Genomic DNA, 57,512 nt, shown 5'->3' with positions numbered 1-57,512 from the left:
GCCGGCCACCGAACTCGACCTGACCGCGACCGATCCCGACAACGTCTATCCGACGATCAAGTTGTGGGTCACGCCCGACAGCGACGTGCCGGTGCGCGCGCAGTTCTTCCTGGCGAGCGGCCTGCTGTTCCGCAGCGCCGATTTCTCCGCACCGGTCGATGCGAACGGGCGCAAGGTGATCCGCAAGATCACGTACCGCAACGAGATCGAAAAGCAGCGCGCGAGCGTCGTCGATATCCTCGACGGCCAGCCGCGCAAGATTCCGTCGGGCTGGTTCAATCCCGACACGCTTGCCGATGGCCAGTGACAACGAGGCCCGCGCCGATGCCCATCGTGACCGCTTCCGTCCATCGTCCGGCCGCACATGCGCGCCGCGCAGACGCGCCTGGCATCGCGCCACGCTCGCCGTCCCGCTCGCGCTGGGCTGCACGTTCGCGCATGGAGAATCGCTGATGAACCAGTTGAGCACGCTGAACGGCATCGCGTACGCCCGCTCCGTCGACAGCATGGACGGCCATGCGCTGCTCGGCAACCTGATCGGCGACGAACCGCGCAACCAGCAGGAAGCCGGCCTGCTCGCACGCATCGATGGCGAAAACCTGTTCATGAATGCGCGTGTCGTCGCGAGCAATCACTCGCTCGGCGCACAGGCGAGCCGCTTCAACGAGGCCGGCGTGCGCTACGCGTTCGACAACGGCATCACGGTCACGGCCGGCAAGCGGATCGACCCGCTCGACACGTCGCAGGCGTTCTTCCCGCTCGGCTTTTTCCAGAAGCGGGCCGCGACGGCGGACATCTACGATCGCTACGGCGACGTCGAAGGCACGCCGCTCGTCGAAGCGAAATGGGCCGGCGAACAGACCACGCTGCAATTCATCGCCGGCGAGAACCGCACGTTGCGCAACGACGTCGACAACCGCGACGTGCAAGGCGCGACGCAGCTCGTGCGCGGCGCGTACAACTGGTCGGGCGGCTCCGCCGCGTTGCTCGCCGGCCGCCACGCGGGCCGCGGCGGCGCCGGCGCGACGCTGTCGTTCGACGTCGCAAGCTCGAACACCGTCTATGCGAGCGCGTGGCTCGAACGCGGGACGACGCGGCCGCTGCCGGCGTTCATCGCGAACGGCACGCCGCTCGATTCGCCGGCCGCCTACGACGCGGTCGATCGCCGCAACGACCGGCAAGTCATGTGGCGCAGCGCGGTCGGGATGCAGAGTGCGCTTCCCGGCAACCTGTCGCTGATCGTCGAGTGGTCGCACGACGAAGCGCGTTACGACGCGAACCAGTGGCGCCAGATGGTCGCCGCGGTCCGCGCGAACAACGCGCTGCTGCCGGTCGCGCCCGGCGCCGCGCTCGCCGGCCTCGGCGGCACGGCCAATTTCGTGAGCGCCGACGGCAACCTCCGCGACTACCTGTTCGCACGGCTCGGCAAGAAGGTCGGCCGCGTCGAGTATTCGCTGCGCGGCGTCTATTCGCCTCAGGACAAGGGGCTGCTCGCGATCGCCCAGGTCGTCGCCGACGTGAACAAGCGCGTGAGCGTCGATGTCGCGCTCTCGCACGCATTCTCCGACAGCCATTCCGAGTACCGGATGGTCGGCCTCGGCACCCGCATCGACGCCGCCGTGCGCGTGCGCTTCTGACAGGAACCTTGCCATGTCCACGCTTTCCGTCCCCGCTTCGTCCGCCGGCCCGCTGCTGCCACTGCAGCCACCGCCGATGCTGCGCGTAGCCGACCAGGCCGCGTATCCGGTGCTGCGCCACCTCGACACGATCAGCGGGCTCGGCACGCCGCCGCGCGCGGCGGCCCGGCTCGTCGAAGCCGCCGCCGTGCGGCTGCTCGACAGCGAGATGGTGATCGCGCTGCGCGCCGCTACACCGGACGTGCTGCCCGATTCGTCCGCATCGACGCCGCTGCAACACGACGAGGCGCCGCTCACCGAAGCGCTGCTCGAACAGATCGGCCGTGAAGGCTTCCACCACCTGTTCAAGCCGTTCATGCGCGCGTTCATCCGCATCATGTTCGGGCTGTTCTTCTCCGACGACCAGAACCGTCGTGCGTGCGACTGCATCGACGCCGGTCACAACTTCGCGTTCCTGATGAGCGACGGCGGCGGCCCGACCCTTGCCGCGTGGCGCACGGTCGTCCGCAGCGACGACAGCGGCCTCGCGCTCACCGTCGACAAGGTGTGGGGCATCGAGGCGCACCGCGACTGCATGGCGGTCGTCGCCGCGCGCTTGCCGGGCGTGATGTTCCCGGCCGCGTACCTCGTGTGGCCCGACGAGTATCGCAAGCTGAAGCGCGCGACCTGCGGCGCGCCGTTCCTCGCGGGCAACCTGCAGCTGGCGAACGTCGGCGGCCAGGTACGCGTCAGCGCCGAGGATCGCCTGCGGATCGGCGGCCCGACCGTGTTCAACAAATACCTGACCGTCGTGCGGCCGTACTTCGTCCGCGCGCTGATGGCGCACGTCGGCTGGCTCGAACGGACCGGCCGCGTCGAACTCGACGCCGACGCGCGCGCCGTGCACCGCTTCATCGCGGACGCCGCGCGCAGCCAGACCGACGACGCGCACTACAGCTTCGGCAAGGTGCAGCGCGTGCTCGCGATCAAGCTGCTGTCGAACGAGTTCCTGACGGCACTCGTGCGCGACGGCAAGGTTGCGGCATTCGACGACCAGCGCGACCTGCTGGCGTTTTCGAAGATGGAAGGCAGTTCGTACCGTTGTTATCACGAGCTTCGCAAGAGCCTGCGCTGCGAAGCCGGCAGTTGACCCACGCGACAGGCCGATCGATCCCGATCAACCCACTTCAGACCAAGGAGCTCCTCTCATGACGACCCAGAACGTTCCGGCCGACGCGCTCGACATCCTGTCACGCGAAGTCGCGAAGATCCTCAACGTCGAAACCGTCGATACGGACGCCGGCATCGGCGAACTCGGCATCGACTCGCTGAACATCGTCGAGCTGATCGTGTTCTGCGAACAGCTCTACGGGTCGATCGACCCGGAAGCGCTGAACATCACGCAGTACACGACGCTTCAGCAGCTCGACGCGCAGCTGCGCCGCCAGCAGCACGCCGCCTGACACGACGATGCTCGCGCCTCTTGCCTCCGTGGCGGCCGCCGCCGTCCAGCCGGCCCCGGCGACCGCGCTGACCGTGCAGGCGCTCGCGTACCGGCGCGTCGCGCCGTCGCGCGACGGCGCTGCCGTGCCGCTCGACGACACGGCCCACGCGATCGGCACGCTCGCGTGCGCCGAACGCGAGCGGCTGTGCGGCGCGATCGGCGCGGACGATTACGTGGTCAGCTCGACGATCCTGTCGATGCTGCTGATGAACGATTCGCCGCAGCATCGCGTGTTCGCGCAGGCCCTCGCCGGCGCGAACGACTACACGCCCGACTGGATGACCTGCTCGTACGAATGCGCGGGCTGGGGTTATGTGCTGCGTCGCACGCTCGCGACCGCGGCCGAGACCGGGCCGCGCACGCTGCTGCTGCAGATCGTCGACATCGACGTGCACGGCTATACGTACTGGCACGGCAACCCCGCATGGGGACGCTCGGGCTTCGGCGTCTGCACGCTGCTCGTCGATGTCGGCCGCGAACCGGCGCAGTCGGTGCTCGCCGACGCCGCGCCGCCGGCCAGCGCGGTCGTGCGGCTGGGCCGCGACATCCGCACCTTCTGCGCGGCGCGCCCCGGCGTGCACGCGGCGCTGCCGTTCTTTCCGGCCACGTCGCGCCGCGCGCTGCTGGCGTCCGTCGGCAAGACGCCGCTGCTGCCGGACGGCCACGGGCTGTTCGGTCACGCGTTCGGCAGCGATCCGTGGCTGTCGGTGCTGCTCGCGCACCGCGACGGCGACACGCCGCGCCGCGCGGCCGTCTGCTCGCTCGCGCTGAACGGCTATTACGCGATCGCCGATATCGCGTTCGCGCCGGATGCGACGTTTTCTCTCGACGGCGAGGCGTGACATGGTGCGACCCGTTCACTTCACCTACCGGATCGAACGCGATGCGCAGCGGCCCGTCGCGGTCGCGGCGAGCGCGTACCGGATGCCGCTCGACACGCCCGCCGACTACGCGCGCGCCGCGCTGGCGGAAGCGGCCGGCAACGCGTGCGACGCAGGCGACGCCTCCGGCGGCGAACGCCGCGTGCTGCTCGACCACGTCCAGTATTTCGCATTCCTCGCCGAAACCACCGTGCGGATCCGCGACGCCGTGCATCCGGACGCACGCGTGTTCATCGAAGTCTGCGCGCCGTACTTCGGCGCGCTGCCGGCTGAACTGCTCGCGCCGCACGTGCTGCTCGGCGTGCACCTGTACGACGAAGCGCTGCGCGATGCCGCGCGCGGCACGCCCGTCGTGTGGATCGGCGACCGGATCCTGCGCGACGCCGAGTTTGCCGGCGACAACCGCGTGTGCTGCGCGATCTGGCCCGCGCGGCTCGCCGACGCGTTCGACGCGCAACTGCGCGGCCCGTGGCCGGCGTATGCGATCCGCCTCGTGCCGCATCCGGCGACACCGCGCGCCGCCGCCACAACGCTTACCGATTCCGCCCATCATTCCGGCGCCGCCGCGCGGCCGGGGAGACCTTGACATGACTCAAACGCTCACCGTTATGCAGGACACCGCCGATATCCGCTGGTCGATGCCCGTCGACGCGCTGATGTCGAACGACTACGCGCTGCGCGAAGAAGCGCTGAACCGGCTGTACGAAAAGGCGAAGGCGTCGCAGTGGGACGTCGCGACCGACGTCGACTGGAGCCACGACCTCGACCCGGCGAATCCGCTCGGCATGCCCGACCCGACGCTGCTGATCTACGGGACCGAGCTGTGGGGCAAGCTGTCCGACACCGACAAGCGCGAGGTGCGCCACCACGCGCAGGGCTGGCTGCTGTCGCAGATCCTGCACGGCGAGCAGGCCGCGCTGATCTGCGCGTCGAAGCTCGCATCGGCCGAGTCCGGCCTGAGCGCACGCCTGTGCGCTGCCGCGCAGATGATGGACGAAGCGCGCCACGTCGAAGCCTACGCGAAGCTCGTCAACGAAAAGCTCGACGTCAGCTACCCGATGAGCCGCTCGCTGAAGGGGCTGCTGCACGACACGATCACGAGCAGCGCGCTCGACATGACGAACCTCGGGATGCAGGTGCTCGTCGAGGGCATCGCGCTGTCGATCTTCCAGAGCGTCGTCGCGTACAGCACCGATCCGTTCATCAAGGATCTGTTCATGCGGATCCAGCGCGACGAATCGCGTCATTTCGCGGTCGGCCGGATCACGCTGTGCCGCGTGTATGCGGAGATGAGCTCGCACGAGCTGCGCGAGCGCGAGCAGTTCGTCTGCGAAGGCGCGGCCGTGCTGTACGAGCACCTGTGCGCGGACGACATCTGGGAACCGATGGGGCTGTCGAAGCGCGAATGCAGCGCGATGGTGCGCGAATCACCGGTGTCGAGCTCGATCCGCCGCTCGATCTTCCGGCGCCTCGTGCCGACGATCCGCGAGATGGGCCTGCTCACGCCGACCGTACAGGCGACCTTCGAAAAACTCGACGTCCTCGACTACGCGGCAATGCCGCTCAACTGACATGACGATGCCCTCCTCCCACGCATCCCGCGACGCCGGTTTCTGGATCGGCATCGACGCGGTGGCCTACGAGCTGCCGGGCCTGCCCGTCGATATCGAGGCCTGGGCCGCCGAACGCGACTACCCGGCGCAGCGTGCGGCGGCGATCGCGCAGTCGGGCAGCCGCTATTTCCACATGGCGCTCGACACGAGCGAGACCGATCTCGCGATCGCGGCGGCCGGCCGCCTGCTCGACACGGCCCGCGTGCATCCGTCCGAGATCGGCGCGATCGTGCACGTGCACACGCAGCAGTTCAGCGTGCCGCCCGCGCCGCGCAGCCTGCCGCACGAACTCGCCGCGCATTTCGGCATCGAGCCGCTGTGGCTCGGCTCCGTCGCACAACTGAACTGCGTGTCGGTGGCGGCCGGCATCGAGACCGTCCGCGCGCTGATGCGCAGTCATCCGCAGCTCGACGCGGCGCTCGTCGTATCGTCCGACCGCGTGTACGGCGAGGATTACCGGATGCGGCAGATGACGGGCGTGCAGTGCGACGGCGCGGCCGCGATGCTGATCGCGCGCAACAGCACGAAGAACCGGCTCGGCGGCATCGCGATCGAGACGCATGCGAAATGGCACCGCGGCTCGGATACCGTCGCCGCGAACGAGGCCGACCTGATCATGATGGAGTGGCCATACACGCGCAAGGCGATCGACGCGGCCGTCGCGCTCGAGCCGCACGCGCTCGATGCGTACGAGCTCGTGCTGCCGCACAACGCCGACCTGCCCGGCTGGAACGCGCTGTGCCGCGCGATGCGCGTGCCGGCCGAGCGGCTGTATGCGGAGAACATCTTTGCGCGCGGCCACGCATGCTGTTCGGATTTCCCGATCAACCTGGCCGACGTCGGGCTCGATGCGGTGGCACACGGCAAGCGCGTGCTCGGCGTGATGCAGTCGAACTGCGGCGCGTATGCGGCCGCCACGCTCCATCCGGTGGGCCGCCATGACGCCTGAACGCCCGCTTCCGCCCGCCGGCGATCTTGCCTGGATCGCCGACCTGCGCACGCCGTGCTACGTGTACGAGCCGGAAGTCGCGATCGCGCGCTACCGGTCGTTGAAGGCCCGTCTCGGTACGAAGCTGATCGTGTCGCTGAAGGCGAACCCGAACCAGGACATGCTCGCGCGCTGCGCGCATGCGTACGAGGACGGCGTCGAGCTCGCGAGTCGTGGCGAACTCGACGCGGTGATCGGCCGGATCAAGACGCCGCGCTACCTGAACAATCCGTCGATGGACGAGATGTTCATGCGTGCGGGGCTCGCGTCGCGCTGCCATTTCGTGCTCGACAACCCGGACGCGGTCGCGCGCTTCGTGCCGCTGGCGCGCGAGGCGGCGGCCGGCGGCAGCACGCCGGGCCCGGTACTGCTGCGCCTGAACGCCGGCGCGCTCGCCGGAGAGCACGCACGTGCGCTGTGGCACGACCACTTCGGGATGACGCCGAACGAAGCGCACGACGCGGTGCGCACGCTCGCCGCCGCCGGCTTGGCCGTAGCCGGGTTGCACGTATTCTCCGGCCCGCATTCGTTCATCCGCCAGGACGCGACGCAACCCGACACGCTCGCGCTGCCCGAATTGCTCGCGGCGCTTGCACGCGATCTCGCACCGGCCAACGGCGCGCCGCTCGGCTCGCTGAGCCTCGGCGGCGGCTTTGCCGACGATCATCCGGGCGATGCCGCGTTCGCGCGCTATGCGACCGCGCTCGCGCCGCTGGCCGGCGATTACTCGCTCGCACACGAAGCCGGCCGCGCGATCTTCGCCGACGCGGGTGTGTTCGCGACCCGCGTCGTCGCGGTCAAGGCGTGGCAGGACCGCACGATTGCCGTCTGCGACGGCGGCCTGTCGCATGCGTTCCTGCTCGCGCAGACCGAATCGGTGATGCGCCGCCTGGCCGCGCCGTCGCTCGTGCGCCGCACGCCCGCGCCGCCATCGCGCGGCGTGCCGACGATCTATGCCGGCAGCACCTGCAGCCGCGCGGACGTGATCGGCCGCGACGACACCGGCGCACCGCCGCAGGTCGGCGACATCGCCGTGTTCGCGCGCTGCGGCGCGTATCACCGCACGTACTCGATGGCGCATTTCCTGTCCCACGAAGCCGCGCACGTGTACGTGCGGCCCGCCTGAAACATCCAGAGAGAGGAGCCGATCATGAACGCACTGATCAGCGTCGCCGACCTGCTCGAGCACGGCGCCGCGCGCTGGCCGCAGCGTGTCGCGTATGCCGACGGCGGCGGCGAGATGACTTACGAACAGCTTGCGCGCGCGGTCCGGCGCGCCGCGGCCGCGCTCGCGTCGCGCGGCGTGCGGCCCGGCGAGCGCGTCGCCATCTACGCGCCGAAGCGCATCGAGACCGTGGTCGCGATGCTCGCGGCCAACGCACTCGGCGCGATCTTCGTGCCGGTCAATCCGCAGTTGAAGGAAGCGCAGATCGAACACATCGTCGCCGACAGCGGCACGGCGCTGTTCATAACCGGCGCGCAACGGCTCAAGCGCCTGCCCGCGCTCGCGGCGCTGATCGGCGCACGCGTGCTGCTGATCGAGGAACTGGCCGATGCGATCGCCGCGCCGGGCGACATGCCGGCGCCCGCCGGCCGGCCGGTCGACGACGATCCGGCCGCACTGCTCTACACGTCCGGCTCGACCGGCAAGCCGAAAGGCGTCGTCGTATCGCACCGCAACCTCGTATCGGGCGCGTTCAGCGTGGCCGCGTACCAGGGGTTGGCCGACGACGATGTCGTGATCGGCGTGCTGCCGCTCAGCTTCGACGCGGGCCTGAGCCAGCTCACGACCGCGCTGGCGTCCGGCGCGTGCTATGCGCCGCTCGACTTCCTCCAGCCAGCCGAAGTGCCGCGCCATTGCGACGCGTTCGGCGTGACGTCGATCACCGGCGTGCCGCCGTTGTGGATGCAGCTCGCGTCCGCCGGCTGGAGCGACACGGCGCGCGCGCGGATCCGCCGCTTCGCGAACACCGGCGGCCACCTTGCGACGCCGCTGCTGCACCGCCTGCAGGCGCTGTTCACGAACGCCGCGCCGTACCTGATGTACGGGCTGACCGAAGCGTTCCGCTCGACGTACCTGGCGCCGGCCGACGCGGCGCTGCGCCCCACGTCGATCGGCAAGGCCGTGCCGAACGCGGAAATCCTCGTGCTGCGTGCGGACGGCAGCGAATGCGCGGCCGACGAGCCCGGCGAACTCGTGCATCGCGGCGCGTTCGTCACGCTCGGCTACTGGAACCGGCCCGAGCTGACCGCGCAGCGCTTTCGCGCGCTGCCGCGCCGGCACGGCGAGATCCCGCGCGGCGACGTCGCCGTGTGGTCCGGCGACATCGTGCGACGCGACGCGGACGGCTACCTGTACTTCGTCGCGCGCGGCGACGACATGATCAAGACATCCGGCTATCGCGTGAGCCCGACCGAGATCGAGGACGTGCTGTTCGCACTGCCGCACATTCGTGAAGCGGCCGTGTTCAGCGTCCCGCACCCGGCGCTCGGCGAAGCGATCGCCGCGTGCGTCGTGTCGACGCTCGACGCCGACGCGTGCCGCGCCGATATCGCGTGCGCCTGCCGCGACGCGCTGCCGACCTACATGAGCCCGCTCGTCGTCGAGCCGCTGCCGGCGTTGCCGCGCAACCCCAACGGCAAGATCGACCGCCCGGCGCTCAAAGCCCAGTATCGCGACGCGTTCGCGCGCACGAACCTCGAGGAGAACGCCGCATGACCCTGTCGACGCTCGATGAAACCTGTCTCGACGCGCGCCGCGTCGCCGCACCCGGCACGCTCGCGCTGTCCGGCGGCGTCGTGGTGCTGCCGCCCGCCGTCGTGTTCAGCGCGATCCAGGCGCAGGAGCGCCATCCCGGCTACCGTCACCTGCTGTTGCCGCAGGCGCGCTTCGCACGACCGCGCGGAACAGGCGCGCTGACGCCGGAAGAAGGCACGCGCCTCGCGCCCGGCGGCCGGCCCGCGCTGCGGGTCGCGCCGCCCGGGCGCAGCCTCGCCGATCTCGCCGCCGATGCCGCGCTCGACCTGCGCGACCAGCTCGGCTCCGGACAGCTCGCGCGCACGACGCACGTGATCGTCGCGAGCTGCGCGCTCAACGAAGGCATCGGCGACTCGGTCGTCGGCCGCATGCAGTACGAACTCGGCCTGCAGCGCGTGACGCCGTTCGCACTCGGCCAGAACGGCACGCTCGGCTGGTATTCGGCGCTGATGCTGCTCGACGGGCTGCTCGACGAAGGCGACCAGGCGCTCGTGATCCTCAGCGACAAGTGGCTCTACCCGTTCTTCCGCCAGTTCGGCGACCTGGTCGGCTACGGCGACGCGGCCGCCGCACTGCTCGTGTCGCGCGTCGGGCCGGCGCCCGAACCGGCCGCGTGGGGTGGCGTGCGGTCCGTCGCGGTCGAATTCGGGCCGTCGATCGCCGATCCGTGGGCCGACGCGCCGGCCGCGCTGCGCGACACGCTCGCGCCGGTCGCCGCGCGCGCGATCCGCCGCGCGCTCGATCAGGCGAACCTGCGCGCGAACCAGATCGACTGGTGCGTGCCGCCCGGCTTCGATCCCGGCTTCGCGGCACGCGTGGCCGACGCCGCGTCGATCCCGCTCGGCGCGCGGATCCAGCACGACGGGTCGGGCCACCTGTCGTCGGCCGAATCGGCGGCCGCGCTGATCCGGCTCGCCGGCGCGCTCGACGAAGGCGAGCGCCGCACGGTGCTCGTATGGGACGCGGCGTTGCATGGCGCGGCGGCCGCCGCCGTCGTCGACCTGGCCGGCGGCTTCGATGCCGCGCTCGATATCGAAGGAGACGCATGATGAGCGCCTACAAGGTGAGCCTGCGCGAGCTGCGCTTTTTTCTGTGGGAGCTGTTCGAAGCGGACCGGCACTTTCTCGAGCACGGCCCGTACAGCACGCACGATCGCGCATCGGTCGACGCGCTGCTCGAACGCGCGCGGGATTTCGCGCTCGACCTCGGGCGCAGCTACCAGCAGGCGGACGTCGAAGGCTGCACGCTGCTCGACGACGGCCAGGTACGCATTCCGTCGCATTTCCACGCGCTGTGGGCGCGTTTTCGCGACGAATGGTCGAACACGCTGTTCGGCACCGCGCACGGGTTGCCGCCGATCGTCACGCAGATGATCTACGAGATGTTCATGGGCGCGAATCCGTCGTTCATGACGTACGGCGGCTTCACGCGCCCCGCGATCAAGCTGCTGCAGATGCATGGCACGCCGCACCAGAAGGCGCTGATTGCACCGCTCGAGGCGTACCGCTGGGACGCCTGCTTCTGCGCGACCGAACCGCAGGCCGGCACCGACCTGACCGCGGTCGCGCTGCGCGCGACGCCGCTCGAACGCGACATCTACGCGATCGACGGCGAGAAGGTCTACATCTCGGCGGGCATGCACGAGCTGACCGAGAACACGCTGTATTTCGTGCTCGGCCGCATCGATACCGCGTCGCCGGACTCGTTCTCGCTGTCGTGCCTCGTCGTGCCGCGCTTCTGGCCCGACGAGGAAACCGGCGAGCTGCAGCCGAACCATGTCGACTGCATCGGCCTGCCGCGCAAGATGGGGCTCAAGGGCTGCGCGAACACGCACCTCGTGTTCGGCTCGAACGGCACGACCAAGGGTTGGCTGCTCGGCGGCCGGCGCAACGTCGGGCTGCTGCAGCTGATGCCGCTGATGAACCAGGCGCGGATGAGCACGGGCATGTTCGGCGTCGGCGTCGCATCGAGCGCGTACCTGCACGCGGTCGAATACGCGGGCCGCCGGCTGCAGGGCCGGCCGATCGAGCGCGCGTCGAACACCCACGCGGCGCGCGTCGCGATCGTCGAGCACGCGGACGTGCAGCGCATGCTCGTCGACATGAAAAGCCGCGTCGACGGCTGCCGCGGCCTGCTCGGCAAGCTCGCGGCGACCGCGACGCGCGCGGCGATGCTCGAAGCGACGCCCGATGCCGACCCGGCCGAGATCGAGCGCCATCGCAAGCTCCAGCTGCTGCTGACGCCGATCTGCAAGGCGTTCATCTCCGACCAGGCGTGGCGGATCTGCGAAACCGCGATCCAGGTGCACGGCGGGCTCGGCTATACCGACGCGAGCCCCGTCGAGCAGAACGCGCGCGACGTGAAGATCCTGTCGATCTGGGAAGGCACGAACTACATCCAGGCGCAGGACCTCGTGCGCGACAAGCTCGGCTTCGGCCGTCATTCGCGGCTGATCCAGTACTACCGCGACGAGCTCGACGTGTTTCTTGCACGCCAGCATCACACGGGCACGCACGCGGAACTGCGCCCGCTGTTCGATGCGCTGCGCGCGGGCGCCGACCGGATCGCCACCGCGCTCGACGACATCGCGCGCGACGTGCAGGACGGCCACACGCACCGCAGCAGCCAGTTCTACACGCGTTTTCTGGAGATGTTCGGCGTCGTCACGTCGGCATGGGTGCTGCTCGAATCGGCGACGATCGCCGCGCGCCGGCTCGACGCGCCGGAAACGGCCGACACGCCCGCCGAACTCGCGTTCTATCGCGGCAAGCTGAAAAGCGCGCGCTACTACTTCGCGAACGTGCTGCCCGTCGTCGACCAGCACGCGGCGGTGATCGCCGCAATGGCGCAGGCGGCGATCAGCGTCAGCACCGATGAACTCGCGCAGGTGGAATGACATGGACACCCCACTCGATTCCGGCGCGGCCGTCACGAACGGCGACGCGCCGCGCAACCTGCTCGGCCGCCCGGCGACCCGCCATCGCGGCACCGACATCGACGGTGCGACGCTCGAACCCGAAGCGCTGCGCGTGCGCGATCTCGACCTGAACGCGCTGATCGGCGCGACGACGTTCGAAGGCGCGCTCGCGCACCTGTGGTTCGACGTCGCGCCGGGCAGCGTCGGGCACGAAGCACACGAGGTGGCGATCCGCGCGCGGTTGGCAGCGTTCGCCGACGCGCTCGCGCCCGGTTCGGCCGCGCAGTTCGTCGCCGCGAGTCTCGGCGCGGCAGGCGTCGCGCCGGTGTTCGCGGCCGCGTCCGGCCTGTTGCGCGGCCTCGACGACGTACAGGCACGCATGCACGGCGGCGAGCCGGACGACGCCGATCTCGACGCGATGCTGCTGTGCGTGGCCGCCACGCCGTTCCTGCTGCACGCGGCGATCGAGGGCCGTCCGTTCGCTGCCGGCGCCGGCACATCGCTCGACACCGCCGCGACGCAAGCGCAACGCATGCTCGTGCTGACCGGCGCGACGCGCACCGATGCAGCCGCACAAGCGGCGATGGACATGCTGCTCGTCGCATGGCACGCCGGCTTCGGCTACATCACGCCGACCGTGCTCGCGCCGCGCGTCGCGATCGGCACCGGCGTCACGCTGACGCAGGCGATCGCGGCCGGCTTCCTTGCGAGCGGACCGTCGCACGTCGGTGCCGCGCTCGAAGCGATGAACTGGCTCGGCGCGCTCGCGCTGTCGGTGCCGGGCGGCACCGGCGCGCCGCCCGCCGCACTCGACGCGGCCGGGCGCGCGGCGATCGATGCGGCGCTCGACGCGAAACACACGCTGTACGGCTTCGGCCATCCGCTGTTCGTCGCCGATCCGCGTCCGCCGCACATGCGTCGCCTGTTCGCGGCGCGCGGCTTTGACGGCGCGTACGTGACGCTGTTCGACGCGTGTTGCGCGCAGGCCGACGCGCGCCGCGCGCTGCGACCGAACATCGATTTCCTGACCGCCGCGACGCTGCTCGAACTCGGCGTCGCCGCGCCGTCGTGGGGCGTCGGCGTCGGGCTCGGCGCACGCATCGCGGCCATGGCCGCGCATGCCGTCGAGCGCCGCCGCCGCCCTGCGTTCGGCGTCAACAGCGCGACCGCGCGACGGCTGCTGGCCGCCGTGCCGGTCGGCTGGCTGTGATCCCTCACCCTTCCGCAAAAGGAACGTCATGCTGCTCAAGAACCTGCGCCCGGCGAACGACTACGATCGCTTCGCCACCGAAACGCTCGAACCGTGGGACCTGCTGTTCATCAGCCGCATCCGCCAACTGGCGCGCGGAATGACGCCCGGCGTGATCGCCGACATCGGCACGGCCACCGGCGTCGTGCCGGTGCGGCTCGCGACCGATCCGGCGATGCGCGACTGGCGCTACGTCGGCATCGACCTCGATCCGGCCATGCTCGACGAAGGCCGCCCGCGCATCCACGAGCTCGGCCTCGACGACACGATCGAGATGCGCGTCGGCGACGCGCTCGCGCTGCCGTTCGACGACGGCACGCTGACGATGGCGGTCGGCCGCGCGACGCTGCACCACCTGCCCGACAAGGCGCTCAGCCTGACCGAGATGTATCGCGTGCTGGAACCGGGCGGCATCGCGCTCGTGCACGACATGCGCCGCGATGCGCCGCAGCACCTGCTCGACCGCTTCACCGAGATGCGCGCCGCCGCCGACTATCCGCCGACCCACGTCGAGGAAAAGATCACGCTCGACGAAGCGCATGCGCTCGTCGCCGAAGCCGGCCTGGCCGACGTCGCGTCGATCTACAGCCCGAGCGCGGGGCTCGGCGCGCTCGGCTTCGAAATCCTGCTGAAGAAACCGGCGCTGGCCTGAGCGATGACCGATCTCGCCTTCCTGGCCGCGCACGCCGCCATGCGGCTCGGCGCCGACGACGTCCATTGCGCGGCGGTCGCACCCGGCGCGACGCTGCCGCTGTGCGTGACGCCGCGCAACGCCGAACTCGCGAACTCGCCGGACCTGTTCGTCGCGTGGTACCGCTCGCGGCTCGACACGATCGACACGCTGCTCGACGCATGCGGCGCGCTGCTGTGGCGCGGTTTCGCGGTGCCCGACACCGCCGCGTTCGGCCGGCTCGGTGCCCTCTATCCGGCGCACGCGAACGGCTATACGGCGGGCGCCGCGCCGCGCCGGCAGATCGACGGCCAGGTCTACGAATCGACCCGCATGCCGCCGCCGTTCAAGATCGGGCTGCACCAGGAGATGGCCTACATGCCTGCGTTCCCGCGCCTCGTCGCGTTCTATTGCCGGCAGCCGGCCGACGCGGGCGGCGAAACGCCGATCTGCGACATGCGGCGTGTGACGGCGCGCGTGCCGGCCGCGCTGCGCGAACGGTTCGCCGCACGCGGCGTGATGTACCTGCGCAATTTCGCGGCGCCCGGCGATCGCGCGGATGGGCTCGCCGCCAACCCGGGCCTGCCGTTCGCCGAATACCACCGGCCGTGGCACGACGCGTTCGGCACGAGCGACCGCGACGAGGTCGAGCGGCTGTGCGCGGAGCGCGGCGTCGGCTGCCGCTGGCTCGACGACGGCAGCGTGACCGTGTCGCACGTCGGCAGTGCGCTGCGCGCGCATCCGCGCACCGGCGAAACCGTCTGGTTCAACCAGGCGAGCGCGCAGCACCCGAACCCGCGCTCGATGGGCGAGCTCAGCTACCGCTACCTGCAGCGCATGTATGGCGCGCGCGCCGCGTTCCCGTACGAGATCCGCTATGGCGACGGCTCGCCGATGCCGTTCGACGATCTCGTCGCGATCTACGACGCATTCGACGAAGAGGAACTCGCGTTCCCGTGGCAAACCGGCGACGTGCTCGTCGTCGACAACATGCTGGTCGCGCACGGCCGCAACCCGTACCGGGGCGCGCGCGACACGCAGGTCATGCTGTTCGACTGACAGGATGCAACGATGAGCGTCTCCTTCCTCGCCTCCGTGCGCGCGATGTTCGGCCCGCACACCGCGTTCGACCGGCCGCAGCGCTCGGGCACGCCGCCGCTGCCCGACGCGCATGCGCCGGGCGCGGCGCTCGGCGCCCGCGCGATCGACGTCGCGGCCGGCGATTTCCGCTTTTCCGCGCGACACGTGCGGTTCCGGCTCGGCGCCATCACCGCGATCGTCGGGCCGAACGGCTCCGGCAAGACCACGCTGCTCGAAACGCTGCTCGGCTTCCGGCGCGGCGGCAGCGACGTGCGCGTGCTCGACGTGCCGGCCGAGCGCTTCATGCGCGACACGCGGTCGCTGCGGCGGATCGGCGCGCAATTGCAGAAGGTCGAGTATCCCGACCACCTTCGCGTGTCGGAGATCGTCGCGCTGCACCGCGCGATGTACGTGCACGCGGATGCCGCGATCACCGGCGCGCTCGGCATCGCCGAACTGCTCGACAAGCCTTGCCGCGCGCTGTCGAAGGGGCAGCGCCAGCGCGTGGACCTGTACGTCGCGCTCGCGCACCGGCCCGAACTGGCCGTGCTCGACGAACCGTTCACCGGCCTCGACCGTCGTTATGCAGGCATCCTGATCGACCTGCTGCGCCACCGCGCGCACGGCACGAGCGTCGCGATGATCTGCCACGCCGAAGAGGAACTGGCCGTCGTCGACGATCTCGTGTGGGTGCGCGACGGCGGCGTGCGCTACCAGGGCGACAAGGCGACGCTGCAGGCGGAACTCGTCGGCGACGCGCGCGCGGTCCTGCATTGCCGCGACGAAGCCGATGCGCGCGCGCTGCGCAAGCGGCTCGCGGCGCTGCCCGGCGTGACCGGCGTGCGCGTATCGGCGTCGCACGTCGTCGAAGCGTTCGGCGATGCGACGCTGCATCCGAACGTGCACCGGATCGTCGGCGAACGGGGCATCCAGCATCTCGCGCTCGCGCCCAGCACGCCGGGCGACCTGCTGCGCCTCTGCACCGAGGGCCCTGCCCATGACTAAGGTCTTCCTGATCCTCGTGCGCAACGAGCTGCTCGGTTACCTGCGCAGCCGCTCGTCGCTGTTCTGGACGCTCGTGTTCCCGGTGTTCCTGCTGAGCGTGATGCTGTTCGCGTTCGGCGGCTCGGGCTCGCTCGGCACGGTCGACGTCGCGTTCGACGTGCCCGGCGGCCCGACGCCGTACAGCCGCGCGTGCGAAGCGCAGATCGTCGCAAGCCTGTCGCACAGCGACACGGTGAAGGCTACTTTCGGCGGCAGCGGCGCGGCGGCCGATCGCGTGACCGTCGTGCTCGGCGCCGACGAACGCACGCCGGCGACGATCCGCTACGACTTCAACGGCTCGCTCGCGGTCAAGGCCGCCTCGCGGGTCGTCGAGATCGCGCTCGCGCGCTGCGCCGCGCAGCGGCTCGGGCTGCCCGCCGCGCAGGCGCGCTTCGAGAACGCGGCGCCGGCGCGCCGCCCGTTCGACTATGGCGCGTTCTTCGCGACCGGCATCCTGGTGATGGCGTTCATGGCGATCGGCCTCAACTCGACGACGACCGCGATCGCCTCGCTGCGCGAACGTAATACGTTCAAGCTGTACGTGTGCTTCCCGGTTTCGCGCGGCGTATTCCTCGCCGCGCTGATCGTCGCGCGGATGGCGATGATGGCGCTGTCGGCGCTCGTGCTGCTGACGGTCGCGCGCGTCGCGTTCGGCATCGCGCTGCCGATCGCGACGCCGGACGGCCTGCGTGCGTTGCCGATCGTGCTGCTCGGCGCGGCGATGGTGCTGAGCATCGGCGTGCTGCTCGCGAGCCGCGCCAAATCGCTGGCGGCCGCCGAACTCGCATGCAACGTCACCTACTACCCGCTGCTGTTCTTCAGCGACCTGACGATTCCGATGCACGACGCACCGGCATGGCTGAAGGCCGTGCTCGCGTTCCTGCCGACCAACCAGTTCGCCGTCGCGCTGCGCGGCGCGCTGGTCGACGGCGCGCCGTACGCGCAACTCGCGCCGCAACTGCTCGGCATGGCCGCGAGCACGGCGCTGTTCCTGTTCGCCGCCGCGCGGCTGTTCCGCTGGCATGACGCGTGACGCGTCGCCCGCTGTCCTGACGATGGAGAAACCCCGGATGAAATCGACCAATCCCATAACCGACTACCTTCTGCACGCGAGCAACTTCCTGCCGGCGATCGTGTTCCTGTTCTACGGCCGGCTCGGGCCCGAACAGCCGGACGTGCGCTGGACACACGCGTTCCTGATCGGCGGCGTGCTCGCACTCGTGCACGGCGCATGGCTGATCCGGCGCGCGAACCGCAACAGCATCGCGATCGGCGTCGACCTGTTCCTCGTGATCGGCGCCGTGCTCGCGATCGTGTCGCCGATGGGTAGCCGTCTGTGGGGCGAGGAACTCGGGCCGGCCGCGATGCTCGTCTGCGTGCTGGTGGTCGGTATCGTGCATACCGCGTGGTCGGACGGCGGTTTCGTCGACGGCACGTTCGTCGATCACACGCGGGCGCGTTCGCTGTCGCTCGTCCTGCTCGCCGTCACCGCCATCGCGCTCGCGGTGTCGATCGCGATGCGGCACAGCCCGCTGTGGGGCGGCGTCGTCCCGCTGATCGCGCTGGTCGTCGTGCGCGGCCGCCTGCGCAAGCAACTCGTGCGGGCGAACTGACGATGAACGCGCTGCCCGAACGCGCCACGCAGCGGCACGCGCTCGCCGCGACACTCGGCGACGGCTGGCTCGAAGGCGTGTCGTGCGAGCCGTACGCAACGGATGCGGCGCTGGTTGGCGGCGTCGCGCTCGGCGTTGCGCGACCGGCCTCGACCGCCGACACGAGCGCGCTCGCGCGCATCGCCGCTGCGCACCGGATCGCGCTCGTCGCGCAGGGCGCACGCACCGGGCTCGTCGGCGCCGCCGTGCCCGATCGCAGCGGCGCGCAATGCGTGGTGTCGTTCGACCGGATGCGCGCCATTCGCGCGTTCGATCCGGCGAATCGCAGCATCACCGTCGAGGCCGGCGCGCGCCTGTCCGACATCAATCGCGTGGCGGCCGAAGCCGGCCTCTGCCTGCCGATCGATCTCGGCAGCGATCCGGCGGCCGGCGGCCTCGTCGGCGCCAACGCGGGCGGCAGCCGCCTCATCAAGTACGGCGACGTGCGCCGCAACGTGCTCGGCGTCGAAGTCGTGCTTGCCGACGCGGCGGGCACCGTGATCGACGCGCTCGCGCCGCTGCGCAAGCGCAACGCGGGCTTCGACATCACGCAGTGCTTCATCGGCGCGAACGGCGCCAACGGGCTCGTGACGGCCGTGTCGTTCGCGCTCGCCGCGCTCGAACGGTCGTCGTGCGCCGCGTTCGTCGCGTTCGCGTCGTACGATGCCGCGCTCGCCGGCCTGCTCGCGTTCGAGCGCGCGTTCGGCGAGCTGCTGTCGGCGTTCGAATTCATGTCGGCCGCCGCGATCGGCTGCGTCGCCACCGCGTTTCCGGCGTTGCGCGTTCCGTTCGCGGCAAACGATGCTGCGTGCTACGCGCTCGTCGAGATCGCGACCGGCATGCCGGGGCTCGATGCGCTGCTCGAGGAGCGCGCACTCGCAACGCTCGACGCGCTCGCGAACGAACGCGTGGTGCTCGACGCGGCCTGCGCACCGGCGGAACGTTTCTGGCGAATCCGCGACGCGCTGCCGGTCGCGGTCACGCAAGAAGGCATTCCGCTGTCGTTCGACGTGTCGTTTCCGCGCGGTGCGCTGGCATCGTTCGTCGCCGACGCCGAGCAATGGCTGGCCGCGTCGCATCCGTCACTGCGCTGTCATGCGTTCGGCCATTTCGGCGACGGCGGCTGCCATCTCGTCGTGTCGATCCCGCACGCCAGTGCGCAACGCTACGGGCCGCTGCAGCAGGTTGCACTGCGCGGCGCGCTGTACGACCGCGTCGTGCGCGCGGGCGGGTGCTTCAGCGCGGAACATGGCGTCGGGCCAGTGAACGTCGCGTACTACCGCAAGTACGTGCCGGCCGCACACCGGCAGGTCGCCGCCGCCGTCCAGCACGCGATCGACCCGCTGGGGTTGATCGGGCGTGTCCGCTACTGACGCGCCGTATCGCGGCGCCACGGAGAATTCGCATGATGTTTCGACGCCCGCCCGGCCCGGGCACCGCTTCCGAACCGGACGCCGATCAACCGTTCTCCGGTATCCCGGCCACGCTGCCCGACTCGGGTGTCGTGGTCAACGTGCGCGGCGTTGCGTACGTGATCAAGTTGCCGCCGCGCGACCATGCGCGCCCGGCGCTGTGGCGCGATCTTGCGCAATGGCGCGACGGTGGGGCGGGCGATGGCGCGGAGCCGGATGCGCGACCGGACAACACGGAGCGACCCGACGCATCGGTCGATACATAGGCCACACTGTCCGCGAGCGATGTGGTCATCACGAACGCGATCGCCGCGAAGAAAAACCCAAGGTCGAAATTCGATACGTCGGACTCGACAAGGAAGTACCCCAAACAGAGCACCCTCGCTACGCGATCATCGTCTCAGGCATGCCCTGTCCACTCCGGATAGTCGCCAGCGCGAGGTGGTTTTAGAGCGAAATGGAGCGGACGTGGGCCGCCGGTGGCGGCAATAGCTCTGCCTTGCTGCGCGGTCGGCGGTTGGGGCGCTTCTGCGGCATTCCGGTGGCTACGCTTACTGTTGAATCGTTGCGTTCTTCATCAGTCCGCCGACGAAACTCGCCGTCGCCTTCTCGACCGCCAACGCTTGCAACTGCTGCTGAATCGTCGCCTTCGCCACGTCAAACGATGGCACCTGCGTCGGCCGCTTCGCATCGACTTTAACCACCGCGCGTGGGCCATTGACGTCATTGCCGATGGCAATCGACTGCGGTGTCACACCGCCTGCGGGCAGCTGAGTGATCGCCTGCGCAACCGCGAGCGGCAGTCCTTGCGTATTCCCGTCCGTCACGGGCGTCTTGAAGCTCACCCACGGCAGTTCACCGCCAGCTGCTGCCGTCGGCGCCTGGCTATACTGTCGCGCCAGTGCGTCGAACGACTGTCCCGCCTTCAGGCCAGCCAGCACCGTCGCGGCGGTCGCTGCATCTTTTGTCACGATGATGCGCGGCTTGACCTCTTCCTTTCCGAGCGATGCAACGATCTCGTCGTAGCGCGCCTTCACTTGTGCATCCGTGACCGGCTCCGGTTTCACGTTATCGCGCACGAAAAGTTGTGTCTCGGCGTTCGATCTCGCAAACTGCATTGCCGTCTGCACTTCCGGCTTGCTGCCATAGTTTGCCTTTTCAGCTGCTTGCTGAATCAGCACCCGTGCGATCAGTTGGTTCTTGATCGCTTGGCGAACCTGCGGTGTATCGGGCTGGCGGGACGCCTGCAACAGCGCGTCGACTTCCGCCTTTGTGATGGACACGCCGTTTACCGTTGCGACGGCACCCGTCTGCAATGCCGAGGATTGTGCTTGCGCCTGCACAGGCAGCGCCAATTGCCAGGCAATCACCGTCGCGATGAGAACTCGGTTGAACGTCGTTTGCATGCTTGATGCTCCTGCTTGTATAAAAAAGCACAGCAACCTCAGTCGCTGCGCACAGTGTCCGACAGCGGGTGCGGATTCAACCAAATGCTGCTTAGTAAAACCAGTTCAACGTGCCGAGTACCAAGGTCGCCTTGTTGCCCAGCGCGGCCGGCTGTGTCAGTGCACGACCGACCAGCATCTCGCCAGAAAGCGATTGCTTGCGCCACTGCCATTGCGCCCGCAGGCCGGCCCCGATGCCTGCGAGCGTCGGAAAGCCCGAGGCGCCGATCAGGCTTGTCTTTCCGGCATCGAGAAATACATACGGCTCGATGCGGCCCTCCTTCCACATCGGCACGTTCACCCACGCGAACTCGTTGCGCGAATAGACTCCGCGATCGCCGGCAATCTCGCCCGACCGAAAGCCCCGGATCGTGTCCATGCCGCCAAGGTAGAGTTGCTCCGAGCCGAACAGCGCCGTATTCGTGTACTGGCCGCCCAACGCGCCCCGGTACACCAACACCGCCCCATTCAGCTTCGGCAGCGGCAACGTCACCGTTGCTGTCGCATCTAGCTTGGTGAACTGGCTATGCGCTGCGTCGCGCGCGATGCCGTGCTCATCGTGATTCGCGCCGAACCATGGCAAGCCTTGAGACACCCCGCCATTGACGGTGAAATTCCCCTGCGCGTCGTTCATCACGAACTTGTGCAGCCAGTTTCCACCAACCCTGAGCACGGCGACGCGCTGCGGATCGAGGTCCGCCCCGTTGATGGTCCGGTCGGTACGACGCCACGAGAGTGTCGTATCGATACTCGTGATGTCACTCGCACTCCTGCCGACCAGATAGTTCCAGCCGAAAATATGCGAGAGCGTGCGGCCGTAGAGCAGCGCCGTCGAGCCGATCAGTTGCTGATACTCGGAGTCCGCGATCGTGTAGCTGAATGTGTTCCGCCCGAACGGCACGGCGAACGATCCTACCAGCGCGTTGCTGTCCTGACTGTCAAGGAAATTGAGGCTCAAGGATTCCTGCAGTCCGAGCAGGTTGTTCGCTTCGACACCGGCCCGATAGCGCGTCACCCCGGTTGCCGAACTACCGTAGTTGTCGAGACCGAGATTGAAATACAGCCGGTCACCGGGCTTGTTGTCGATTTCAACGATCGAGTCGCCAGCATTCTGGCCCGGCAGGATCTGCACCGCCGCCTGATTGCGGCGCAAGCGGTTGATCTGCGCGACACCTTGATCGATGTCCGACAGGCGCAGTGGATCGCCAGGCGACACGGGGAATGCATTTGCATAGCCGACGTCAGTGAGCCAGCCACCACCCGCCGACGCTTCGCCGGGTTTGAGGCGATGAATCGGCTGCCCGTTGACGACAAAATCCGCGATGTGGCCAACCTGAATCGTGACCCTGAGCGTACCGGACGACAAATTCTGCGTGCCGAGCAGTGCGCGAGTCGTCACGTAGCCAGCCGACACGAAGGTATCCGTCAGACGCTTCAGCAGCACATTGATGCGGTGCGTGCCGAGCTCGTGATTCGCAAACTCGGTGACGATGGTATCGAGCTTCGCCCGCGACACGCCGCTGGGCGACTCGAAGGTTTTGCCGTCGGGCGATTGCAGCAAGATCTGCTCGACCCGAAATGTCGGGCCGTTTTCGACGATCGCGTCGACCGGCGTACCGGGCGGGATGTCGAGCGTCGTATCGGACAGCGACGGGATCGTCACCGAAGCCGGCGGCTGCTCGAGCTGGCGCTGACGCGCCTGTTCGCGCTGTTGTTCGATGATCAGTTGCGCCGGATCCTGCACCGGTCGAACAGCGGGAGGTACCGTTTGCGCATGCGCCGGCACATACCACGCAGCGAGGCTCGCGATCAGCAGCGGCAGCTTGTATCGGGGGAAGACGGGTACTTTCATCGTTGTTGTGTGTGCAGAAACCCGTGAGCCGACGTGCCCGTGCCAGCGGTGCCGCTCATCGACGCTGCAAAGACGACCGTGATGGTGAGGAAAGCGACGACAGCCACCCCGAGGCGATTTTTCGTTCGATAGTTCATTCGGTTAGCGCCACCACCACGTTGTCAGGCCCAAATGCTGATCGATCGAAACCGGTGTTCTCGACGGTGCACGCACGGTCGTGATGCCGCCTGCGGCCGTCACGCCTTTTCCACCACTGAACGAGCCGCCGTCGATCACGCCGTCGCCGGTCAGGGTTACCTGTCCGTTCGCAGCGAAGCCGCCGCCAATGTCCATCGCGATCAACTGCGCCCACGTGCTACCGAAGAACGCCTTGAAGCCGCGATCCTGATTGATCGCCGAGTATCCGGTCACGCCCTGCGCATAGGTGATCGGCGCGTCAACCTTGAGGTCACCCGTCGCAAAGACATTGCCGCCGACGTTGCGCGCGACGGTGCCGCTCTTGATCGAGATGTTGCCACCCGCGTTGGATTGCGAATCGACACTCGCCTGGATCGTGCCGCCGTAAGGCGTGACGTTGCTCGATGCGTTGGCGTGACAGAAGATCCAGCAACCGCGCGAATAGCTCGCCTGCCCCGAGAACACCGCCGCATTCGTGAATGCGTTCTGTGCCGCAATCGAGATATCGCCGCCGGTTGCCTGAATGATGCCGCCGGAATTCGTCATGTTGCGCCCGGTGATCGTCAATGGCCCACTGGTCGTAGCGATGTAGGCAAGCTGGTCGGGGCGATTGACGGTACCGTAGTCGACGTTCACGCCGATCGTCGAGTGCGTGAAAAACAGAAAGCTACCGCCGCGATCCGAGTACGCAGTCGGCTGGCCATCGTTCGTGCCGCCCGAATGGTCGATGGTGTTCAGCACGTCGCCGGATGCCGTCAGGCTCATGCCGCCGTTCGATGCGATGCGCGCGTTATCGTTGATGATGTTCCCGCCCGCGGTCAGCGATGTCTTGCCATTGGCCGAGAAAATGATGCCCTGATTGCTGGCGCTCGATCCGTTGAGGATGTCGCCCGCCGCGTTCAGGATCAGGTCGCCGCCGGACGGCGTGCCGTTCGCTGTCGTGCCCGCCTGAATCACGCTGCCGACGTTTGTAATGGCGCCGCTGCTCGTCAAGTTGACGGCGTTGTGTGCACTCAGCGTCGACGGACCGGATGCGTCGTCCGAAAGCGAAATCGAGCCGGCATGTACAGTCGCGTTGTTCCCGGCGTTCAGTCGAGCGCCCTGCAACGATACCGCGCCAGTCGTCGTGATCGAGGCGTCGTGTGCTCCGAAGAACTGATTGTCGGCGATCGTAATGTCGCCGGTCGATGTCACCACAGCATCACCCGCGTTCGCGTAGAGCTTGCCGAGGCTGCGCACGCCGGCGCCCTGGTCCGTGATGATCAGTTCCACGCGCCCGGCTGTCAGGCCGCCGGCTGCCGTAATGTCGACCGCGAGGGCGTTGCTTGTCGCTCCGGGTGAAGAGGTACCGATCAGCCAGTCGTGACCGTTATCTTGTGGCGACATCCCGCCGTTCCAGCTCGTGGTGGTGGTGCCGACAGTACCGCGAATAAAACTCGGCACGCCGGTCTTGTTGTCGTAGGTATTCGTCACCGGCCCATTCACGGCGAGTTGTTTCGCGACCAGATCGAGCCCGATAAGATCGCCCGTCAGGCCACCTGCGCCGATCGTGATCGTGCCGCGATCAGTGTTCAGGACGACGTTGCGCTGCAACGTACCGGGTGCGAGCGTCACATCGGAGAAGCTCACCTGGCCCGTCGACAGCACGACGTGGCCAGTATTCGTGAAGCTTCCGCCGTCTACCGTGACGCCATTCGGATTCGCCAGGATGACGTTCGCACGCGGGCCGAGGACGTTGACGTTGCCCTGGATCAGCGACGGGTTCGTGCTTGTGACCTGATTGACGATCGTGCGCGCGTTGATGCCGACGTTGTTGAGGTCTGCGCCGGCTTTCGAGACGTTGAAGGATGAGTAGGTGTTGTTCGAGACGCCACCGACTGACGGAGCAATATTGACAGTTAGACGGCCGCCCACGCCCGCCGAAACAGACGTTGCCGTACTACCGTCAGGAACTATAGTCTCGGCAAGTACGACATCCGGCCATACCGGACATGAAATTATTAGCAGTATTGAAAGATGCTTGATGCGCACGAATCGCTCAATTTCGTTAGCTTTCTTCATGTCATTTCAGTGTTTTCTTACTTCTGGCTGGCATTCGCAGATTGGGTTATTCCTCTGCTTGTCAGCAACGCAGTGCGAAACTGCGGCACGAAGCTCATGAGCGCCTCATCAACGCCCCTGATTGCGTGAGGCAAATCCTTCACTAGATCGTCATAGAAGGGGTAAACATAAGGGTCGACCTTTTTATCATCTTGATTAAAACTAGAGCCAAAGTTTCTATTAACAACCCCACCAGAGTTTGAGCCTAAATTGCCAGGAGGCGGCAAGAAAATATTCTGAGAAAAAATAGGATCAAGCGTTTTCGCCGAAAAAATTCTGATTCGGCTACTAACCGATCTGACATATGGCCAACCCAATCCATTTGCACCGTAGCCTGTATTGACCGGTGCGATCAAAATTGCGTCCGCACTGGCATAGGCCGCGCCTTTCAGTGTCGGATTTGGCCAATCCCCGGTAACTTTTGGCATGCCATCCTGGCTAAGGTCGATTTCCTTCACGTCATAGCCTTGCACCCTTAGTTCGGCCTCCAGGGCCTCGATGTACTTGCGGTTCAGTCCCGTATCACCAAGTTCACTCTTGACAAGATCGTCGAAATCTTTGTTGGTGCGAGTCGACGCCGCCGCTGTCCCGCCGGCGATTGCCCCTCCGACAGCTGCAGCCAACAGACCCGCTCCAGGAATCGGAACGAATATTGGCCCCCCGACCGTGATGGCAAAGTACTTGGTCGGTTTCGGCACATCGATTGCAATCGTCTTGATCGATGTCATTTTTCGCGTATCGAATTCGACTTGGGGTTTAGAAGCACACGCGCCAAGCATTAAAACCGACATAATGATCGCGCTAGAGTAGCGAACCGAAATCCTCTTCTTCATAGAAATATTCTCCATCCCCTACTCAACCTGAAAATTTAAAATTCTTATGATGCAAGGTTATGAATGATTCCTCCCATCGGGAATCACTCTACAGAAGTCTATAAATCGTGAACAGCCAGAATCGTCGTCTGATCCAATTGTGATACTTCGCCTAGTCGTCCCTGCGGTCGCAATCAATTTGGCCTTCACCGCCGACACGGCCCCACCAATCGCACCGTATCCAGCATCCGACGCGACCCACGTTCGCAACAGCCTGCAACTCTAGACGCGGCGCGGCTTCGCCAGCGGCCGCCTAGATGCAGTCCTTCGATCCAGTTTTTGCCCCAGACGCGGGTTTTCAGCCCACACCTCGAAGGCACTCAAAGAGCTCTCCGAGGCGCATTCGTGTGCGAACGCGCTTTTCCTGTCAGTTACGCATGTTGACCAGTACCGAATCGCACAATCAGGTTCTTGCACGCCAGCGAAGCAAACGGTTTTGCCCATTCCTCAGTTCGCCGGAACTCCGGCTCTAAGGCAGCAAGAGCAGACGGAGACCATAACGACCTCTGCGCTTTAAGGGGCAAGTGATCGGTCTCCGACTGAATAGCAACAAAGGCATCGAAGTCAGGATCTCTGTCAGCGATCCCACTCAACCGGCTTTTGATAGCGAGCACCTGTACCGCCCCCTCAAAAAATGACTGATTCCCGTCTAGCATCGCTTGAGCCAGCGACGCTAATAGGTTGCGATCTAGCATTTCTCGTTCGTTCATAGCGCAATTTCCCTCATTTCAGCGGGATCGACTTCGGCTCTACAACCAGCCCAGTCACTGCATTGCGGTAGGCGTGGATTTCAAACTTTGAACCGTCCGCGGCGGACTTGCCTTGTTTTCCAACGCCAGAAAGGTGTCCGCCGCCCGTCCCCGTAAAGCACATGGTTCTCTGCTTTCGGGTCCAAATGTGAGTTGTTACCTGTGTTTGTGGCAACAAATCGCGAAGCGCCGGGGCTCCATCATCAACTCACCGCGATCGGGCAGATTCCACGCCGCGTAGTGATCACGTACGACTCCAGCCCATTCGGCTCCGGCATGATTCTCACAAACCTACCGTCGTCAAAATTGAGCGTAAGCACCATATTGGGACCCATTTTCGCGCTGGCAATTTGATGATTCAAAAAACCAAACAAGATGAGACTCGAATTCACTTCTTCGCCGTGCCCCATTCGAATGACACCGCCTTCGTGACACTCAAACACACACTGCAGAAGGATTTGTGCGTCGCTTGCAAACAGCAGGACGAGCGAACCAATACCGACTGTAAGTCCAGTAAAAATCGTGTGAGAAAATTCGGCTAGATCCTGATCGTCAATCATCGTTTCCCTCTCATCTAGATGGAGGCATGCCGTTCGGAGGCAACGGAATATGCGTTTGACCACGAGTGCCTGTCCCGCCGGTCGCCGGATTTATTGGCTGCCCGTTCTGTATTGATAACCAATAGCCGTTTCCAAGCCCCGGCACCGGTGTTGAGCCCGGTGGCATCACGCGGATATACGTGCTTCCCGGGGTGCTAGGATCTGTCCCGGGTGGGTAGTAGATGGTACTCCCCGGTGTCCTTCCTGGTCGAGAAACCCAATCAGACGGGATGACCGGACTCTGCTCGGGATTGGTGAACGGTTGCAAGTTCTGCGGCACCTTTGGCCTGGCCGACGCTGTCGCGCCGGCACCGGTAGTGTTTGTGCCTCCACCAGCGGCCCCTGCAACTGTCGAGGACGATCCTACCGTCACGGGTTCGGCGTCCGTTCCACCACCACCGCCCTGCTGCGCCTGATCGACCGGCGCACCCTGCGGCGTCGGCTTCACTACAAACTTCTCGCCCTCGTTCTGCTGCCCCGGCTTTGCCCAGTGGTCGCCCGCACTACTATTATTCAGCGCTTCATTCTGCGCCGCCGTCCCACCGGCCATCGCATTCTGGCCCGCGAGGCCGGCAAGGCCACCACCTGCAAACGTCGCAACTGCTGCGAGGACGGCCAACTGCCCTTGATCGAGCGGTGCATGTGTCGGATCGATTGCGCCCAGCACCCACGGCGACAGCACCGCACTGGCGGCCCCGCCAATCGCCCCTCCACCACACCCTTGCCCGGTAGCCGCCCCAGATGCACATCCCAACGCTGCATGAAGGGCGATATATGCTGCCTCGCCCGCCACCGGCCCCAGATCCTGAATCAGCCCGTTCTTTGCATTGCCGATACCAAACGCCGCCGCCGCTGCCGCGTTCGACACGGCACTATTGCGCAGATTCGTCAGGAAGCTTCCGCCCTGAATCCCGGTCTGGATGGTTGCTTGAAGCACAGACTCAGCAGCAAGTGCCGTGAACGCGGTCGGCAGGGAGCCGCTTGCTGCGCCAGCCTGCGGCACAAGCGTATTACCCACAGACTGCACGCCCGCCAGCGCTGCCAGGCTGTTTTGCGAGTAGGCCCACGACCAGCCCGCAGCACCGTCACTGAACGTAATACCATTCGTCAGCCCGGCCGTCAGCGCAGCGACGCCACCGGTCTCGAACATCTTGCCTACGCTAAATGAGCCACCACTGTTCAACTGGCTCATCGTGCTGTTCATCATGCCGGCAAAGCCTGCCGACAGCGCCGCGTTGGCCGTTCCTGCGCCCAAGGATCCCGCTGTCGTTCCCGCCGCAGCGAATGTTGTCCCCGAGCCTGCCGACGCCCCTGCCGCCGCGCCAATGGCCCCCGAAGCCGCCATCCCGCCCATAATCGAGAGCCCGACGATCACGCCCGTCATGAACACCTGGTCGTACCACGCGTCGCCATCAACAACTTGGGTATCGAGATGGTCGGTGACGCTCTGCTGCGTGAAGTTGCCGCCAAGTTGGCTCTTCAGATTCGCCAGCATCGCTTGCGTGCCGGCGGTGTCGACTGCGCCGGCTGCGCCGATCTTCTGAAGCGCTCCGCCGATCTGGTTCAGGCTCTGCACCTGCAGATCGTAGTTGGCCGCCGACATAAAGCCGCCTTGCTGCGCCACGGTGCCCGTGGTCTGCAGCATCACGCCGTCCGGACCTTTCTGGTAGATCGTTCCTACGTTGGTCGAGCGCTGTTCGTCCGTCAGGGAATTCGTGTTGACCGTCAGGTTCTGCGCCGTAACAGTGCCCGTATTCAGGATGCTGTTGGCGTAGTTGAGCGTGACGTTGGTACCCGTGATTTCGCCGTCCGCGTTGACGACCGCGTAGTTCTTCGGCAGCAATACCTCAGGCATCAGCGCCTGCACCGTCGGGCAGGTTGCCCCACCAGTCGTGCTGCATCCCGGCTCCGGCACCGCCTGCTCGACATACCAAAGCATCGGCGCGTTGATCTGCGCGAGCTGCGCGTCGCTCAGTTGCGTTCCCAGCGCGACATTGTTCTGCTTCGCATATTCCAGCGCCGCACCGTACAACGCAGCCTTATCCTGGTTGTTGATCGACACCTGGCTCGTGCTGTCGGTCGCACTCGTGGTGCTGTAGAAGCTGCTCTTTCCGGTCGCCTGCAACGCCGCCCGCTCGATCAGTTGGTTCTCGGTGTACGGGTCGTAGTAGAACGGCACACTGCCCGGTTGCAGGTTCGCCGGCAGATTCGCGATCAGGGCGGCCGACGAAAGCGAATCGATCACTTGAGCAGCCGGATTACTGGTGAGGTAGCTGACCGTGGTCGTTGCACCCGCAATGGTCTTGACAGTGACGCTGACCGGCGTGCCTGCGATTGGCGTCGACGCCGAACCTGGTGACGCACCCGACGGGCGGGTCGTAACCGTGACCACCGGCGCAACCGGCTGGCCGACCGTCTGTGCACCGATCGGCGTATTGGCCGGCAAACCTGTCGTGCCAGTGACCGACGTCGGGCGGCCGTTCTGGTCCGTTACCAGTCCGGCATTGTTCACCGTAGCCGCGATTGAGCTCGGCAGCGTCGGCGGAGCCAGCGAAATCACCTGCCCCGAGACGACCGGCGGCGGCGTAAATACGTTCGGGTTCGTGATCCCGTTGACGAGCTGCGACCCCGTCAGCGTGATCGTTTGGCCGATCACGTTGCCGGTGTTGTTCAGCGTGGGCGAATGGACACTCAGGTTACCTGCCTCAATCGTGCCCGGCACGAAATCAGGCAATCCGACATTTGACGGCAGGCCGGATGCCGCTTGCGCATCGCCGGCGTTGAATGCCCCGCCGTACAAGTTTTGGCAGGTCGATGCCATGCCCAGACAGCCCCACGTCCGCGTGCCGAACGGATTACCGGTCCAGTATGCGTGCAGGTACTGGTTGTCACTCGACGCACTCTGGGTTGCGCTAATCGTCGCGGTATTCAGCGCCGTGACGAGGCTGCCGGTATTGCTGAAAGTGCCGGCCGTGATCGACAGATTGTTGTTCGCCGTAATCGTGGACGGCTTGGCCGACTGCACTTCGAGATACGCTTCACAGTTCTGCCCGCATCCGGCATACGGCGATCCCGTGCCGTAGTTCTGGTGAACCGTCACAGGCGCGGCAATCGTGTTCGTCACGCTCGCCGCATTGATGTTGACGTTGTTGCCCGCCTCGATTGCACCCGAGGTGTTCGTCACGCTCGACGCCTGCGTCGCGGTCGTCGCCGACGTGCCTGCACCGCCGATGACGACGTTGTTTTTCGCGACCAGGTTCCCGTAGTTATTCGCGACCTGATTCGCCGAGATCACGATGTCGTGACCTGCGGTGACAGTGTTGTTGGTTTGCTGGTAGCTGTACGTCTCCGTGTTCGGATTGGTCGGGCCGGTTGCCGTACACCCCGAATAGCCCGATGCGCAGCCTGCCGTCACACTCTTCGAACCGGTATTCGAGCCCTGGTTCGTGAAGCTGGCTGCATGCACCGTGACGTCGTTACCGGCGGCCAGTGTGCCGGTGTTGGTCAGGTTGCCACCGGACAAATTGAGGTTATTGCCGGCGAGAATCTGGCCAGTCGGCCCCTGCACCGTGACGCTCCGTGAGGTCGTGGTCGGCGTAACCGTCCCTGGCTGCGCAAGCTGGATTTGCGTCCGATTGATACACGACGCGTAGTTCGTCAAGCACGTCGTGACGGGATTCGGCCCGTTGTACGCGCTCCAGATCGAGATGGCCGCCGGCAGTTGCGACAGCATGGCGTTGATCGACGCGACATCAACCGTATCGGTCACGGTCGACGTATACGACGAACCGCCGTTGTTCAGCGACTGGACGCTCACATTGGCGTCGTGGCCCGCGCTGACTACGCCACCCCGATTATTCAGCGTGTTGGCCGTCAGGTTCAGATCGTGACCGGCCGCGATCACCGATTGGGTAGTCGTGACCGCGCCGATGGTCGTGGTCGTTTCCGTGACGGTCGGCAGCGTGATGGTTTTTGTCGCGATTGCCTGCGCGGCGTTCTGCGGCGTCTGGACGAACCAGAGGTTCCCCGACTGCGACGTGCCGAAGTTGTTGTTGGAACCGGTTACCGTCGGCACCTGCACGAGCGTCACCGTCCCGGATGTCGCAACCGGCGGGCTCGTTGTGAAACTCGACTGACCGACCCAAAAGGTGCCTGACGGCATATTCGCCAAGACCGTGCTGGTGCTGGCCAAGCCGTCCGGCGACAACAGATCCGCAAGTGACGCGTTGTAGGTCCATGACGCCGAGATGCAACACTGCTGACCGGCGTGGAACCAGCGATCCGCCGAAATTGACTCAGTTCCAATACCGAGCGCCATCGTCAGCGCTGGGTTCGTAACCGTCGTCGTCGTCGTGGTCGTCGTCGCACTCGACGAAGCCGAGTTGTTGACGTTATTCGCCGTGATCGCCAGATCGTTCGTCGCGGTCAGCGTTCCGCCGGCGTTCGCAAGATCACCACTCAGATTGATCGCTGCATTGCCGCTGCCCGCTGGACTCTTGCTGTTACCGGCGCTCGTCACGCCGTTCGTATTGTCGTAGCTCGTCCCCGTGATCGTCAGCGTATTGTCCGCGTGCACGACACCACGATTCGTACCCGAGCCATTGAGCGTCAGTGCATCGATCGCCGTGACCGTGCCGCCCGACTGATTCGCGAGCGAGCCATTGATCGTCAGGTCGTTACCGTTGATCGTGCCGGTGTTGCCGACGGCGCTGTTCAGGGTCAGCGAACCTGTACCCTGATTGATCGTGCCGGTGTTGTTGAAACCCTGTGCGGTGGACAGCGTGACATTCGTGCTCGGCAGCGTCCATGTCCCCGAGTTGTTGACCGACTGTGCCGCCAGATTGACGCCATTGCGACTATCCACCGTACCGAAGGTCGCCGCGGACGGATCGAGCGTCTGATTCGGCAGATTCAGTGTCGCATTGTTCTGCCCATAAATCGTGCCGCCTGTATTGTTGAACGAACCATTGCCCCCAGTCACCGTCACCGTCGTGTTGCCCGTCGAAGCAGTCGGATTCGCAACATCACCGGCGTACAACGTACCCTTTTGATTGCTCAGATTCGCCGTGGTGACATTCAGCGCATTCGTCGCCAGCAGGCTGCCCGAGTTCGTCACGCTGTTGGTGGCCGTCACGTTCGTGGTCGGCCCGTAAACGGTGCCGCTGTTTACGAGGTCCGTAGCGCTGATCGTCGCAGTCTGCAGCGACGACAGTGCGCCCGAATTCGTAACGGTCGTGCCCAACACATTCAGATTGCCGGCCGCCATCTGCGTGCCGACGTTATTGACCGTCCCGCCCGCCAGCGTCGCATCGCCCTTGAACGCGGCCGTCCCTCCCGTCGTCAGGCTTTGCGTACCGGTGATCTGCGTCGTACCGCCGACCACCGCGTTCGCGGTCGTCACGTACGCGCCCGAGAGCGTCGCGTTGCCGCCCACGGACAGCGCCGGCGCAGTCGCGTCAAATTGCGCGTTGAGTTGCCCTGCGGACGTATCAAGCGCATTGCTCGCGGTGGCCGTCAGGTTCCCGCCGGCCGACATACCCTGCGTTGTGATGTTCGTCGCCGCAAGCGTCGCGTCCTTGGACACGGTCGTCTGGCCGTTGAGCGTCAGGTTTTGCCCCGCACTCAGCGTCGCGTTGCCAGCGGTCGAGACTGCACCGGCCGCTGTCAGATTGCCCGACTTCGCATTGACCGACAGATCGCCGATGCTCTTGACGCTTCCTTGGGTATTGACGTCCGTGCCTGCCGTGATCGTCGTCGCCCCGCCCGATAGCGCGGCTCCGGTGAGCGTCGCGCTGCCGTTCGTCGCCGTCAGCGTGCTGGTGCCGACTGCCGTCGTCGCGCCGACCGACAGGTTGTTGCCAGCCGTCGCCGACAGATTGTTGCCGGTCTGGATCGCACCGCTGATGCCGACGTTGTTCCCGGCCTTCAGCGTCGTGTCGTTCGCGACGCTGATCGCCCCGGTGCCATTGATGTCGCGCCCGGCCGTCACGCTCGCATTGCCCGAGTTCTCGACTTCGAGGCCACCGTTCAGGTTGGCATCTCGTGCGGCCGTGACCGTAGTGTTCTGGCCACTTTGCACGGTCCCGGCAACAGTCGCGTCTTGACCGGCATTGATGGTAACCGTGCCCGGGGTCGATACCGCCCCAGCCACCGCCACACTGCCCGCCGACGAACCGATCTGCGTGTTGCCGCCGCTGTAGACGGTACCGCCCAGACTCACGCCTTGCTGGCCGCTCGCGTTCAGCACGCCCATCGACACTACGTTGCCCGTCGTCGACAGCGTGCCGCCGTTCGCCGCCAGCGTCATGTCGCCAACCGACGATGCCGTACCCTGCACGCTGGTGCTGCCGCCGGACGTAACGCTGAGGCTACCGCCGCTCGTGACGTTGCCACCCAGCGTCGTGTCTTGCCCTGCCTGGATCGTCACCGCGCCCGGCGCCGCGACCGTGCCACCAAAGCTCGCGTTCGTGCCCGCCGTCGCACTGATCGTGCTGCCGCTCTGCACGGCACCGTTCAGCCCGATCGCTTGCCCTGCGGTCAGATTGACAGCACCTTGCGAAGATGTGACGTTCCCCTGGCCCGTCAGCGAGCCTGCCTGGGCGGTAATCGATACCGGCCCGTGCGCCTGCGCCGTTCCGCCGACCGACGCGTTCTGGCCGGCGTTGATCGTCAGCGCGCCGTTCGATTGCGCATTGCCATTCACCGTCGCCGAGCCTGTTTGCGCGGTAATCGTCGTGTCGCCAACCGACGCGACCGAGCCGGTCACGCTGACGTTACGGCCAGCCGTCATCGAGACCGTGCCGCCACCCGTCAAATTGCCCGTCTCGGTCGCATCGCGGCCCGCCGCAATCGTGATCGCGCCCGGCGCCGACACGTTCGCGAGCGTCGCATCCTGCCCGGCCGTCGCGGACACGGTTCCGCCGCTCTGCACCGTACCGCCGTACGCGATGTTCTGGCTCGCGGACAGATTGACATTGCCCTGCGACGTACCGATCGCCCCCGTACCGGTCAAGTTGCCGTTCGTCGCGGCGAGCGTCGCGTCACCCGCCGTAGTCAGTGCGCCGTTGACCAGCACGTTACCGCCCGACGCGGTTGCCGTCGCGGCCTGCGTTTGGCCCCCCAGGGTTGTCGTGCCGCTCGAACTGACGGTCAATGCGCCGGGCGTAACGGCCGTGCCTGACAAGGTCGCATCGCCGTTCGACGCTGTCACGGTCAATGGTCCCTGCGCCGAGACATTGCCACCGACAATCGCGCTTTGCCCCGCCGTTACCGACAACGCCGCATTGCTGGTCGCGCTGCCGGTGATTTGCGCAGTACCGGCAGTCGCCGCAATCGACGTAGCACCCACACCCGACACGGAGCCGTTGACCGTCGCATTGCGCCCGCCGGTCAGCGCGACCGTGCTGCCGCCTTGTACGGCCCCGTTCACCGTCAGATCACGTCCGGCCTGCGCCGAGATCGTGCCCGGCGCCCTCAACCCTCCGACTGTCAGGTCACCGTGGGTCGCCTGCAGCGCAACGTCGTGCGCCGACAGCGTCCCGATAGACATTGACTGCCCTGCGGTCAGGTTCGCGGCACCGTTTGCGGCAACCGACGCAGCGTTCAAATTGCCGCCCGCGTTCATCGACACGTTCTGACCAGCAGAGACCGAGCCGGTTGCATTGATGTCGCCGTTTGCGGTGACCGTATAGTTCTGATTCGCGAGGCCGGTGCCGGTGATGGTCGTCGTGCCCGCGCTCGTCAAATTCACGTTCTGACTGGCAAACGTTTGACCGACCGTAACGTCGCCATTCGAATTCACGACGACGTTCCCCGCCGTCGCGGTCAACGGACCTTGCATGTTGGCGCCAAGGCCTGCCGCGGTCTGGACGATATAAACCTGCCCGGCGGTGACCGATCCAAACTGGTTCGCGTCGATCGCCAGGCCGTTCGGCGTCTGAATGGCCGTGACGTTGTTCGGCAGGCCGTTAGCTGCGGTACCGTATGCGGTGCCGGTATTGCCCGTTGTGGTCGGCGTGACGAGCTGGTTTCCCGTCACGACGTTGATGCGCTGATCCGCACGGATCGGGGCTGCCAACGTCACCGTTTGCCCAATCAGGTCGATATTCCCGACAGTCCCTTCTATCCCCGCCCCCGGACCGTTTACGCCTGCCGGTCCGTTGATCGAAATATTGCCGGAGCGGACGTCATACGCGACCGCACCCGCGTGCGCAAAATCGGTTGGGGTGCCGCCGACGCCGGTAATAAATTGCGGCGTGCCCGTGGTCAGCGTGAGATTCGGGATATTCGTGAGCGACAGACCGTTTGCCGAAATCCCGCCGGGAGCGGCAATCACGATCGGGGCTGCAGCGCCGAACGTCTCGAGCGGGCCATTCAGCACCGCGATATTGTTCGAGGTGACCTGGTTGATAATCAGCGACGCAGGTCGACCATTCAGGTTCGGGTTCGCGCCAAGCGAGCCACCGAGCAACGGAGTCCCTGCTATCGTGCTGTTATTCAGCACGAGGCCTTCGGGTCCGACGTTGAACGACTGATACTGCCCGAGACTCACGCCATTGGAGTTCGGCGCGGGGATATTGATAGCGGGGATGCCCGAGCTGGTCGCGGTAACCGTTGGCTGAAACGGGATCGGCGCACGCGGATCGATGATCGGCGCAGCATGCGCAGTTTGGTCGACGAGAAGCACCGCGGGGCTGAGATACATCACGACCGACATGACCCAAGCGGTCGCCTTGACCCAAAGCGCATGCTCTTCGCTTTTCAGCGAAGCATGGTCGAAGATAATCGTCTGCTTGGCCGCTCCCCGTTGAACGCGGCGGCCCTCTAATTCGCGCATCAGTCGGCGCATGGTTGGTCTCGTTCGATATTTTCGGCAGATGATTGCACAGCCAGAATCGTAAGATGGTCAAACATTGTCATCGCTGATCAGTTTGCCGACGCACCATTTACCAAAAATTGCATTCACTCCGATTTCGCATCAACTAAGCCGCGACTAAATTAACGGGACATTTCTCAATCATTTGACAGATTGGGTTGTACGGAAAATTGTCGGATCTCATCCGACAATCGTCGAAGTCGCTACTTTCATGGTTTCCATGTCGGTGGCGCAAAGGATGTCGTCGGGTTCACCAGGGAACATAACCCGAAGAACAAGGTTAAAAACTGTTTCCGTCGATTGAAATTCGCTTTAGGAATAATGCTCTATTGAGATGCAATCACATTCCTGACAGGCCATGGAACGTAAAAAAGCATTCAATCAACGAACGGAATGGCCGGAATTAACGGTGCGCGCTGCTGCGTTCTGTCGCCCCGCACTTGACTGTCGCGTGATGCCAGTCAGGTAGTCGATACCCATTTCGATTCGGTCGGGCACATGCTCGAACCCGCTACATACAATGTGCGCCGCATCGCGGCGTAGTCAATGCATGAAAGTAACCACACATGCAAAAGCGGCGCCGGACAACCTCGGTCGTCCGGCGCCGCGACGGGCGAACACAGGCGAAGCGCGCGATCAGAACACCGCGTGCCCGCTGATGACGCTCGGCAGCCAGGTCGAGAAGAACGGCAGGTACGTGACGATATTGATCGCACTGAAGATCGCGAGGTAATACGGCCACGCCATCTTCGTGGTCTCGCCGATCGACACGTTGCCGATCGCGCATCCGACGAACTGCACCGACCCGATCGGCGGGTGCACGAGGCCGAGCGAGCAGTTCAGCAGCAACATGATCCCGAACTGCACCGGCCCGACGCCGCACGCCATCGCGATCGGCAGGAACAGCGGCGTCGTGATCAGGATGTGCGCGGCCATGTCGACGAACGTGCCGAGGAACACCTGGATGATGTTGATGTACAGCAGCATCAGCCAGGGCGCCGCGGTCGACTGCTTCAGCAGCCCTTCGATCGCATCCGGAATCTCCAGGTACGACATCTGGAAGCGCAGCATGTTGGACACCGCGATCAGCAGCAGCACGACGCCCGTCGTACGCGCCGCATGCGACAGCGCGCGGCGCAGCTTCGCGACCGTCAGCGTCCGGTAGACGATCGCGGTCAGCACGAGCGAGTACACGACGGCGATCGCGGCCGCTTCCGTCGCGGTCGCAATCCCCTTCGCGACGCACACGAGGATGATCGCGATCACCATCAGGCCCGGCACCGCGCCGACGAAGCTGCGCAGCACCGCATACCAGCCGGGAAACGCGGGCAGCGCGGACGAGCCGTCCGCACGGCGCGGATAACCGTGACGCACGGCCTGCCAGTACGCGGCGGCGAGCACGAAGCCCATCACCCACAACACGGGCAGCAGCCCCGAGAACAGCAGGTCGCCGATCGACACGCCGCTCACCGGCTGGCCGTGCAACATCCCCGTGATCCCCTGCGCGGCGAACGCGTAGATGATCATGTTGGTCGACGTCGGCATCAGCGCGCCGGCGAGCGACGCATGCGTCGTCACGTTGACCGCATACGCGGCGCTGTAGCCTTCGCGCTTCATCAGCGGGATCACCACGCCGCCCATCGCGGACGTATCGGCGGTCGGCGAGCCCGACACGCCGCCGAACAGCGTGCACGCGACGACATTCGCCATCCCGAGGCCGCCGCGGAAATGGCCGACGGTCGCCTGCGCGAAGCGCAGGATCCGGTCCGCGATGCCGCCGTGCAGCATCAGCTCGCCGGAGAAGATGAAGAACGGCACCGCGAGGAACGAGAACGCGTTCATCCCGGAGATCATCGCCTGCATCGCGGTTGCGATCGGCAAGCCTTCGACCATATAGGTCAGCACGCAGGCAATCCCGAGCGCGAACGACACGGGCACGCCGAGCACGAGGAAAATCAGAAAACTGATGGACAGGATCGCGAGTTCCATGGCGTTATTGTCCCGACGAAGAACGACGAAGCGCGAGCAGGTGCTCGAGCGAGAAGAGGATGATTGCGATCGCCGCGGTCATCGTGATCAGGTAGCGCACGCCTTCGGGCAGCCCGATGATCGGAATGCGGTCGCCCATCGTCTCGGCGGCCATGCTGCCGCAGCCGACCATGATCATGATCGCGAACGCGATCAGGCTCAGGTGCTGGATCGCGACGACCACGGTGCGCGCGTTCGGCGGCAGCCGGCGCACGAGCGAGTCGAGCCCGATATGGCCGCCGTCGCGCACCTTCATCGCCGCACCGAACATCGCGATCACGATCACGAGCAGCAGCGCGATCGGCTCGACGAAATCCGGTGCGTTCTCGAACACGTAGCGCATCACGACCGCGTAGAACACCAGCACCGTGAGCACCGCGAGACAAAGCGACGCGATCACAGCCAGCACGCGGAACAGCACGTCGTTCACGCAGCGCAGAAACGGCGCGGCATGCGCCCGCGCCGGCCCCGCGCCGTCCTGTGCGGCGGCCGACGCACTCGCGGCCGCCGCGCTGTTCAGGGAAGTGCGACGCGTCACTTGATCGCCTCGATCTCGTCGACGATCTGCTTCATCTGCGGCGTCTTCTCATACTTCGTCCACAGCGGCTGCATCGCCTTCACGAACGCCGCGCGGTCGATCTGCGCGGCCGGCAGGACCTTCGCGCCGCCCTTCGTCACCGCCTGCTGCGCCGACGCCTCGCGCGCGGTCCACAGCTTCTGGTAGTACGGCACCGAATCGGCCGCCGCTTTCCTGATCGCCGCCTGCTCCTGCGGCGACAGCGTGTCCCAGATCTTCTTCGAGAACACCAGCACTTCCGGCGTCATCGCATGCTGCGTCTCCGAGTAATCGGGCGCCACTTCGTAGTGCTTGGTTTCCTCGTACGACGGCAGGTTGTTTTCCGCCGCATCGACGAGGCCCGTCTTCAGGCCCGTGTACACCTCGGCGAACGGCATCGGCGTCGGCGTGCCGCCCATCGCCCTGATCTCGTCGACCATCAGGTCGGACGGTTGCACGCGCACCTTCAGCCCCTTCATGTCGGCCGGCGTGCGCACCGGGCGCTTCGCGTAGATCGAGCGCGCGCCGCTCTCGTAGAACGTCAGCGCGATCATCCCCTTCGCCGTGAACGCATCGAGGATCTTCTGGCCGGCCGGCCCGTACATCGCCTTGCGGAAATGATCGACGTCGCGGAACAGGAACGGGAACGACGGGATCAGCGATTCCGGCACGATCTCGTTGAACGATGCGCCGTTCACGCGCGCCATGTCGATCGCGCCGATCCGGACCTGGTCGACCGTGTCCTTCTCGGAGCCGAGCGCGCTGTTGCCGAACACCTTGATCGAATCCTTGCCGCCCGTCTGCTTCGACAACTCGTCGCCCATGAACTTCACCGCCATGTTGGTCGGGAAGTTGTCGCCGTGCACGTCCGCCGAGCGGAACACGCGCGCCTGCGCGGACATCGCGAAGCCAGCCAGCAGCGCGACGGCGAGCGCGGTACGGGACGCGGTGAATCGGTGCTTCATGGTGAGTCTCCTTGATGGTCGATCGTTGTTGTGCGGCGATCCGCCGGCATGCGCGTTCGTCGGCGCCATGCTCGCTGACCGCAGAGTCATACGTCGTATGACGTGTTGACGCGAATGTACGTCGGTTAATCGTTTAACTCACTTGGTGCATACCCCTATAACCGCTGTCGTCAAGGGTTTCGGGTGGAATTCGTGGAATCGCATTCTCTGTTTTGAGGATTTTTCGCGAAACGTTTTCCGGAAACGGGCCTGCATTTGAGCCGGGCGCCCGTGTGACTGTTTCCCGACGCCCCAAAAGCAATCTTTCGCTTCGCTGGTCATCGTTATAGGATGACTGACCACGACACACACCCGCGCGCAGCCGCGAGCACGCGCCGGCACACGCATCGTGTGCGGCGGATCCGCGAAAATTCGGGAAGCATTCCGTGCGAGCGTGGGCGCTCGCCGCGCCGTCACGTCTGCATGACCAGCGACGTCAGTTGCGCCGCGCGCGCCACATCCGTCTTCGCGTAGATCGATTTGATCTGCGCGCGGACCGTGCCGATCGACACGCCGCGCAGCGCCGCGCATTCCTGCGGCGACAGCCCGTCGCAACACAGCAGCACGGCGAGGTCGGCTTCGGCCGACGACAGCCCGTAGAACACCCGCAGCCGCTGCGCGCGGGCCGACGGCGAACGCAGGTCGGCGGCGGTCATCAGCGCCGCGACGCCGGGCCGTTCATGCAGGAGGCGCGACTGTTCGGGAATCGGCATCAGCGCGAGCGACAACGGTTCGCCCGTCGCGCGCCGCAGCAACAACCCGCCACGTGCGAACGCGTGCCGCCATTGCGCATCGTCGACGCAGCCTTCCGGCGCGAAGCGCCCGTTCACGATCCGCATCGCCGGTTCCGCGGCAATCAGTTGATCGGCGGCGCGATTCGTGTAACGCAATTCGCGTTGCTTGCCGAGCAGGAACACCGGCACCGGAATCGCGTCGAGCGCCGATTCCGCGGCGGCCACGCGCGCCTCGAGCTCCCCGATGCGCGCCTGGATCCGCAGCGCACGGGCGATATGCGTGCCCATGATTTCGATCGTGCGGCGCTGATCGTCGGAAAGACCTTGCGATTCGGGGCCGCTCTGGACGCTGAGGAATGCGCCGGCCCCCTCTTCGCGATGGATATACAGGCCCGAGATGCTGCCGAGCCCGTAAGGACGCAGGAATTCCTGATAGAACACGCTGTGCGCGCGCTGTTGCGGGGACAGGTGCTTGACGTCCTCGAACCAGCGGCCCGCCGGCCAGTTGCCGGCGATCGGCACGACCGGGTCGTACCGGTAGAACTCGGTGTTGTAGGTGCGGTAACACGCGGCGACCCATGACGGGTCGTCGCCGGCCGCCTGCTCGATCGCCGGCACCCTCGCCGCATCGTCGAACGACAGCAGCGTGGCCATGCGCACACCGACCGTCGATCGCAGCCCGTCCAGCACCGCTTCCCATCGTTGATCGCCCAGCGCCGCAGCGTAGATGTCATCGATCCATGCCGATGGAATCAATCCGTTCCGTTGCATCTGGCCACCCCGCGCCGTGCGTTTTGTCGAACGTCTTGCGCGAATCTTAGTCAACCGGCGGCATTGTTCAAATTGCCTGTGTGTATTTGATTCGAAATACCACGTTTGTTACCGTTTCTCGTCAGACGTATTGGCCTTTCTCAACAAGCTTTCTGTTCCTTTCGGTACAAAAGACCGGGATCTTCGCGCTCGACGGCGCCGATCGTGATAGCAGCGCACGTCCAGGGAATTCATCTCGACGCCGGCTTCTCATCAGGGTCGGCGTATGTCATGATCCAGCGCATGACGATCCGAAACGCCACGACCCACCTGCACCATCACCACGGACGCCCGCTGTTGCGCCGTGGTTCGTTTCGCATCTAGTCATTGAATCGGGAGCACTCCCGATCAAGACAACGACCAAGGCGCCTCTGGCGCCTTTTTTGTTTTTGGCCGCCTTAAACACCATGCCCCGCTGATCAATCAATAACGTACGGAGTGTTTTCAATGCAACGACCGTGGAAGGAAGTGTCCTTGTCGGATTTACCGCTCAGGGAGGACCTCAGGTTGCAGCACGCGTACGGGGCGCCGCAGCTCGATGTGCCGGTTTGCCTGAACGTCAACGAGAATCCGTATCCGCCGTCGTCATCGCTCGTCGAGCGCATCGCGACTGCCGTGGCAGACGCGGCGCGACAGGCGAACCGCTATCCCGACCGCGACTTCGCCGAGCTGCGAGCACATCTGGCCGCCTATCTGACGCACGACGGCGGCGTGACGGTCGACGCATCGAGCGTCTGGGCAGCCAACGGTTCGAATGAAGTGATCCAGCAGATTCTCCAGACCTTTGGCGGCCCGGGGCGATCGGCGCTGGCCTTTACGCCCGCGTATCCGATGTATGACGAATACTGCCGCACGACCTTCACGCGGCTGCATACGTTGCCGCGCACCGAGGATTTCGCGCTGGACCTGAATCAGGCGATCGACAGCATCCGCGAGCATCGGCCGAGCGTGGTGCTGCTGACGTCGCCGAACAATCCGACCGGAACCGCGCTTCCCGTCGACACTATCCGCGCGATTCTCGACATCGCGCCGGGCGTGGTCGTCGTGGACGAAGCGTATGCGGAGTTTCGGCGCCACGGCGTCCACAGCGCGGTAACGCTGCTGCCCGACCATCCGCGGCTCGTCGTTACCCGCACGCTGAGCAAGGCATTCAAGTTCGCGGGCGGCCGCGTCGGGTATTGCGCGTGCGCGCCTGCGATCGTCGAAGCGCTGAAGCTGGTTCGGCTGCCCTATCACCTGTCCGCCTTTACGCAGGCGGCCGCCTGCGCGGCGCTGGTCGCGCGCGACGAGATGCTGTCGCAGGTCGACGCGATCAAGACCGAGCGTGACGCAACCGTTTGCTGGCTGCGCAGCCAAGGCCTCGCGGTGGCCGATTCGGACGCCAACTTCGTGATGTTCGGCAAGTTTGCCGATCGCCACCGGATCTGGAGCGGACTCCTGCGCCACGGCGTCCTGATTCGCGAGTCCGGGCCGCCGGAATACCTGCGCGTGTCCATCGGCACCGCTGCGGAGATGGCCGCGTTTCGCGCGGCGTTGCTTGCGGTGATGGCGCACGAATGAGCCACGATGACGCGACGGAACGCGAGGCTTCGGGATCGCGGCCGTGCAGGCGCGCCGTACCGACCGAGGCGCCTGTCGCGTCACGCACGTTTCAGCGGAATGACCGACGGCGCACTTACTTCATCGCCACGTATCGCGATTCCATCTCGTCGATCTTCACGAGCACCGCTTCGCAGAGCTTTCCGAGGTGACGCGGCACATCGGGCGTCGACAGCAGTTCCTCGATCCGCCCGCGCCAGTAACTCGGATGCCTCACGCGCCCCGCACCCAACATCGATACGTCGTCAGCGATCGTCTCGCTGTCCAGGAGAGCCACCATTCTCTGTATGTGAGCGAGCTCTCGTTCTACATAGTCTCGTGCCAGCATATTGATTGAAATTCCCCGAAGTGCGACATCAGGCCTTCCGTCATCAACGCGCCATCGTGCTGCGATGCAAACGACGCACCGCACACGTTGCCTGTCAGCGTACGCAAAGACTGTGTCAGTCGACTGCATGGGCATTCCCGACGTTCGACACGGAGTGGCAAGCCTGTCCGCGCGTTCCGGTGACATCCATCCCCGATGCGCTGTTGCCAATCGTAGGCGGACTGTCCGGTGCCGGCATCCCCAAAAGTGGGGATGCCGGCCGATTTCGGGGAAGTGACGGTTTCCGGAAATGACGGGGAGTGGAATGGCCGGCGAGCACGTGCTTGCCCGCTGTCGCTGCGATGCGATCGCGCGCGACTTGAACGGTCTGCTGCCGGCACACGGCAGCCGAGGGAGTCGGAAACAGGGAATTTCAGCGCGCACGAACAGTGCGTCGCTCCGTGCGCGCCGATGTCCACGATGCCGTCGACGAAACCGGGATGCCGCATCGTGGAGATCAACGCGATGCCGACCGCCGTAGCACATACGCCGTACTGAACATCGCTCGGCGCGTCGAAACAGACGTAAACTTCGTTCCAGCCGGGAAAGGTGGATTGCATATAGCCGACGACATGTTCGGAGAATTCGACCACCCGTTCCGTCGCGTCGTCGTTCATCGATCTTTCTCCGTGTGCGATCCGCGGAGCGGAATCGGGCGCGGGGCGACGCGTCAATGAATCGTGCATCGAGCATGAAGCGGCAACCGGTCAGGTCGTCTGGCTGCCCCACGATCCGCCGCACCGGAACGCGGTGCCGACAGGGCCGCACCTGTCGCACTTCGCCGGTCGATTGGCGCACTTTGCGAGTCCTCTCCCCGCGAAAAATCGGCATCATGTCGAACATCACCCGTCACGGAATCCACGAAGATGCAAATCGATACCGACCTCCCCGTCATGGTGACCGGCGCAACCGGATATGTCGCGGGCCGGCTCGTGCAACGGCTGCTCGACGCGGGCCTGACGGTCCATGCGGCCGTCCGCGATCCCGACGACCCTGACAAGCTGAAGCATCTGCAACGCATCGCGGCCGGCGCGCCCGGCACAATCCGCTATTTCCGCGCCGATCTGCTCGAACCCGGATCGTACGCGGACGCGATGGCCGGTTGCGCGATCGTGTTCCACACCGCGTCGCCGTTCAATGTTCATGTCAGCGATCCGCAGAAGGAACTGGTCGATCCGGCGCTGCTCGGCACGCGCAACGTGCTCGAAACGGCCAACCGCACGCCGTCGGTCCGGCGTGTCGTGCTGACCAGCAGTTGCGCCGCCATCTACGGCGACAACGCCGATCTCGCCGCGACACCGAACGGCGTGTTCACCGAGGCCGTCTGGAACACCAGCTCGTCGCTGACTCACCAGCCCTACTCGTACTCGAAGACCGTAGCCGAGCGCGAAGCGTGGAAAATCGCCGGCGGGCAAGACCGCTGGGATCTCGTGACCATCAATCCGTCGCTCGTCATCGGGCCGGGCATCAATCCGTACGCCACGTCGGAAAGCTTCGAGATCGTGCGGCAAATGGGCAACGGCACGATGAAAATGGGCGCACCGGATCTCGGCATCGGTGCGGTCGACGTGCGCGATGTGGCCGATGCCCATCTGCGGGCCGCATTCCTGCCGGACGCAAACGGCCGCTACATCGTCTCGGGCCACGACACGAGCTTGCCGGCGATGGCGGCCACACTGCTTGACCGGTACGGCGCCGACTACCCGATTCCGCGGCGCATCCTGCCGAAATGGCTCGTGTGGCTGTTCGGCCCGCTGGCGAACAAGGACGTGACACGCCGCGTGATCGCACGCAACGTCGGATTTCCCTGGCGCGCCGACAACAGCCGCAGCCGCAACGAACTCGGCATTCGCTACCGTCCGCTCGCCGAATCGATGAATGAATTCTTTCAACAGCTTGTCGAGACCGGGCAATTGCGGCGATGAATCGCTTCGCGATTTCACCCGGCTGGCAGGTCATGATCATCGATCTCGGCCTGCGAGTCGACGAGCTGCTGCGGTGCGCGCAGTTGCCCGCCGATCTGTTCGCGCGGCCGGAGAGCGGGCTGACGACCCGCGAGTATTTCCGCATGTGGCGCGCGTTGGAGGAGATGGCCAACACGCCCGCCATTGCGCTGCGCGTACTCGATCTCGTCGCGGCCGAGACGTTCGATCCGCCCATCTTCGCGGCGCTGTGCAGCCCTGACCTCGAGGTCGCAATACGGCGCATCGCGCAGTTCAAGCCGCTGATCGGCCCGATCCGTTTGCACATTGCGCGCGAGTCCGACGTACTGACGCTCACCGTCGACTTCCTGGAACGCGACCTGCCGCCACCCGGCACGCTGCTCGCCACCGAGCTCGGTTTCTTTGTGAAAGTGGCGCGCCTCGCCACCCGCACCCGCGTATCCGCGCGGGCCGTCACGCTGCCGCGCGACCTCAAGCCCGATCATGGCTACGCGCAGTTTTTCGGCGTGACGCCGCAATACGGCGACACGCCCTCCGTGAGTCTCGCCCTGCAAGATGTGCGACGTCCGTTCGTGACGGCAAACAACGCGATGTGGCAGATCTTCGAGCCCGACCTGCGCCGCCGCCTCGACGCATTGTCGGCAGAAGCCGGCGTCGCCGAGCGCGTGCGTGCCGCGCTGCTCGAGCTGATTCCCGGCGGCGTCGCCACCGTGGACGATGTCGCACGCACGCTTGCGATCAGCAAGCGCACGCTGCAGCGGCGACTCGGCGACGAAGGCGCGAGCTTCAAGGCCATCCTCGCGGAGGTACGCGAAAAGCTCGCATGGCACTACCTCGATCGCTCGGATCTGCCCTGCGCCCAGATCGCTTTCCTGCTCGGCTACCAGGACCCGAACTCGTTCTTCCGTGCGTTCAACGAATGGACCGGCATGACACCCGAAGCCGCACGCTCGCGCACGACACGCTGACGCTCGACGCAGCGCTGCCCGTCCGACCGATCGCCGTATCCATGCGCGGAGGCATCAATCAGCTACCGGTATTGCCGTGGCTCAATCCGAAAATGAAATCCGCTTCCACCGAAGCGCCTTTGGGCAATTGCAGCACGCCCACCGACGAACGCGTATGGGCGCCCGCATCGCCGAGCACTGCATACAAAACGTCGGAGGCGCCGTCAGCCACTTCGCTTTGCATCGTGAAGCCGGGTGCGCTCCGCACGTATACAGTGATGCGGGGAACCGTCGCTATCGCGTCGAGCGTGCCGCAATGCTTGCGAATCAGCGACAGCGCACGCAGCGCCGATATTCCGGCCGCACGGCGACCGTCGTCCAGCGAAACGGATTCACCCACCACGCCGACGAAGTGCACCACTTCCCCCACGCGCGGAATCTGGCCGGCAATATAGGCCGTACTCCCGTCGACCAGAACGGGCGTGTACTTTCCGCCGCTCCTGATTTCCTCGTCCGGATCGAATCCGAATTCGGCCGCGACCTGCCTCAACTTATCGTCTCTGTTCATCGGTGAATTCCCCGATCCTTCTGAAAAAAGCTAAAGAATAATTGAGCCTTCGGTGCTTGTCCCAAAAGAGAAGATCGGCTGCGAACAAGCGTCGCCAGGCCGTTCGAAGCGTTGAGTCTGCGCGCCTCGAACCGCCAAAGTGGTGCATCTTTCAGGTGTTCGAATCAGTCGTGCGTCGCCGCATTGTGCGCTAGACGACAATCGAAGAGAATTTCTCCATATATCGCTGTTGAAAGCGCTATCATGTATGGATACAACCTGAAGAGTGATATATGGCGACTTACAAGGAATTGAAAGCCCAAATGGAAGCTTTGGCCGAGAAAGCCGAAGCAGCGCGCGTTGCGGAATTCCAGTCGATCATCGACGACATCCGTGCCAAGGTCGCGGAATTCGGCATTACCGAGAAGGACATTTTCGGTACGCGCCGCGGTCGTCCGGCCAAACAGGCGTCGGCACCCGTGCAGGCAAAGTATCGCGATCCGAAGACCGGTGCGACCTGGTCCGGCCGCGGTCGCGCGCCCGCATGGATCAAGGATGCGAAGAATCGCAATCGATTCCTGATTCAGGAATAAGGTTCTCGACGCGCACCGGCGCGCGATTCAGCGCGCTGTCCGGCGATATGGGGCATCGATGCCGGCGGTATCCAAAGACCGCTCCGGGTTGACGGCGTTTTGCCCTGTTTGGTGCGTGGCGCGGCCGATTAACCGGCAGATCGCGTCGCGCGCCAATACTTTCTTCAGCGTTCGTAATAAATCGCAAGCCAGACGGATGGCTCGTCTTCATGCGTCCATGCGACGCGATGGCGGCAATGCGGTTCGATCAGCACGTAGTCGCCCGGGCGCATGTCGTGCTGCGTCGAACCCTCTTCGAACTCGAGCACGGCCGCCCCCGACAGCAGCACGACCCATTCGGCGCGCGAGTCGTCATACCAGAACCCGTCGGGGCTCGCGTGCCCCATCGACACGATCCGCTCGACGTTCAGGCGCTGCCCCGTCACGAGGATGTCGATCCGCTCGTCGCCGCCGCGCTGCCCTTCGACGCTGAACAGATTACCGGTTTGAAGTTGCATGGTTCGACCTCGTCGTTGACCTTCGTGTGAAGGAAGCGGGCTCAATGGCGCCGGGAAATTTTCACTGTAGTCCAACGGACGCCATTGTTTACAAACGCATCGACGACTGCTCGCAAAAAGATGATGAATGGCCGTTACAGCGCCCGCCCCATTCATTGCCGGGTGCGAGAACGTCGTAACGAAACAAATGAAGGAGTAAGTTGCAGTGAGCTTTCACACGCAGGTTTGGGTTCATCCGTTCGATGACGAGCCAATGAATGTCGACAGCGCTCGCGGCACAATTTTGAAGTTTCTTGACGAATATGCACTCAGCCACGACGTCTTGAGCAACTTGTTCGAGGCATGTGGTTCCGTTTTCGCAACTTCAACCCTGTTCTATCTGGACAGCACGGCGATCATCATGCTGTTCGACAAACTGGCTCAATGTCTGCCGCACGCGACCTTTGCAGTCAAAGGCTCTGGAGAAGATCCCCGCGATATATGGACTCGCGAATACGCCGACGGGGTCGTGACATTCGAGGCCGGCCCCTTCCACGGCTGAACTGGCGGCCTCAAAACCGGTCGCTCGACCGGCACGTCAGATTCGCAACTGCTTTTGATAAGGTACGGTGATGCGGCAGGAACTGCTCGAATTGATTCAACGAATGACCGTGCAGCAAATGGTCAACTCGGACGATTCAATCTCATGGCACGCACATCGTGAAGCGGAACTGCTAGCTGACATGACTATGGTTGACGAGCTCGATGCATTCCTCGGTCAGACGCCCAAAAAGGACCAGCGGTCGGCCGCTTTCTTCATCATCGGCAAGATCGGATCGAACTGTCTCAGCGGAGAATGTGCGTCGCGCTTGATTGAATACTCGTCCAAAGAGTCGGACAAATATGCACTGGCAAATCTCCTTGATCGACTCTCCGATATCCCGAAGCCGGAGAACGTCGATGTCAGGCCACTGTTTGCGCTTGTAAAGGATAAAAGATGGCTGGTAAGGCATGCCGCGATACGCTCTCTAAAGCGTTGCACGCATGCCGAGGCCGAAGACGAGCTGCTGGAGATTCTCGCAACCACCTCGGATCCGTATGACGTCATTTACTGCCATGCCACGCTTCACCATATCGGCACGCGCAAGGCGTTGCCCGCTCTCACGCAAAACCTGATGTCTCGAAAGCGCGATGTGAAAATTTCGGCTCGAGCGGCGATCGAGGCTATTGAAGCCCGTAACAGCCAGCTTGCCGCGAACTCCGATGATGGATCTGCGCCTGAACAAAGTTAGCTTGTCGGACGGGTGATTCAGCGTCCGTTTTGGGACAACGGGACCACCTCTTGATGATCGACAGCGGCCCATCACGTTCGTCGTCAATCGCTCATCTCCCGACGCCGATGCTCCCTCTCTTCGTCGGAAATCTGAAGTTTCGCTCAGCCTCAGCCCCACCCCATCAAACCATCGCTTTCAACCACGCCAGCAGATCCGACTGCGCGCTTCCAGCCGCCACGGCTTCCGGCGTCAACAAACAGTAGTGCGAGCCGTCTTCCACAAACCCCATCGGCGCGACCAGCACACCGCTTTCCAGATCATCGCGAACGAGATGCCACGGGCCGACGGCAACCCCCAGCCCCGCGACAGCCGCCTGCAGACTGAAATAGAAATGGTCGAACATCTGCGGCCGCCCTTTCCCGGTCGGCTGATTCGCCGCCACCGCCCATTCCTTCCACGCGTCCGGCCTGGTCCGCGTATGCAATTGCGGAGCATCCGGCTTCAACAAGCGCCCCCCGCGACCACCGGAAAACCACGCATCGACTTTGTCCGGCCGACAAACCGGCCCCACTCGCTCGGCGAACAGGCGTTCGGCGTGATATCCCGCCGGCCACGCAAAGTCGTTGCGGCGAATGGCCATGTCGATGCCGCTGTCGAACGAGAACGGGCCGCCCGCAGCGACAAGGTGAATGTCGACGCCCGCATATCGCGCCTGGAAGTCCGGCCAGCGCGGGATCAGCCAACGCATCAAGAGCGTTGGCTCGCACGACAGAACCCAACGTCGCGCGCGGGCAGCCTCGGTGCGCAATTCGTGCGCGGCGTGACGCATCAGGCCCAGGCCGTCGTGTACCGCCTGGGCCAGCTTGCGACCCGCATCGGTCAGGAAAACACGACGACTGCGCCGTTGAAACAGCGCCACGCCCAGGTCATCTTCGAGCAGACGCACCGCACGGCTGACCGCGCCGTGGGTCAAGCACAGTTCGTCGGCGGCACGGCTGAAATTCTCGTGACGCGCCGCCGCCTCGAAACAGCGCAACGCCATCAGCGACGGCAGGTTTGCGCGGATTGATTGTGAGTCAGTCTCACTATTCTGGTCAGAAATCATCGCTTTTCCCGATGGGCTACGATCCCTAAGATTGTGCCATGTCGACATCAATCGAAAGGACAATGCGATGACAGAATTGATAGTTGTAGTCACCATTACGCTGCTGGCCGTCATCAGCCCGGGGCCGGACTTCGCGATGGTCACGCGCAACAGCCTGATGCTGTCGCGCCGATCGGGCTTGCTCACTGCGCTGGGTATCGGGCTGGGCGTGACGGTCCACGTGAGCTACACGCTGCTGGGCGTGGGCCTGCTGATCCGTCAATCGCTGTGGCTCTTCAATGCCGTCAAGCTCGTCGGCGCGATCTACCTGATCTATCTGGGCGCGAAGATGCTCATGACGAAGGTCAACACCGGGCAACCCGACGTGCCGGTGGCGCCGCTGTCCGATCTGGCGGCGCTGCGCACCGGCTTTTTGACCAATGTGCTGAATCCCAAAACCACGGTGTTCATCGTCAGCCTGTTCATGCAGGCAGTCCGGCCCGACACGCCGTTGATCGTGCAGATCGGCTACGGCGCCTTCATCGCGCTGGCGCACGCCGGCTGGTTCAGCCTGGTGGCCGTCTGTTTCTCCGCCACTGCCGTCCATGACCGCTTGCTGTCGCTGCGCCACTGGATCGACCGCACCTTTGGCGGCGTGCTCGTGGGCTTCGGCGTCGCGCTCGCCATCGCGCGTGGCGGTCGCTGATTCGTGCGTCCGGTCCGCGCTTCCAGGCGACCGTCAGTCATTTCCGCTGACGCCCCGGATGCGAAGCGCGGCATCCTTATTCAGAACGCGCGTGCAATCGCACGGGCTTCGTCGATCGCACGACTGCGATCGACCTTTCCGTCCGGACCGAACAACGTGCGCTCGACGACAATGCCGGTGACGTCTTTCACACCCACGAACTTCAGCCAGGTTTCCATGTACGGGCGCTGATGGTCGAACACGGCGGCCGGCGTGAACGAACCCGGCGCCTCGTAGCTGAGCCCGCGCGCGTAGACGACCGCCGCCTTTTTCCCGGCCAGCTTCCCGGCGAAACCCGCACCGTCGAACGTGAACAGCACGTCCTTCTGCGAGATCGCATCGATCAGGTGCTTGAGTTTGTACGGAATACTGAAATTCCACAGCGGCACGCCGAACAGGAATTTGTCCGCTTCGTGGAACGCCGCCGCGAGCTGCTCGATCTGCTGCCACGCCGCGGCCTGCGCCGGCGTCAACGCCGTTCCGCTCAGTCCGGCGTATTTTGCTGCCAGCGCGGCTTCGTCGAACTCAGGCATCGCCAGATCCCAGATGTCGAGCTTCCGTATCTCATGATCGGGATGAGCGTGACGGTACGCATCGAGAAATGCATTGCACACTTCGATGGACGCCGAATAGGCCTTGTTGGGTGAGCCTTCGATATAGAGCACGCGTGTCATGGAGCCTGTCCTCGCGAAGAGTGACGGCGACGCGCGGGATGCGCGGTCGCCCACTGCGATTCGCAGCTTATCGAGTCGGCCTATAATTCGGAAACGCTATTAATTGATTGAATTAACCCGGATTGACGATCAATGAGCAACCCTCTCGACACGGCCCTTCTTCATACGTTTGTGGCGGTCGCCGACATGCGGAGTTTTACCGGTGCCGGTCGCAGGCTGAATCTGAGCCAATCGGCGGTCAGCGCCCAGGTCGTGCGTCTTGAAGAACAGGTCGGCCGTGCGCTGCTCGTGCGCAATACGCGCAGCGTCACGCTCACCGCACATGGCGAGACGCTGCTCGGATATGCTCGCGCGATGCTCAACCTGAGCGAGGAAGCGCGGTCCAGGCTGGGGCCCGGCGACGCAGTCGATATCAAGCTGCGTATCGGTGCATCGGAGGATTTCGCGGGAGGCTGGCTACCCGACGTGATGCGCCGCTACAGCGCCGCGCGGCGGGGCTTGCGTCTCGATCTGACGGTCGACATCGGCGACAGCTTGTTTCGGCGGCACGCAAACGGCGAATTCGATCTCGTAATCGGCAGCCGGTGTTCGCACACCGGCCAGGGCGCGACGTTGTGGCAGGAACCGCTCGTCTGGGCATTTGCGCGCCACGAGCCGCTTCCGGAAGGCGAGGTCCCGCTCGCGTGCTTCCCCGATCCGTGCCCGTACCGAGGGGCCGCCATCAAGGCGCTCGCGCTGGCCGGCATGCGCTACCGGATCGCATGCGAAAGCCCGAGCGTCACCGGCATCCTGACGTTCGCGCGCGCCGGCATCGCGATCACGCCGGTGCCACGCAGTGCGATCGACGACACGCTCCGCGAACTGGGTAGGCCCGAAGGGTTGCCGGAACTGCCGGACGTGGCATTCGTGATGATGCATGACGCCCGGATGCCGGCTGCCGTTGAATTCGCCGCGACGATTTTCGATGAAACCGCGATTCGCGCGGGGGCAGGCAGACGCAACAGGCCGTAGCGAACGACCTTCGCGCTTGATGCCCCGGCCGTCGTCGCAAAGAACGTGCCCTAACGTCGAGCAGCAGATGGAACAACGTGGCGCGCGCTAAGAGAAGGCACTGATTCCGAGACTCCCCCGGCCGGACCGCATCCGGCCATTCGCCCCGCCGTGACAGTAAGTTGTCTGCTCACGTTGATTCGCAATCCGATCTTCATCTTTTCCTTTCGCATAGCGGACACGAATCGCGCTCAAATCACCTCGAAACGCAACCCCGCGTGGCGAACCAGTCGTTCGACAAAGCGCTCGTCGAACATCGTCGCGGGCGTCCAGAAACCGCCGCCGCGCCCGGTCTTGATGCCGTCTCCGCAGCAATCCAGCGCAAGACCGATCGCGGCCTGGCCGAGCATCTTGCCGGTGGAGCCATAGCCCGGATCGCGGTCGCCGGTGACTTTCACGCGCAAGGTTCGCCCGTCGTCGGCGCGGCCGAAGAAACGCAAGTCGTAGCGGCCGGCCAGTTGGGCCGCGGCGCTCGGCCCCTCACCGGGCTTCGGCAGCAGGAAGCGCTCCATCAGGCTGCGTACCGGCTTGACGACGACACCGACCATGAACGCGCCGAGGCCCGCCACCATCGTCAGCGCGGCCAGGCGGCCCTTGAGGCCCGTGCCGGTCATCACGGCTTCGTCATAGGCGAACCGGCTGCCGTACGCGTTGCCCGCGAGCGCATTGGAGCGATGCACGACACGTTCGTTGATCGCCGCCATCACGAAGGGCGCGATCCATGCGTCGCAGTCGCGATCGAATTCAGCCGATCGAACCGCGTGCTGCCGCACCGCGAACCCATGACCTTTCGGGCACAGCGAATACGGATCGAGCAGTTCCCTGCGCAACGCGGGATCGGCCGCGGCTTCCCGGACGACGTTGATCACGCTCGCCACCGTACCGCCCGACGCGCCGCCCTTCAGCGTTCGGACGCGCATCTTCACCTGCCCGGCCGGCACGCCCCATTGCCGCCTTGCCTGTTGCTGCAGGAAGAACACGCCCATGTCGGACGGAACCGAATCGAACCCGCAGCAATGAACGATGCGCGCGCCCGATTGCCGGGCCGCGGGCTCGTATTGTTCGATCATCCGCTTGATCCACTGCGTCTCGCCGGTAAGGTCGCAGTAGTCGGTGCCGGTTTCCGCGCAGACCCTGACCAGCGGCTCCCCGTAAAGCGCGTAGGGCCCGACAGTCGACACGACCACTCGCGTTTGCGCACAAAGCGCCCGCAATTGTGCTTCGTCGGCCGCGTCGGCGACGATGATCGGCACGGACTGCCCCGCCGCGCCGAGCGCATCCCTGACCTGCCTGAGCTTCGCTTCGGACCGGCCGGCGATCGCCCAGCGCAGCGTCTCGCCGGCGCCCGACAGGTAATCGGACAGGTAGCGGGTCAGGATCTGACCGACAAAACTGGTGGCGCCAAATACGACGAGATCATGGGTCGGCTGGGTCATGGACGGTTCCTTCGGCGCGGGCGTGTCGCGCGCATCCGTGCCGTTAGCGTTGCTTTCCGGGTTCATCGAAGGCCTTCAAGGGCGTCGGCAGGTTCAGGACCAGTTGCGCGTCTTTTACCACGTCGAGACGCATGACGGTGGAGGCGCCGAGCCCGTCGAGCAGCTGGCTCAGCGGGCCGCCGTACCGCACCAGCTCGACATCGCGCGGCAACAGGCGCTGGGCGAACGATAGCGTACTGGATTGCACCGACGTCTGGTGCCATTCGCCGTCGATGCGATTGATCATCGTCGTCGTGCTCATCCGCGATTGGGATGCGACGTCGGTCAGCGCAGGCAGCGGCACGCTCAGGCTCAGATCCGGCCGGCCTCCCGGGCCGGCAATGCGGGCGCTGGCGGTAGCGCCGAGGTTCACATCGATATCGGCGAGCCACTTGGGCAACTGATAGCCGTGTACGCCGCGAACCCGCGCGATTTCAGTGGTAACCGGCAGCGCCAGCACATGCGCGAAGAAGCTCCGGCGCCGCATCGAGTCGATCAGCTCCAGTGCGTGCGACCCGCGCGCGCCGGGCCGGCGGATCACCACCGCGACGGAAACTTCGTCATACGGATCGTTATCGCAGACCGAATACGAAAAGAAGGTCAGCGCGACCAGCCCTTGCCCGGGGAGCGCGCGCAGCGGTTCGAGCGGTATCGGCAGCATGGTCCGCAGGCGTTCGAGCGGCGCACGGAACAACAGCTGAATGCTGCTGGAACGGTAGTAGAAGTTCGGCGCCCAGGTCGGCCCGACCCGCGAAGCGACCTGACGCTTCGGAATCCGACGGAAAAACTCGATGTTCCCCGCGGCGGGATCGCGCGCCACCTCGTCCAGGTCCGGATTCATCCGGAACCGGTCGTAGTACCCGCCTTCGGGCACGTCGACCGTATGCGGCCCGAATTCAACCTGTGTCAACCGCCTGTCCATGTTCGTCGCCTCTCGTCGATGATCGATCGTCGCAGGCAACACCCGAGGCCTGCTGATTCATTGCCGTCAGCAAGCACTCTAAGATTGAAGTCGACTTCAAGGTCAAGGATCCGAATAGAGGAGCGAGTCGGTCTTCGATCACGCGGCTTGCCGGCAACCGCGTTGCAGTCGAATCATTTGGCGGTCGTGCGACGGCCTTTGCCGCCTATCGACACCACGCCGTGATCGCAAAGCCGTCCATCGAACAGGAGCAGGAACGGGATACGTCACGATGAAAGCCGAAATCTCAGGCTGAAGGCCACCCTCTACCCGCTACCGAAGTCACCTGGTCAAGCCCGCGAAGAAAATCGGGTACCGCTTCTCCGATCGACGCAAGATAGCCGGCCATCGCGCCAGCGACTTTCCGCACGGCGGGACGTGCGGTCATCCGCGCACGCCACGCGAGCAGGTTCGGCGTCTCCGTTGTCATCGGCGCACCCTTGCGTGCACCGAACAACTGCGCCATGTAGAACGCGATGTCGGCATAGGAATACGCCCCGGCCAGAAATTCCCGATCCGCAAGCACGCGTTCCATGCGCCGATAGTATTGCGACGCTTCGGCGCGCGCGGCCTGCGCAGCCGGATCGTCCGGCGTCGCTTCAAGCCCCATCAGCCGGATAACGTGCGGGAAATAGATTTCGTCGCTGCAATGTTCGAGTTGACGCGCGATGGCGCGCGCCGCCGGATGCGCCGGCCATAACGCGGGATCGGGCTTCAGATCCTCGAGATATTCGAATATCTGCGTGGAATCGAAGATCTCCAGCGTGCCGTCCATCAGCACCGGCACCTGCCGCTTCGGATTGATGCGCAGTACGTCGGGATGCTTTGGGTCGTAACCGCGAAGCTGGCTGAACGGCGCCATCACCAGCTCGAAGTCGATACCCTTCTCGTGCGCCGCAATCTCGACCTTCGCACCGAACATGCTCAGTGGTCCGGAAATTATCTTCATCGCTCTTCCTTTGCTTTCTCGAATGCGCTCGTGATTGTTCGAGCTTGCTCTCGATTGAACGGATCACGCATGCCGCAAAGCATAAGTCCGATAACATGACACCTCATGTCAGGTATTTGAGGGAATGTGTCTTCATGAAAGCCAGTCGCCTGTTGTCGATCATGATGATGCTGCAAGCGCGCGGCCGGATGACCGCACCGGCGCTGGCCGACGCGCTGGAGGTGTCCGAGCGCACGATCCTGCGCGATATCGACCAGCTCTCCACGGCCGGCGTGCCCATCTGGGGCGATCGCGGCCGCAACGGCGGCTTTCAGTTACGCGACGGCTGGCGTACCGATCTCACGGGGCTCACCGAGCACGAAGCGCATGCGCTGATCCTGGCGGGCTTGCCCGGGCCGGCGAGAGAACTGGGCCTCGACGGCATGGCCAGCTCCGCACGGCTGAAGATGATGGCCAGCCTGCCTCCCGGCTCGCGCGAGAAGGCCGATCGTGTCGCCAGCCGGCTGCACATCGATACCGTCGACTGGTACCGGGCGCAGGAAACGCCCGAATTCCTGCGTGAAGTCGCCGATGCGGTGTGGGGTTCGTATCGTATCGACGTGAAGTATCGGAGCTGGCGCGGTGTGTCCCGCCGCGAACTCGAACCGCTCGGCCTGGTGCTCAAGGGAGGTGCCTGGTACTTGATTGCCAAGGTCGTCGGCAAGCCCGGCGCACTGACCTTCCGGCTGGCGAATATCTGCGAATTCAGTGCGACGCGCCGCCGTTTCAAACGCCCTGCGCGATTCGATCTGGCGGTGCACTGGCGTGACGCGATGAGCCGGTACGAGACCGATCTTTATCGGCTGACCGCCCATATCGCCGTGTCGCCGCGCGCCGAAAACTGGCTGGACAATGCGCGGATCAAGACCGCGCCGGTCGTGCAGAAGGCCGGCAGCGCGGAGGTGCCGTCAGGATGGAAGGAGTTCCTGATGCCCATCGAATCCATCGAGCACGGCGTGCGGAAACTGCTCGGGTACGGCGCGCATCTGAAAATCCTCGGGCCGCAGGCGCTCAAGGATCAATTCATCGAAGAGTTGTCGCAGTTGAAGGTGCTTTATCAATCAGGTGACGAATGAAGCGGTGCCTTCTGCGATTCGACGCGTTTCCATAGAGCATCGCCGCGCCGCCCGGCAAAGCGAACCGAAATGTGCGTGACGATGCGGCGGCAAATGCCGGCAACGCAGCGGCGATGGCAAGCAACAAGACCGCGCCGACCGCTGTGCCGATTCGAAACGTCGAAACACGTGCGTTGCCGAATTTTGAAGTTGCGCCCTTCAAAATGGCATTCACGGGGCAGAACCGGATGATCGTATCGCTTCGCATTGGACGATATCGATCGGGGGCCGGCAACAGGTCGGACGCAACCGATCGCACAGTCAGATCTCGTCAACAAACTCGTCGAGAAAGCGGCGCAACCGATCGTGGCGGATCTTCGCCAAACGGGCGCCGGCAGCAGTCTGAAAACCGGACGCCAGCTTCAGCAGTTTCGTATGGAAGTGATCGATCGCGAATCGCGTGTCGTCGAGTTCGCGGTCCGATGCGTGCGGATCGACCGGGTCATACAACGCGCTGCCCATCCGCCCGGCGACATAGAAGCATCGTGC

Annotated in this window: 51 protein-coding genes (2 of these 51 cut by a window edge); 29 read left to right on the top strand and 22 right to left on the bottom strand. The window is 65.0% G+C overall.

The genetic code is table 11. The annotated features are described in order from the left end of the window. The 20 genes in view from R9B84_RS22285 to R9B84_RS22190 are tightly spaced (at most 58 nt apart) and all read left to right on the top strand, a layout consistent with a single transcriptional unit that may run on beyond the window. Positions 1–307: the final stretch of an outer membrane lipoprotein-sorting protein gene (locus tag R9B84_RS22285; protein ID WP_423760489.1), read on the top strand. Its footprint begins 443 nt before the window's first position; 307 of the gene's 750 nt are visible here — the last part of the coding sequence; the start codon falls outside the window, past its left edge; its stop codon occupies positions 305–307. Further along, complete coding sequence (locus R9B84_RS22280; protein WP_423760488.1) at positions 297–1,637, top strand: hypothetical protein; 1,341 nt, start codon at positions 297–299, stop codon at positions 1,635–1,637. The genes R9B84_RS22285 and R9B84_RS22280 overlap by 11 nt, the downstream gene beginning before the upstream one ends. Before the next feature lie 13 nt (positions 1,638–1,650). Further along, positions 1,651–2,766 carry a hypothetical protein gene (locus R9B84_RS22275; protein WP_423760487.1) on the top strand — a complete coding sequence of 372 codons (1,116 nt, stop codon included), beginning with the start codon at positions 1,651–1,653 and terminating at the stop codon, positions 2,764–2,766. Positions 2,767–2,824: 58 nt separating this feature from the next. Then, a complete protein-coding gene (locus tag R9B84_RS22270; RefSeq protein ID WP_011350104.1) occupies positions 2,825–3,079 on the top strand; it encodes an acyl carrier protein in 255 nt (84 codons plus the stop codon). A gap of 7 nt (positions 3,080–3,086) precedes the next feature. Continuing rightward, positions 3,087–3,962 carry a hypothetical protein gene (locus R9B84_RS22265; protein ID WP_423760486.1) on the top strand — a complete coding sequence of 292 codons (876 nt, stop codon included), beginning with the start codon at positions 3,087–3,089 and terminating at the stop codon, positions 3,960–3,962. Position 3,963: 1 nt separating this feature from the next. Continuing rightward, entirely contained in the window at positions 3,964–4,587 is a 624-nt protein-coding gene (locus tag R9B84_RS22260) for a hypothetical protein (RefSeq protein ID WP_423760485.1), read from the top strand. 1 nt (position 4,588) lies between these two features. Beyond that, entirely contained in the window at positions 4,589–5,572 is a 984-nt protein-coding gene (locus R9B84_RS22255; RefSeq protein ID WP_065504011.1) for a ferritin-like domain-containing protein, read from the top strand. 1 nt (position 5,573) lies between these two features. Then, entirely contained in the window at positions 5,574–6,563 is a 990-nt protein-coding gene (locus R9B84_RS22250) for a ketoacyl-ACP synthase III family protein (RefSeq protein ID WP_423760484.1), read from the top strand. Continuing rightward, positions 6,553–7,728, top strand: coding sequence for a PLP-dependent decarboxylase (locus R9B84_RS22245; RefSeq protein WP_423760483.1), 1,176 nt, complete (start codon positions 6,553–6,555; stop codon positions 7,726–7,728). Before R9B84_RS22250 ends, R9B84_RS22245 begins: the two co-directional genes overlap by 11 nt. A gap of 24 nt (positions 7,729–7,752) precedes the next feature. Next, positions 7,753–9,321, top strand: a complete 1,569-nt coding sequence (locus tag R9B84_RS22240; protein WP_423760482.1) for an acyl-CoA ligase (AMP-forming), exosortase A system-associated — start codon at positions 7,753–7,755, stop codon at positions 9,319–9,321. Beyond that, on the top strand, positions 9,318–10,409 hold the full coding sequence (locus R9B84_RS22235; RefSeq protein WP_423760481.1) for a hypothetical protein: 1,092 nt from the start codon (positions 9,318–9,320) through the stop codon (positions 10,407–10,409). The genes R9B84_RS22240 and R9B84_RS22235 overlap by 4 nt, the downstream gene beginning before the upstream one ends. Further along, complete coding sequence (locus tag R9B84_RS22230) at positions 10,409–12,256, top strand: acyl-CoA dehydrogenase (RefSeq protein WP_423760480.1); 1,848 nt, start codon at positions 10,409–10,411, stop codon at positions 12,254–12,256. The genes R9B84_RS22235 and R9B84_RS22230 overlap by 1 nt, the downstream gene beginning before the upstream one ends. Before the next feature lies 1 nt (position 12,257). Beyond that, on the top strand, positions 12,258–13,487 hold the full coding sequence (locus tag R9B84_RS22225) for a citrate/2-methylcitrate synthase (protein ID WP_423760479.1): 1,230 nt from the start codon (positions 12,258–12,260) through the stop codon (positions 13,485–13,487). Positions 13,488–13,515: 28 nt separating this feature from the next. Then, positions 13,516–14,178 (top strand): class I SAM-dependent methyltransferase, encoded by a 663-nt coding sequence (locus tag R9B84_RS22220; protein ID WP_047904457.1) that lies wholly within the window; start codon positions 13,516–13,518, stop codon positions 14,176–14,178. Between the two features lie 3 nt (positions 14,179–14,181). Then, on the top strand, positions 14,182–15,255 hold the full coding sequence (locus tag R9B84_RS22215; RefSeq protein ID WP_423760478.1) for a TauD/TfdA family dioxygenase: 1,074 nt from the start codon (positions 14,182–14,184) through the stop codon (positions 15,253–15,255). Positions 15,256–15,267: 12 nt separating this feature from the next. Next, positions 15,268–16,281: an ATP-binding cassette domain-containing protein gene (locus R9B84_RS22210; RefSeq protein ID WP_423760477.1), complete on the top strand. Its 1,014-nt coding sequence runs from the start codon at positions 15,268–15,270 to the stop codon at positions 16,279–16,281. Beyond that, positions 16,274–17,353, top strand: a complete 1,080-nt coding sequence (locus R9B84_RS22205) for an ABC transporter permease (protein WP_423760476.1) — start codon at positions 16,274–16,276, stop codon at positions 17,351–17,353. Before R9B84_RS22210 ends, R9B84_RS22205 begins: the two co-directional genes overlap by 8 nt. 37 nt (positions 17,354–17,390) lie before the next feature. Beyond that, the gene (locus R9B84_RS22200; RefSeq protein WP_423760475.1) at positions 17,391–17,933 is read left to right on the top strand and encodes a permease; all 543 of its coding nucleotides are present in this window, start codon (positions 17,391–17,393) and stop codon (positions 17,931–17,933) included. A 2-nt stretch (positions 17,934–17,935) separates the two neighbouring features. Further along, positions 17,936–19,345, top strand: a complete 1,410-nt coding sequence (locus R9B84_RS22195; RefSeq protein WP_423760474.1) for an FAD-binding oxidoreductase — start codon at positions 17,936–17,938, stop codon at positions 19,343–19,345. A 32-nt stretch (positions 19,346–19,377) separates the two neighbouring features. Next, entirely contained in the window at positions 19,378–19,650 is a 273-nt protein-coding gene (locus R9B84_RS22190; RefSeq protein ID WP_423760473.1) for a hypothetical protein, read from the top strand. A 285-nt stretch (positions 19,651–19,935) separates the two neighbouring features. Here the strand turns inward: R9B84_RS22190 and R9B84_RS22185 are convergent, their stop codons facing one another. The 11 genes from R9B84_RS22185 to R9B84_RS22135 all read right to left on the bottom strand — a co-directional run bounded on the left by R9B84_RS22185 (position 19,936) and on the right by R9B84_RS22135 (position 41,146). Then, complete coding sequence (locus R9B84_RS22185; RefSeq protein ID WP_423760472.1) at positions 19,936–20,790, bottom strand: peptidyl-prolyl cis-trans isomerase; 855 nt, start codon at positions 20,788–20,790, stop codon at positions 19,936–19,938. A 91-nt stretch (positions 20,791–20,881) separates the two neighbouring features. Then, the gene (locus R9B84_RS22180) at positions 20,882–22,681 is read right to left on the bottom strand and encodes a ShlB/FhaC/HecB family hemolysin secretion/activation protein (RefSeq protein WP_423760471.1); all 1,800 of its coding nucleotides are present in this window, start codon (positions 22,679–22,681) and stop codon (positions 20,882–20,884) included. Positions 22,682–22,822: 141 nt separating this feature from the next. Further along, positions 22,823–24,919, bottom strand: coding sequence for a filamentous hemagglutinin N-terminal domain-containing protein (locus R9B84_RS22175; protein ID WP_423760470.1), 2,097 nt, complete (start codon positions 24,917–24,919; stop codon positions 22,823–22,825). 17 nt (positions 24,920–24,936) lie between these two features. Next, positions 24,937–25,791 (bottom strand): hypothetical protein, encoded by an 855-nt coding sequence (locus R9B84_RS22170; protein WP_423760469.1) that lies wholly within the window; start codon positions 25,789–25,791, stop codon positions 24,937–24,939. Positions 25,792–26,201: 410 nt separating this feature from the next. Continuing rightward, entirely contained in the window at positions 26,202–26,540 is a 339-nt protein-coding gene (locus tag R9B84_RS22165; RefSeq protein ID WP_423760468.1) for a DUF2489 domain-containing protein, read from the bottom strand. 242 nt (positions 26,541–26,782) lie between these two features. Then, positions 26,783–27,139 carry a hypothetical protein gene (locus R9B84_RS22160; RefSeq protein WP_423760467.1) on the bottom strand — a complete coding sequence of 119 codons (357 nt, stop codon included), beginning with the start codon at positions 27,137–27,139 and terminating at the stop codon, positions 26,783–26,785. 10 nt (positions 27,140–27,149) lie between these two features. Continuing rightward, positions 27,150–36,026, bottom strand: coding sequence for a filamentous hemagglutinin N-terminal domain-containing protein (locus tag R9B84_RS22155; RefSeq protein WP_423760466.1), 8,877 nt, complete (start codon positions 36,024–36,026; stop codon positions 27,150–27,152). Between the two features lie 663 nt (positions 36,027–36,689). Continuing rightward, on the bottom strand, positions 36,690–38,042 hold the full coding sequence (locus R9B84_RS22150) for a TRAP transporter large permease (RefSeq protein WP_423760465.1): 1,353 nt from the start codon (positions 38,040–38,042) through the stop codon (positions 36,690–36,692). 4 nt (positions 38,043–38,046) lie between these two features. After that, positions 38,047–38,619: a TRAP transporter small permease gene (locus R9B84_RS22145; protein WP_423760464.1), complete on the bottom strand. Its 573-nt coding sequence runs from the start codon at positions 38,617–38,619 to the stop codon at positions 38,047–38,049. Continuing rightward, positions 38,616–39,602 (bottom strand): TRAP transporter substrate-binding protein, encoded by a 987-nt coding sequence (locus R9B84_RS22140; protein ID WP_423760463.1) that lies wholly within the window; start codon positions 39,600–39,602, stop codon positions 38,616–38,618. Before R9B84_RS22140 ends, R9B84_RS22145 begins: the two co-directional genes overlap by 4 nt. Positions 39,603–40,054: 452 nt before the next feature. After that, positions 40,055–41,146: a helix-turn-helix transcriptional regulator gene (locus tag R9B84_RS22135; protein WP_423760462.1), complete on the bottom strand. Its 1,092-nt coding sequence runs from the start codon at positions 41,144–41,146 to the stop codon at positions 40,055–40,057. Positions 41,147–41,632: 486 nt separating this feature from the next. Between R9B84_RS22135 and R9B84_RS22130 the strand changes: the two genes are divergently transcribed. After that, positions 41,633–42,745, top strand: coding sequence for a histidinol-phosphate transaminase (locus tag R9B84_RS22130; RefSeq protein ID WP_423760461.1), 1,113 nt, complete (start codon positions 41,633–41,635; stop codon positions 42,743–42,745). 115 nt (positions 42,746–42,860) lie between these two features. Here the strand turns inward: R9B84_RS22130 and R9B84_RS22125 are convergent, their stop codons facing one another. Together R9B84_RS22125 and R9B84_RS22120 are read right to left on the bottom strand one after the other, a co-directional pair. Further along, the gene (locus R9B84_RS22125) at positions 42,861–43,112 is read right to left on the bottom strand and encodes a hypothetical protein (RefSeq protein WP_423760460.1); all 252 of its coding nucleotides are present in this window, start codon (positions 43,110–43,112) and stop codon (positions 42,861–42,863) included. Further along, a complete protein-coding gene (locus R9B84_RS22120; protein WP_423760459.1) occupies positions 43,091–43,768 on the bottom strand; it encodes a hypothetical protein in 678 nt (225 codons plus the stop codon). The genes R9B84_RS22125 and R9B84_RS22120 overlap by 22 nt, the downstream gene beginning before the upstream one ends. Before the next feature lie 249 nt (positions 43,769–44,017). Here R9B84_RS22120 and R9B84_RS22115 point away from each other — a divergent pair, with 249 nt between their 5' ends. Both R9B84_RS22115 and R9B84_RS22110 read left to right on the top strand, forming a co-directional pair. Beyond that, positions 44,018–45,076 carry an NAD-dependent epimerase/dehydratase family protein gene (locus R9B84_RS22115; protein ID WP_423760458.1) on the top strand — a complete coding sequence of 353 codons (1,059 nt, stop codon included), beginning with the start codon at positions 44,018–44,020 and terminating at the stop codon, positions 45,074–45,076. Then, positions 45,073–46,062, top strand: coding sequence for an AraC family transcriptional regulator ligand-binding domain-containing protein (locus R9B84_RS22110; RefSeq protein ID WP_423760457.1), 990 nt, complete (start codon positions 45,073–45,075; stop codon positions 46,060–46,062). The genes R9B84_RS22115 and R9B84_RS22110 overlap by 4 nt, the downstream gene beginning before the upstream one ends. Before the next feature lie 58 nt (positions 46,063–46,120). On the opposite strand, the gene R9B84_RS22105 is transcribed toward R9B84_RS22110, so the two are convergent. Continuing rightward, on the bottom strand, positions 46,121–46,609 hold the full coding sequence (locus tag R9B84_RS22105) for a RidA family protein (protein ID WP_423760456.1): 489 nt from the start codon (positions 46,607–46,609) through the stop codon (positions 46,121–46,123). A gap of 272 nt (positions 46,610–46,881) precedes the next feature. Between R9B84_RS22105 and R9B84_RS22100 the strand changes: the two genes are divergently transcribed. Beyond that, positions 46,882–47,181 (top strand): H-NS family nucleoid-associated regulatory protein, encoded by a 300-nt coding sequence (locus R9B84_RS22100; RefSeq protein WP_423760455.1) that lies wholly within the window; start codon positions 46,882–46,884, stop codon positions 47,179–47,181. 164 nt (positions 47,182–47,345) lie between these two features. On the opposite strand, the gene R9B84_RS22095 is transcribed toward R9B84_RS22100, so the two are convergent. After that, positions 47,346–47,678 carry a cupin domain-containing protein gene (locus tag R9B84_RS22095; protein ID WP_423760454.1) on the bottom strand — a complete coding sequence of 111 codons (333 nt, stop codon included), beginning with the start codon at positions 47,676–47,678 and terminating at the stop codon, positions 47,346–47,348. 205 nt (positions 47,679–47,883) lie between these two features. Between R9B84_RS22095 and R9B84_RS22090 the strand changes: the two genes are divergently transcribed. Beyond that, positions 47,884–48,219, top strand: a complete 336-nt coding sequence (locus R9B84_RS22090; protein ID WP_423760453.1) for a hypothetical protein — start codon at positions 47,884–47,886, stop codon at positions 48,217–48,219. A 70-nt stretch (positions 48,220–48,289) separates the two neighbouring features. Then, entirely contained in the window at positions 48,290–48,949 is a 660-nt protein-coding gene (locus R9B84_RS22085; protein WP_423760452.1) for a HEAT repeat domain-containing protein, read from the top strand. Between the two features lie 163 nt (positions 48,950–49,112). Here R9B84_RS22085 and R9B84_RS22080 read toward each other — a convergent pair whose 3' ends face one another. Then, complete coding sequence (locus tag R9B84_RS22080) at positions 49,113–50,036, bottom strand: LysR family transcriptional regulator (RefSeq protein WP_423760451.1); 924 nt, start codon at positions 50,034–50,036, stop codon at positions 49,113–49,115. Positions 50,037–50,103: 67 nt separating this feature from the next. On the opposite strand from R9B84_RS22080, the gene R9B84_RS22075 reads away from it, so the two are divergent. Then, positions 50,104–50,721: a LysE family translocator gene (locus R9B84_RS22075; protein WP_423760450.1), complete on the top strand. Its 618-nt coding sequence runs from the start codon at positions 50,104–50,106 to the stop codon at positions 50,719–50,721. Between the two features lie 80 nt (positions 50,722–50,801). On the opposite strand, the gene R9B84_RS22070 is transcribed toward R9B84_RS22075, so the two are convergent. After that, complete coding sequence (locus R9B84_RS22070; protein WP_423761026.1) at positions 50,802–51,434, bottom strand: FMN-dependent NADH-azoreductase; 633 nt, start codon at positions 51,432–51,434, stop codon at positions 50,802–50,804. A 132-nt stretch (positions 51,435–51,566) separates the two neighbouring features. Between R9B84_RS22070 and R9B84_RS22065 the strand changes: the two genes are divergently transcribed. After that, positions 51,567–52,445, top strand: coding sequence for a LysR substrate-binding domain-containing protein (locus tag R9B84_RS22065; RefSeq protein ID WP_423760449.1), 879 nt, complete (start codon positions 51,567–51,569; stop codon positions 52,443–52,445). A gap of 230 nt (positions 52,446–52,675) precedes the next feature. Here the strand turns inward: R9B84_RS22065 and R9B84_RS22060 are convergent, their stop codons facing one another. From R9B84_RS22060 to R9B84_RS22050, 3 genes are all read right to left on the bottom strand, one after another. Beyond that, positions 52,676–53,920, bottom strand: a complete 1,245-nt coding sequence (locus R9B84_RS22060; protein ID WP_423760448.1) for a saccharopine dehydrogenase family protein — start codon at positions 53,918–53,920, stop codon at positions 52,676–52,678. 43 nt (positions 53,921–53,963) lie between these two features. Further along, entirely contained in the window at positions 53,964–54,881 is a 918-nt protein-coding gene (locus R9B84_RS22055; protein ID WP_423760447.1) for an acetoacetate decarboxylase family protein, read from the bottom strand. Positions 54,882–55,167: 286 nt separating this feature from the next. Beyond that, complete coding sequence (locus R9B84_RS22050; RefSeq protein WP_423760446.1) at positions 55,168–55,869, bottom strand: glutathione S-transferase family protein; 702 nt, start codon at positions 55,867–55,869, stop codon at positions 55,168–55,170. Between the two features lie 134 nt (positions 55,870–56,003). Here R9B84_RS22050 and R9B84_RS22045 point away from each other — a divergent pair, with 134 nt between their 5' ends. Then, the gene (locus R9B84_RS22045) at positions 56,004–56,984 is read left to right on the top strand and encodes a helix-turn-helix transcriptional regulator (RefSeq protein WP_423760445.1); all 981 of its coding nucleotides are present in this window, start codon (positions 56,004–56,006) and stop codon (positions 56,982–56,984) included. Here R9B84_RS22045 and R9B84_RS22040 read toward each other — a convergent pair. After that, positions 56,932–57,231, bottom strand: a complete 300-nt coding sequence (locus R9B84_RS22040) for a hypothetical protein (protein WP_423760444.1) — start codon at positions 57,229–57,231, stop codon at positions 56,932–56,934. The genes R9B84_RS22045 and R9B84_RS22040 overlap by 53 nt on opposite strands. A gap of 53 nt (positions 57,232–57,284) precedes the next feature. Beyond that, a protein-coding gene (locus R9B84_RS22035; protein WP_423760443.1) for an HD domain-containing protein crosses the window boundary here: on the bottom strand, positions 57,285–57,512 show its final stretch. 417 nt of this gene lie beyond the right edge of the window; the window shows 228 of its 645 coding nt (coding positions 418–645); its start codon lies beyond the right edge, outside the window — the gene reads right to left on this strand; it ends in the stop codon at positions 57,285–57,287.

The organism is Burkholderia sp. NLJ2 (assembly GCF_049487195.1).
In the GTDB taxonomy this organism is placed as follows: Bacteria; Pseudomonadota; Gammaproteobacteria; order Burkholderiales; family Burkholderiaceae; genus Burkholderia; species Burkholderia pyrrocinia.
This window is presented reverse-complemented; position numbering and strand designations above follow the sequence as displayed.

What these genes read in the sequence shown, in the direction of transcription:
- R9B84_RS22270 (WP_011350104.1), top strand. Translation starts at nt 2,825, where the DNA reads ATGACGACCCAGAACGTTCCGGCCGACGCGCTCGACATCCTGTCACGC.
- R9B84_RS22125 (WP_423760460.1), bottom strand. Translation starts at nt 43,112, where the DNA reads ATGCTGGCACGAGACTATGTAGAACGAGAGCTCGCTCACATACAGAGA.
- R9B84_RS22160 (WP_423760467.1), bottom strand. Translation starts at nt 27,139, where the DNA reads ATGATTGACGATCAGGATCTAGCCGAATTTTCTCACACGATTTTTACT.
- R9B84_RS22110 (WP_423760457.1), top strand. Translation starts at nt 45,073, where the DNA reads ATGAATCGCTTCGCGATTTCACCCGGCTGGCAGGTCATGATCATCGAT.
- R9B84_RS22185 (WP_423760472.1), bottom strand. Translation starts at nt 20,790, where the DNA reads ATGCAAACGACGTTCAACCGAGTTCTCATCGCGACGGTGATTGCCTGG.
- R9B84_RS22115 (WP_423760458.1), top strand. Translation starts at nt 44,018, where the DNA reads ATGCAAATCGATACCGACCTCCCCGTCATGGTGACCGGCGCAACCGGA.
- R9B84_RS22240 (WP_423760482.1), top strand. Translation starts at nt 7,753, where the DNA reads ATGAACGCACTGATCAGCGTCGCCGACCTGCTCGAGCACGGCGCCGCG.
- R9B84_RS22260 (WP_423760485.1), top strand. Translation starts at nt 3,964, where the DNA reads ATGGTGCGACCCGTTCACTTCACCTACCGGATCGAACGCGATGCGCAG.
- R9B84_RS22230 (WP_423760480.1), top strand. Translation starts at nt 10,409, where the DNA reads ATGAGCGCCTACAAGGTGAGCCTGCGCGAGCTGCGCTTTTTTCTGTGG.
- R9B84_RS22265 (WP_423760486.1), top strand. Translation starts at nt 3,087, where the DNA reads ATGCTCGCGCCTCTTGCCTCCGTGGCGGCCGCCGCCGTCCAGCCGGCC.
- R9B84_RS22045 (WP_423760445.1), top strand. Translation starts at nt 56,004, where the DNA reads ATGAAAGCCAGTCGCCTGTTGTCGATCATGATGATGCTGCAAGCGCGC.
- R9B84_RS22220 (WP_047904457.1), top strand. Translation starts at nt 13,516, where the DNA reads ATGCTGCTCAAGAACCTGCGCCCGGCGAACGACTACGATCGCTTCGCC.
- R9B84_RS22200 (WP_423760475.1), top strand. Translation starts at nt 17,391, where the DNA reads ATGAAATCGACCAATCCCATAACCGACTACCTTCTGCACGCGAGCAAC.
- R9B84_RS22040 (WP_423760444.1), bottom strand. Translation starts at nt 57,231, where the DNA reads ATGCGAAGCGATACGATCATCCGGTTCTGCCCCGTGAATGCCATTTTG.
- R9B84_RS22050 (WP_423760446.1), bottom strand. Translation starts at nt 55,869, where the DNA reads ATGAAGATAATTTCCGGACCACTGAGCATGTTCGGTGCGAAGGTCGAG.
- R9B84_RS22100 (WP_423760455.1), top strand. Translation starts at nt 46,882, where the DNA reads ATGGCGACTTACAAGGAATTGAAAGCCCAAATGGAAGCTTTGGCCGAG.
- R9B84_RS22140 (WP_423760463.1), bottom strand. Translation starts at nt 39,602, where the DNA reads ATGAAGCACCGATTCACCGCGTCCCGTACCGCGCTCGCCGTCGCGCTG.
- R9B84_RS22130 (WP_423760461.1), top strand. Translation starts at nt 41,633, where the DNA reads ATGCAACGACCGTGGAAGGAAGTGTCCTTGTCGGATTTACCGCTCAGG.
- R9B84_RS22135 (WP_423760462.1), bottom strand. Translation starts at nt 41,146, where the DNA reads ATGCAACGGAACGGATTGATTCCATCGGCATGGATCGATGACATCTAC.
- R9B84_RS22155 (WP_423760466.1), bottom strand. Translation starts at nt 36,026, where the DNA reads ATGCGCCGACTGATGCGCGAATTAGAGGGCCGCCGCGTTCAACGGGGA.
- R9B84_RS22180 (WP_423760471.1), bottom strand. Translation starts at nt 22,681, where the DNA reads ATGAAAGTACCCGTCTTCCCCCGATACAAGCTGCCGCTGCTGATCGCG.
- R9B84_RS22275 (WP_423760487.1), top strand. Translation starts at nt 1,651, where the DNA reads ATGTCCACGCTTTCCGTCCCCGCTTCGTCCGCCGGCCCGCTGCTGCCA.
- R9B84_RS22225 (WP_423760479.1), top strand. Translation starts at nt 12,258, where the DNA reads ATGGACACCCCACTCGATTCCGGCGCGGCCGTCACGAACGGCGACGCG.
- R9B84_RS22055 (WP_423760447.1), bottom strand. Translation starts at nt 54,881, where the DNA reads ATGGACAGGCGGTTGACACAGGTTGAATTCGGGCCGCATACGGTCGAC.
- R9B84_RS22175 (WP_423760470.1), bottom strand. Translation starts at nt 24,919, where the DNA reads ATGAAGAAAGCTAACGAAATTGAGCGATTCGTGCGCATCAAGCATCTT.
- R9B84_RS22065 (WP_423760449.1), top strand. Translation starts at nt 51,567, where the DNA reads ATGAGCAACCCTCTCGACACGGCCCTTCTTCATACGTTTGTGGCGGTC.
- R9B84_RS22170 (WP_423760469.1), bottom strand. Translation starts at nt 25,791, where the DNA reads ATGAAGAAGAGGATTTCGGTTCGCTACTCTAGCGCGATCATTATGTCG.
- R9B84_RS22280 (WP_423760488.1), top strand. Translation starts at nt 297, where the DNA reads ATGGCCAGTGACAACGAGGCCCGCGCCGATGCCCATCGTGACCGCTTC.
- R9B84_RS22235 (WP_423760481.1), top strand. Translation starts at nt 9,318, where the DNA reads ATGACCCTGTCGACGCTCGATGAAACCTGTCTCGACGCGCGCCGCGTC.
- R9B84_RS22245 (WP_423760483.1), top strand. Translation starts at nt 6,553, where the DNA reads ATGACGCCTGAACGCCCGCTTCCGCCCGCCGGCGATCTTGCCTGGATC.
- R9B84_RS22150 (WP_423760465.1), bottom strand. Translation starts at nt 38,042, where the DNA reads ATGGAACTCGCGATCCTGTCCATCAGTTTTCTGATTTTCCTCGTGCTC.
- R9B84_RS22095 (WP_423760454.1), bottom strand. Translation starts at nt 47,678, where the DNA reads ATGCAACTTCAAACCGGTAATCTGTTCAGCGTCGAAGGGCAGCGCGGC.
- R9B84_RS22120 (WP_423760459.1), bottom strand. Translation starts at nt 43,768, where the DNA reads ATGAACGACGACGCGACGGAACGGGTGGTCGAATTCTCCGAACATGTC.
- R9B84_RS22070 (WP_423761026.1), bottom strand. Translation starts at nt 51,434, where the DNA reads ATGACACGCGTGCTCTATATCGAAGGCTCACCCAACAAGGCCTATTCG.
- R9B84_RS22255 (WP_065504011.1), top strand. Translation starts at nt 4,589, where the DNA reads ATGACTCAAACGCTCACCGTTATGCAGGACACCGCCGATATCCGCTGG.
- R9B84_RS22190 (WP_423760473.1), top strand. Translation starts at nt 19,378, where the DNA reads ATGATGTTTCGACGCCCGCCCGGCCCGGGCACCGCTTCCGAACCGGAC.
- R9B84_RS22250 (WP_423760484.1), top strand. Translation starts at nt 5,574, where the DNA reads ATGACGATGCCCTCCTCCCACGCATCCCGCGACGCCGGTTTCTGGATC.
- R9B84_RS22075 (WP_423760450.1), top strand. Translation starts at nt 50,104, where the DNA reads ATGACAGAATTGATAGTTGTAGTCACCATTACGCTGCTGGCCGTCATC.
- R9B84_RS22195 (WP_423760474.1), top strand. Translation starts at nt 17,936, where the DNA reads ATGAACGCGCTGCCCGAACGCGCCACGCAGCGGCACGCGCTCGCCGCG.
- R9B84_RS22205 (WP_423760476.1), top strand. Translation starts at nt 16,274, where the DNA reads ATGACTAAGGTCTTCCTGATCCTCGTGCGCAACGAGCTGCTCGGTTAC.
- R9B84_RS22215 (WP_423760478.1), top strand. Translation starts at nt 14,182, where the DNA reads ATGACCGATCTCGCCTTCCTGGCCGCGCACGCCGCCATGCGGCTCGGC.
- R9B84_RS22210 (WP_423760477.1), top strand. Translation starts at nt 15,268, where the DNA reads ATGAGCGTCTCCTTCCTCGCCTCCGTGCGCGCGATGTTCGGCCCGCAC.
- R9B84_RS22165 (WP_423760468.1), bottom strand. Translation starts at nt 26,540, where the DNA reads ATGAACGAACGAGAAATGCTAGATCGCAACCTATTAGCGTCGCTGGCT.
- R9B84_RS22085 (WP_423760452.1), top strand. Translation starts at nt 48,290, where the DNA reads ATGCGGCAGGAACTGCTCGAATTGATTCAACGAATGACCGTGCAGCAA.
- R9B84_RS22060 (WP_423760448.1), bottom strand. Translation starts at nt 53,920, where the DNA reads ATGACCCAGCCGACCCATGATCTCGTCGTATTTGGCGCCACCAGTTTT.
- R9B84_RS22105 (WP_423760456.1), bottom strand. Translation starts at nt 46,609, where the DNA reads ATGAACAGAGACGATAAGTTGAGGCAGGTCGCGGCCGAATTCGGATTC.
- R9B84_RS22080 (WP_423760451.1), bottom strand. Translation starts at nt 50,036, where the DNA reads ATGATTTCTGACCAGAATAGTGAGACTGACTCACAATCAATCCGCGCA.